The 55,651-nt window shown below is 58.4% G+C and carries 56 protein-coding genes, 3 tRNA genes and 2 pseudogenes (2 of these 61 cut by a window edge); 24 read left to right on the forward strand and 37 right to left on the reverse strand.

Features of this window, described 5'->3' with window-relative positions:
* Positions 1-2,026: the 5' portion of an NADPH-dependent 2,4-dienoyl-CoA reductase gene (locus QFW87_RS19730; RefSeq protein WP_283180968.1), read on the reverse strand. Its footprint begins 14 nt before the window's first position; 2,026 of the gene's 2,040 nt are visible here — the first part of the coding sequence; its start codon is at positions 2,024-2,026; its stop codon lies beyond the left edge, outside the window.
* 209 nt (positions 2,027-2,235) lie between these two features.
* On the opposite strand from QFW87_RS19730, the gene QFW87_RS19735 reads away from it, so the two are divergent.
* Both QFW87_RS19735 and QFW87_RS19740 read left to right on the forward strand, forming a co-directional pair.
* Positions 2,236-3,366, forward strand: coding sequence for a carbon-nitrogen hydrolase family protein (locus tag QFW87_RS19735; protein WP_283180969.1), 1,131 nt, complete (start codon positions 2,236-2,238; stop codon positions 3,364-3,366).
* Between the two features lie 3 nt (positions 3,367-3,369).
* A complete protein-coding gene (locus tag QFW87_RS19740) occupies positions 3,370-4,410 on the forward strand; it encodes an AraC family transcriptional regulator (protein ID WP_283180970.1) in 1,041 nt (346 codons plus the stop codon).
* Between the two features lie 352 nt (positions 4,411-4,762).
* Here QFW87_RS19740 and QFW87_RS19745 read toward each other — a convergent pair whose 3' ends face one another.
* From QFW87_RS19745 to QFW87_RS19790, 10 genes are all read right to left on the reverse strand, one after another.
* Positions 4,763-5,590 (reverse strand): DUF2242 domain-containing protein, encoded by an 828-nt coding sequence (locus QFW87_RS19745; RefSeq protein ID WP_283188636.1) that lies wholly within the window; start codon positions 5,588-5,590, stop codon positions 4,763-4,765.
* 229 nt (positions 5,591-5,819) lie between these two features.
* A complete protein-coding gene (locus QFW87_RS19750; protein WP_283180972.1) occupies positions 5,820-7,691 on the reverse strand; it encodes a SurA N-terminal domain-containing protein in 1,872 nt (623 codons plus the stop codon).
* Between the two features lie 233 nt (positions 7,692-7,924).
* Complete coding sequence (locus QFW87_RS19755; protein WP_002552737.1) at positions 7,925-8,197, reverse strand: HU family DNA-binding protein; 273 nt, start codon at positions 8,195-8,197, stop codon at positions 7,925-7,927.
* Positions 8,198-8,344: 147 nt separating this feature from the next.
* Entirely contained in the window at positions 8,345-10,741 is a 2,397-nt protein-coding gene (gene lon / locus QFW87_RS19760; protein WP_027926069.1) for an endopeptidase La, read from the reverse strand.
* 161 nt (positions 10,742-10,902) lie between these two features.
* Entirely contained in the window at positions 10,903-12,186 is a 1,284-nt protein-coding gene (clpX, locus tag QFW87_RS19765) for an ATP-dependent Clp protease ATP-binding subunit ClpX (protein ID WP_150749057.1), read from the reverse strand.
* A 112-nt stretch (positions 12,187-12,298) separates the two neighbouring features.
* Complete coding sequence (gene clpP, locus QFW87_RS19770) at positions 12,299-12,934, reverse strand: ATP-dependent Clp endopeptidase proteolytic subunit ClpP (protein ID WP_046047575.1); 636 nt, start codon at positions 12,932-12,934, stop codon at positions 12,299-12,301.
* Positions 12,935-13,027: 93 nt separating this feature from the next.
* Positions 13,028-14,338, reverse strand: coding sequence for a trigger factor (gene tig / locus QFW87_RS19775; protein ID WP_283180973.1), 1,311 nt, complete (start codon positions 14,336-14,338; stop codon positions 13,028-13,030).
* A gap of 422 nt (positions 14,339-14,760) precedes the next feature.
* Positions 14,761-14,845 (reverse strand) — tRNA-Leu (locus tag QFW87_RS19780).
* Between the two features lie 54 nt (positions 14,846-14,899).
* Positions 14,900-14,975, reverse strand: a tRNA-His gene (locus tag QFW87_RS19785).
* Between the two features lie 40 nt (positions 14,976-15,015).
* Positions 15,016-15,092: transfer RNA gene (locus QFW87_RS19790), tRNA-Arg, on the reverse strand.
* A 279-nt stretch (positions 15,093-15,371) separates the two neighbouring features.
* Between QFW87_RS19790 and folD the strand changes: the two genes are divergently transcribed.
* The 3 genes from folD (at position 15,372) to pbpG (ending at position 18,347) form a co-directional block, all read left to right on the forward strand.
* Positions 15,372-16,226 carry a bifunctional methylenetetrahydrofolate dehydrogenase/methenyltetrahydrofolate cyclohydrolase FolD gene (gene folD, locus QFW87_RS19795; protein ID WP_008148421.1) on the forward strand — a complete coding sequence of 285 codons (855 nt, stop codon included), beginning with the start codon at positions 15,372-15,374 and terminating at the stop codon, positions 16,224-16,226.
* Between the two features lie 204 nt (positions 16,227-16,430).
* The gene (mddA, locus tag QFW87_RS19800; protein ID WP_283188637.1) at positions 16,431-17,231 is read left to right on the forward strand and encodes a methanethiol S-methyltransferase; all 801 of its coding nucleotides are present in this window, start codon (positions 16,431-16,433) and stop codon (positions 17,229-17,231) included.
* A 177-nt stretch (positions 17,232-17,408) separates the two neighbouring features.
* Positions 17,409-18,347 carry a D-alanyl-D-alanine endopeptidase gene (gene pbpG / locus QFW87_RS19805; RefSeq protein WP_283180975.1) on the forward strand — a complete coding sequence of 313 codons (939 nt, stop codon included), beginning with the start codon at positions 17,409-17,411 and terminating at the stop codon, positions 18,345-18,347.
* Between the two features lie 55 nt (positions 18,348-18,402).
* Here pbpG and QFW87_RS19810 read toward each other — a convergent pair whose 3' ends face one another.
* The 3 genes and pseudogenes from QFW87_RS19810 to QFW87_RS19820 all read right to left on the reverse strand — a co-directional run bounded on the left by QFW87_RS19810 (position 18,403) and on the right by QFW87_RS19820 (position 19,666).
* On the reverse strand, positions 18,403-18,618 hold the full coding sequence (locus tag QFW87_RS19810) for a hypothetical protein (protein ID WP_283180976.1): 216 nt from the start codon (positions 18,616-18,618) through the stop codon (positions 18,403-18,405).
* 17 nt (positions 18,619-18,635) lie between these two features.
* Positions 18,636-18,842 carry a DUF6021 family protein gene (locus QFW87_RS19815; RefSeq protein WP_283180977.1) on the reverse strand — a complete coding sequence of 69 codons (207 nt, stop codon included), beginning with the start codon at positions 18,840-18,842 and terminating at the stop codon, positions 18,636-18,638.
* Between the two features lie 94 nt (positions 18,843-18,936).
* A pseudogene (locus QFW87_RS19820) lies at positions 18,937-19,666 on the reverse strand (peptidase C39 family protein).
* Between the two features lie 167 nt (positions 19,667-19,833).
* Between QFW87_RS19820 and QFW87_RS19825 the strand changes: the two are divergent.
* A complete protein-coding gene (locus QFW87_RS19825; protein WP_283180979.1) occupies positions 19,834-20,004 on the forward strand; it encodes a hypothetical protein in 171 nt (56 codons plus the stop codon).
* A gap of 77 nt (positions 20,005-20,081) precedes the next feature.
* On the opposite strand, the gene QFW87_RS19830 is transcribed toward QFW87_RS19825, so the two are convergent.
* On the reverse strand, positions 20,082-20,831 hold the full coding sequence (locus tag QFW87_RS19830; protein ID WP_283188638.1) for a TerC family protein: 750 nt from the start codon (positions 20,829-20,831) through the stop codon (positions 20,082-20,084).
* A gap of 28 nt (positions 20,832-20,859) precedes the next feature.
* Positions 20,860-21,102 (reverse strand): hypothetical protein, encoded by a 243-nt coding sequence (locus QFW87_RS19835; RefSeq protein ID WP_283188639.1) that lies wholly within the window; start codon positions 21,100-21,102, stop codon positions 20,860-20,862.
* Positions 21,103-21,237: 135 nt separating this feature from the next.
* On the opposite strand from QFW87_RS19835, the gene nhaR reads away from it, so the two are divergent.
* Positions 21,238-22,137, forward strand: coding sequence for a transcriptional activator NhaR (nhaR, locus tag QFW87_RS19840; protein ID WP_283188640.1), 900 nt, complete (start codon positions 21,238-21,240; stop codon positions 22,135-22,137).
* A gap of 4 nt (positions 22,138-22,141) precedes the next feature.
* Here the strand turns inward: nhaR and QFW87_RS19845 are convergent, their stop codons facing one another.
* On the reverse strand, positions 22,142-23,296 hold the full coding sequence (locus QFW87_RS19845; protein ID WP_283180982.1) for an MFS transporter: 1,155 nt from the start codon (positions 23,294-23,296) through the stop codon (positions 22,142-22,144).
* Positions 23,297-23,576: 280 nt separating this feature from the next.
* Between QFW87_RS19845 and sstT the strand changes: the two genes are divergently transcribed.
* A complete protein-coding gene (gene sstT, locus QFW87_RS19850) occupies positions 23,577-24,809 on the forward strand; it encodes a serine/threonine transporter SstT (protein ID WP_283180983.1) in 1,233 nt (410 codons plus the stop codon).
* Between the two features lie 64 nt (positions 24,810-24,873).
* Here the strand turns inward: sstT and QFW87_RS19855 are convergent, their stop codons facing one another.
* Genes QFW87_RS19855 through QFW87_RS19875 form a run of 5 tightly spaced genes read right to left on the reverse strand, consistent with a single transcriptional unit; the run spans position 24,874 to position 28,985 of the window.
* Positions 24,874-25,383, reverse strand: coding sequence for a DUF1993 domain-containing protein (locus tag QFW87_RS19855; RefSeq protein WP_283188641.1), 510 nt, complete (start codon positions 25,381-25,383; stop codon positions 24,874-24,876).
* A 39-nt stretch (positions 25,384-25,422) separates the two neighbouring features.
* Positions 25,423-26,943 carry a glycosyltransferase family 39 protein gene (locus QFW87_RS19860; protein ID WP_283180984.1) on the reverse strand — a complete coding sequence of 507 codons (1,521 nt, stop codon included), beginning with the start codon at positions 26,941-26,943 and terminating at the stop codon, positions 25,423-25,425.
* A gap of 3 nt (positions 26,944-26,946) precedes the next feature.
* Positions 26,947-27,225, reverse strand: a complete 279-nt coding sequence (locus QFW87_RS19865; RefSeq protein WP_283180985.1) for a lipid-A-disaccharide synthase N-terminal domain-containing protein — start codon at positions 27,223-27,225, stop codon at positions 26,947-26,949.
* Positions 27,222-27,962, reverse strand: a complete 741-nt coding sequence (locus tag QFW87_RS19870) for a glycosyltransferase family 2 protein (RefSeq protein ID WP_283188642.1) — start codon at positions 27,960-27,962, stop codon at positions 27,222-27,224. The genes QFW87_RS19865 and QFW87_RS19870 overlap by 4 nt, the downstream gene beginning before the upstream one ends.
* A 45-nt stretch (positions 27,963-28,007) precedes the next feature.
* Positions 28,008-28,985, reverse strand: coding sequence for an NAD-dependent epimerase (locus tag QFW87_RS19875; protein ID WP_283188643.1), 978 nt, complete (start codon positions 28,983-28,985; stop codon positions 28,008-28,010).
* A 310-nt stretch (positions 28,986-29,295) separates the two neighbouring features.
* Here QFW87_RS19875 and QFW87_RS19880 point away from each other — a divergent pair, with 310 nt between their 5' ends.
* Positions 29,296-29,943 carry a DUF480 domain-containing protein gene (locus tag QFW87_RS19880; RefSeq protein ID WP_283188644.1) on the forward strand — a complete coding sequence of 216 codons (648 nt, stop codon included), beginning with the start codon at positions 29,296-29,298 and terminating at the stop codon, positions 29,941-29,943.
* Between the two features lie 170 nt (positions 29,944-30,113).
* Here QFW87_RS19880 and QFW87_RS19885 read toward each other — a convergent pair whose 3' ends face one another.
* Positions 30,114-30,632, reverse strand: coding sequence for a cupin domain-containing protein (locus QFW87_RS19885; RefSeq protein WP_283188645.1), 519 nt, complete (start codon positions 30,630-30,632; stop codon positions 30,114-30,116).
* A 12-nt stretch (positions 30,633-30,644) separates the two neighbouring features.
* Positions 30,645-31,496 carry a shikimate 5-dehydrogenase gene (locus QFW87_RS19890; RefSeq protein WP_283188646.1) on the reverse strand — a complete coding sequence of 284 codons (852 nt, stop codon included), beginning with the start codon at positions 31,494-31,496 and terminating at the stop codon, positions 30,645-30,647.
* Between the two features lie 244 nt (positions 31,497-31,740).
* Here QFW87_RS19890 and QFW87_RS19895 point away from each other — a divergent pair, with 244 nt between their 5' ends.
* The 3 genes from QFW87_RS19895 (at position 31,741) to QFW87_RS19905 (ending at position 32,815) form a co-directional block, all read left to right on the forward strand.
* The gene (locus QFW87_RS19895) at positions 31,741-32,103 is read left to right on the forward strand and encodes a hypothetical protein (RefSeq protein ID WP_283188647.1); all 363 of its coding nucleotides are present in this window, start codon (positions 31,741-31,743) and stop codon (positions 32,101-32,103) included.
* A 234-nt stretch (positions 32,104-32,337) separates the two neighbouring features.
* The gene (locus QFW87_RS19900; RefSeq protein WP_283188648.1) at positions 32,338-32,532 is read left to right on the forward strand and encodes a hypothetical protein; all 195 of its coding nucleotides are present in this window, start codon (positions 32,338-32,340) and stop codon (positions 32,530-32,532) included.
* A 100-nt stretch (positions 32,533-32,632) separates the two neighbouring features.
* Positions 32,633-32,815: a hypothetical protein gene (locus QFW87_RS19905; RefSeq protein WP_283188649.1), complete on the forward strand. Its 183-nt coding sequence runs from the start codon at positions 32,633-32,635 to the stop codon at positions 32,813-32,815.
* On the opposite strand, the gene QFW87_RS19910 is transcribed toward QFW87_RS19905, so the two are convergent.
* Positions 32,812-33,873, reverse strand: a complete 1,062-nt coding sequence (locus tag QFW87_RS19910) for an AI-2E family transporter (RefSeq protein WP_283188650.1) — start codon at positions 33,871-33,873, stop codon at positions 32,812-32,814. The genes QFW87_RS19905 and QFW87_RS19910 overlap by 4 nt on opposite strands.
* A gap of 163 nt (positions 33,874-34,036) precedes the next feature.
* Here QFW87_RS19910 and yegQ point away from each other — a divergent pair, with 163 nt between their 5' ends.
* Entirely contained in the window at positions 34,037-35,362 is a 1,326-nt protein-coding gene (gene yegQ, locus QFW87_RS19915) for a tRNA 5-hydroxyuridine modification protein YegQ (RefSeq protein WP_283188651.1), read from the forward strand.
* Between the two features lie 123 nt (positions 35,363-35,485).
* Here the strand turns inward: yegQ and QFW87_RS19920 are convergent, their stop codons facing one another.
* Positions 35,486-36,349: a LysR substrate-binding domain-containing protein gene (locus QFW87_RS19920; RefSeq protein WP_283180994.1), complete on the reverse strand. Its 864-nt coding sequence runs from the start codon at positions 36,347-36,349 to the stop codon at positions 35,486-35,488.
* Positions 36,350-36,445: 96 nt separating this feature from the next.
* Between QFW87_RS19920 and QFW87_RS19925 the strand changes: the two genes are divergently transcribed.
* A complete protein-coding gene (locus QFW87_RS19925; protein ID WP_283188652.1) occupies positions 36,446-37,357 on the forward strand; it encodes an EamA family transporter in 912 nt (303 codons plus the stop codon).
* Positions 37,358-37,484: 127 nt separating this feature from the next.
* Here the strand turns inward: QFW87_RS19925 and QFW87_RS19930 are convergent, their stop codons facing one another.
* Positions 37,485-37,715: a hypothetical protein gene (locus tag QFW87_RS19930; RefSeq protein ID WP_283188653.1), complete on the reverse strand. Its 231-nt coding sequence runs from the start codon at positions 37,713-37,715 to the stop codon at positions 37,485-37,487.
* Positions 37,716-37,807: 92 nt separating this feature from the next.
* Positions 37,808-38,521: a FadR/GntR family transcriptional regulator gene (locus QFW87_RS19935; protein WP_283180997.1), complete on the reverse strand. Its 714-nt coding sequence runs from the start codon at positions 38,519-38,521 to the stop codon at positions 37,808-37,810.
* Positions 38,522-38,802: 281 nt separating this feature from the next.
* On the opposite strand from QFW87_RS19935, the gene QFW87_RS19940 reads away from it, so the two are divergent.
* Together QFW87_RS19940 and gudD are read left to right on the forward strand one after the other, a co-directional pair.
* Complete coding sequence (locus tag QFW87_RS19940) at positions 38,803-40,149, forward strand: MFS transporter (RefSeq protein WP_283188654.1); 1,347 nt, start codon at positions 38,803-38,805, stop codon at positions 40,147-40,149.
* 24 nt (positions 40,150-40,173) lie between these two features.
* Positions 40,174-41,517: a glucarate dehydratase gene (gene gudD / locus QFW87_RS19945; RefSeq protein WP_283180999.1), complete on the forward strand. Its 1,344-nt coding sequence runs from the start codon at positions 40,174-40,176 to the stop codon at positions 41,515-41,517.
* A gap of 66 nt (positions 41,518-41,583) precedes the next feature.
* Here gudD and QFW87_RS19950 read toward each other — a convergent pair whose 3' ends face one another.
* Positions 41,584-42,504, reverse strand: coding sequence for a LysR family transcriptional regulator (locus QFW87_RS19950; RefSeq protein ID WP_283181000.1), 921 nt, complete (start codon positions 42,502-42,504; stop codon positions 41,584-41,586).
* A gap of 160 nt (positions 42,505-42,664) precedes the next feature.
* On the opposite strand from QFW87_RS19950, the gene ampC reads away from it, so the two are divergent.
* Positions 42,665-43,807, forward strand: coding sequence for a class C beta-lactamase (ampC, locus tag QFW87_RS19955; RefSeq protein WP_283188655.1), 1,143 nt, complete (start codon positions 42,665-42,667; stop codon positions 43,805-43,807).
* An 80-nt stretch (positions 43,808-43,887) separates the two neighbouring features.
* On the opposite strand, the gene QFW87_RS19960 is transcribed toward ampC, so the two are convergent.
* Together QFW87_RS19960 and QFW87_RS19965 are read right to left on the reverse strand one after the other, a co-directional pair.
* Positions 43,888-44,256: a DUF6124 family protein gene (locus tag QFW87_RS19960; RefSeq protein ID WP_283188656.1), complete on the reverse strand. Its 369-nt coding sequence runs from the start codon at positions 44,254-44,256 to the stop codon at positions 43,888-43,890.
* A 306-nt stretch (positions 44,257-44,562) separates the two neighbouring features.
* Complete coding sequence (locus QFW87_RS19965; protein WP_149631875.1) at positions 44,563-45,135, reverse strand: DUF4174 domain-containing protein; 573 nt, start codon at positions 45,133-45,135, stop codon at positions 44,563-44,565.
* Positions 45,136-45,314: 179 nt separating this feature from the next.
* Between QFW87_RS19965 and QFW87_RS19970 the strand changes: the two genes are divergently transcribed.
* Complete coding sequence (locus QFW87_RS19970; RefSeq protein ID WP_283188657.1) at positions 45,315-45,683, forward strand: VOC family protein; 369 nt, start codon at positions 45,315-45,317, stop codon at positions 45,681-45,683.
* 42 nt (positions 45,684-45,725) lie between these two features.
* Here QFW87_RS19970 and QFW87_RS19975 read toward each other — a convergent pair whose 3' ends face one another.
* Positions 45,726-46,511, reverse strand: a complete 786-nt coding sequence (locus tag QFW87_RS19975; protein WP_283181004.1) for a sulfite exporter TauE/SafE family protein — start codon at positions 46,509-46,511, stop codon at positions 45,726-45,728.
* 102 nt (positions 46,512-46,613) lie between these two features.
* A complete protein-coding gene (locus tag QFW87_RS19980; RefSeq protein WP_283188658.1) occupies positions 46,614-47,363 on the reverse strand; it encodes a hypothetical protein in 750 nt (249 codons plus the stop codon).
* Positions 47,364-47,624: 261 nt separating this feature from the next.
* Between QFW87_RS19980 and QFW87_RS19985 the strand changes: the two genes are divergently transcribed.
* A complete protein-coding gene (locus QFW87_RS19985) occupies positions 47,625-48,446 on the forward strand; it encodes an aldo/keto reductase (RefSeq protein ID WP_283188659.1) in 822 nt (273 codons plus the stop codon).
* A 29-nt stretch (positions 48,447-48,475) separates the two neighbouring features.
* The gene (locus QFW87_RS19990) at positions 48,476-48,946 is read left to right on the forward strand and encodes a DUF1810 domain-containing protein (protein ID WP_283181007.1); all 471 of its coding nucleotides are present in this window, start codon (positions 48,476-48,478) and stop codon (positions 48,944-48,946) included.
* Here the strand turns inward: QFW87_RS19990 and QFW87_RS19995 are convergent.
* On the reverse strand, positions 48,911-51,271 hold the full coding sequence (locus tag QFW87_RS19995; RefSeq protein WP_283190938.1) for a DNA polymerase II: 2,361 nt from the start codon (positions 51,269-51,271) through the stop codon (positions 48,911-48,913). The genes QFW87_RS19990 and QFW87_RS19995 overlap by 36 nt on opposite strands.
* A gap of 343 nt (positions 51,272-51,614) precedes the next feature.
* On the opposite strand from QFW87_RS19995, the gene QFW87_RS20000 reads away from it, so the two are divergent.
* Positions 51,615-52,055, forward strand: a complete 441-nt coding sequence (locus QFW87_RS20000) for a CBS domain-containing protein (RefSeq protein ID WP_111452421.1) — start codon at positions 51,615-51,617, stop codon at positions 52,053-52,055.
* Between the two features lies 1 nt (position 52,056).
* Here the strand turns inward: QFW87_RS20000 and QFW87_RS20005 are convergent, their stop codons facing one another.
* Complete coding sequence (locus QFW87_RS20005; RefSeq protein ID WP_283181008.1) at positions 52,057-52,680, reverse strand: glutathione S-transferase; 624 nt, start codon at positions 52,678-52,680, stop codon at positions 52,057-52,059.
* A gap of 156 nt (positions 52,681-52,836) precedes the next feature.
* Between QFW87_RS20005 and QFW87_RS20010 the strand changes: the two genes are divergently transcribed.
* The 3 genes from QFW87_RS20010 (at position 52,837) to QFW87_RS20020 (ending at position 54,690) form a co-directional block, all read left to right on the forward strand.
* Complete coding sequence (locus QFW87_RS20010; RefSeq protein ID WP_283181009.1) at positions 52,837-53,358, forward strand: DUF3455 domain-containing protein; 522 nt, start codon at positions 52,837-52,839, stop codon at positions 53,356-53,358.
* Positions 53,359-53,455: 97 nt separating this feature from the next.
* The gene (locus QFW87_RS20015; protein ID WP_283181010.1) at positions 53,456-53,977 is read left to right on the forward strand and encodes a sigma-70 family RNA polymerase sigma factor; all 522 of its coding nucleotides are present in this window, start codon (positions 53,456-53,458) and stop codon (positions 53,975-53,977) included.
* Complete coding sequence (locus QFW87_RS20020) at positions 53,974-54,690, forward strand: anti-sigma factor (protein WP_283181011.1); 717 nt, start codon at positions 53,974-53,976, stop codon at positions 54,688-54,690. The genes QFW87_RS20015 and QFW87_RS20020 overlap by 4 nt, the downstream gene beginning before the upstream one ends.
* Before the next feature lie 6 nt (positions 54,691-54,696).
* Here QFW87_RS20020 and QFW87_RS20025 read toward each other — a convergent pair.
* Both QFW87_RS20025 and QFW87_RS20030 read right to left on the reverse strand, forming a co-directional pair.
* A pseudogene (locus QFW87_RS20025) lies at positions 54,697-54,981 on the reverse strand (isochorismatase family protein); the annotation flags it as partial.
* Positions 54,982-55,042: 61 nt separating this feature from the next.
* Positions 55,043-55,651: the 3' portion of a DUF1615 domain-containing protein gene (locus QFW87_RS20030; RefSeq protein WP_283188660.1), read on the reverse strand. 486 nt of this gene lie beyond the right edge of the window; 609 of the gene's 1,095 nt are visible here — the last part of the coding sequence; the start codon falls outside the window, past its right edge; the stop codon is at positions 55,043-55,045.

Raw genomic sequence — 55,651 nt, forward strand, 5'->3', positions numbered from 1 at the left:
CCAACCGGGACCCTTGGTTGATCGCGCGCTTGGCATCCAATTCAGCCGCTACATCCGCGCCGCCAATCAAATGCACGTTCTGCCCGGCCGCCACCAGACCCTCGTGCAATTCACGCAGCGGATCCTGCCCGGCGCAGATCACGATGTTGTCCACCGGCAGCACTTGCGGCTCGCCGGTTTCACCGATGCGGATGTGCAAACCTTCGTCGTCGATCTTCAGGTACTCGACGCTGTTGAGCATCTGCACCTGCTTGTTTTTCAGACCGGTGCGGTGAATCCAGCCCGTGGTTTTACCGAGGCCATCGCCGACCTTGGATTTCTTGCGCTGCAGCAGAAACACTTCACGCGCCGGTGCATGAGGCTCAGCCTTGATGCCGGCGACACCGCCGCGCGCTTCCAGATGCGTATCGATGCCCCACTCCTTCCAGAACGCCTCGCGATTCTGGCTGGTGGCCACGCCCTGGTGAACCAGGAACTCCGAGACATCGAATCCGATACCACCGGCACCAATCACCGCGACTCGTTTGCCCACCGGTTTGCGCTCAAGGATCACGTCCAGGTAGCTCAGCACCTTGGCGTTCTCGACACCCGGAATCGCCGGGGTTCTTGGAGCGATGCCGGTCGCGAGAATGATCTCGTCGTAACCGCCCTCAACCAGTTTCGCCACGTCGACACGGGTGTTCAGGCACACCTCAACGTGTGTGGTCTGCAGTTTACGGTTGAAGTAGCGCAGGGTTTCGAAGAACTCTTCCTTGCCCGGCACACGCTTGGCGATGTTGAACTGACCACCGATTTCACTCGCCGAATCAAACAGCGTCACCTGATGACCACGCTCAGCCGCCACGGTCGCCGCGGACAAACCTGCTGGACCGGCACCGACCACCGCGATTTTCTTGATCTGCTGCACCGGCAGGTAATTGAGTTCGGTTTCGTGACAGGCGCGCGGGTTCACCAGGCAACTGGTCAACTTGCCGCCGAAGGTGTGGTCCAGGCAGGCCTGGTTGCAACCGATGCAGGTGTTGATTTCATCGGCACGACCTTCAGCGGCCTTGTTGACGAAGTCCGGGTCGGCGAGGAACGGCCGCGCCATGGAGACCATGTCGGCATCGCCTTCGGCCAGAATCTGCTCGGCCACTTCCGGGGTGTTGATACGGTTGGTGGTGATCAGCGGAATGTTCACCGAGCCACGCAGCTTGGCCGTGACTTTGCTGAACGCACCGCGCGGCACTTTGGTGGCAATGGTCGGGATCCGCGCTTCGTGCCAGCCGATGCCGGTGTTGATGATGGTCGCGCCGGCCTGCTCGATGGCCTTGGCCAGCGTCACGATTTCTTCCCAGCTGCTACCACCTTCCACCAGATCGAGCATCGACAGGCGGAAGATAATAATGAAATTCGGGCCTACCGCTTCGCGCACCCGGCGGACGATTTCCACCGGCAGGCGCATGCGGTTTTCATAGCTGCCGCCCCAGCGGTCAGTACGGTGGTTGGTATGGGCGGCGAGGAACTGGTTAATGAAATAACCTTCGGAGCCCATGATCTCGACGCCGTCGTACTCGGCCTGTTGCGCCAGGGTCGAACAGGTGACGAAATCGCTGATCTGCTTCTCGATGCCTTCCTCGTCCAGCTCTTTAGGCTTGAACGGGTTGATGGGGGCCTGAATGGCGCTTGGCGCGACCTGTTTCGGGCTGTAGGCATAACGCCCGGCGTGAAGGATCTGCATGCAGATCTTGCCGCCCGCCTCGTGCACTGCGCGGGTGACGATGCGGTGCTTGAGCGCTTCTTCCTCGGTGGTCAGTTTGGCCGCGCCGGAGTACACCCCACCCTCGTCGTTCGGGCCAATACCGCCGGTGACCATCAGGCCAACGCCGCCACGGGCACGTTCGGCGAAGTACGCCGCCATGCGCTCGAAACCGCCGGGCTTTTCCTCAAGACCGGTGTGCATCGAACCCATCAGGGTACGATTGCGCAGCGTGGTAAAACCCAGGTCCAGCGGGGCCAACAGGTGCGGGTAATGAGCGGCGGCCATCGGTAACTCCACATCGAGCGATCACGGAAAAAGTGCAGGAGCTCTTCGGCCCCCGTCAGTCATGTTGGACAGACTAAGAGTCGCGCCGCTGTCACTCAATGACCGTAACTGACAACTTATTGATCCAAATGTGCAGCGCCCCTTGGCAAGTGACGGCGTGCGCCCTACCCTAGTCGCGAATCCTGCACACGGCCGTCGACTGTTTCCCCATGCGCAAACTTCTGTATTTGACCTTCTCCATGGCATTGATTGCCGCCCTTACGACCTACGCCATGTGGGCCGCGGACCGTCCGGTGGGTCATTACCTGTCGGACCTGCGCATCAACCTCGCGGTCGACCAAGGCACACCCGCTGATCGCGGCAATTTGCTGGGCATCCAGCCCGAGCTGTTTCCCACCGACTATCAAAGCCCCGAGCGCTTGCACCGCAAGCTGGCGGCCTATTTGCAGAAGGCGCAGGACCAGGGCCTGCTGAACGAAAAAACCATCGTCGTCCTGCCCGAACATGTCGGCACCTGGTTGATGGTCAGCGGCGAGAAAGATGAGCTGTACCAGGCGACCACGCTCAAGGAAGCCATGAACTGGCTGGCGGTCAGTAACCCACTGAAGTTCGTCCGCGCACTGATCAGCGCCAAGGGCGAAAAACGTCTGGACGATGCGCACCTGCGCATGAAGGCCAAAGGCATGGCCAAGGACTACCAGGCGCTGTTTGGTGGTCTGGCGAAAGAATTCCACGTGACGTTGGTGGCGGGCTCCATCGTGCTACCCGACCCCAGCGTCATCGACGGCACCCTGAAAATCGGCCGCGGCGCGTTGTACAACAGCAGCGTGGTGTTCGGTCGCGATGGCCTGCCGATCGGCCAACCCCAGCGCCAGATGCACCCGATTTTCGCTGAACATGATGTCATCGCCGCCAATGGCGAGCATACGCTCAACGTCGTCGACACCCCGGCCGGACGCCTGGGCGTGCTGATCGGCAGCGACAGCTGGTACCCGGACAATTACCGCAAGCTCGACGACCAGGGTGCGCAGTTCGTCGCAGTCCCGGCGTTTGTGGTCGGGCGCGGCACCTGGGACAAACCGTGGCGCGGTTACAAGGGGCTGTCGACGCCTGGCTCGGTCAGTCTCAAGGCCGGCGAGCTCAGCGAAGGCCAGGCCTGGCATCGTCTGACACTTACCGCTCAACCGCCCAGCAGCCAGGCAATCGCCGGCATGAGCGTGTTCCTGCGCGGTCAGTTCTGGGATCAGGGCAGCGCCGGTCAAAGTTTTCTCAGCAGCAATGGGCAGCAGTTCGCCGACGGCAATGCACGTGGCGCGCGTTTGCTGAACCTCTGGTTGTAACCCATGAAACCGTTGCCGATGCGCCTCGGCGATCTGTCGGTGGGCTTTGTTCATAGCCTGGCCGACGCCGTGCGCAGCCACGGTGTAGACCCTCAGCCACTGCTCGAACAATACGGCCTCGACGCGGCTCGCCTGAGCGAAGCGAGCGCCCGGCTCTCGATCCCGCGCTACATGCGCCTGGGCCACAGCGCCATTCAACTGACCGACAACCCGGCACTTGGCTTGCGCATGGGTCAGCTCAGTCGCCTGAGCCAGGTCGGCCTGGCCGGGGTCACCGCCGCTCAGGCGCCAACGGTGCGAGAAGCCGCGCGGTGCCTGATTCGCTTCGAAGCCTTGTATGGCTCCAACTATCGCGGTCAATCGAGCTTTCACGAAGACGCACAAGGCGCCTGGCTGCGGTTTTACTCCATCAGCCCTTACAACGCCTACAACCGCTTCGTGGTGGATTCGATCATCGCGGGCTGGTTGCAGCAATTGTCCAGCATAAGCCCTGCCCGGTTGCGGGCCGAACGCATCGAGATCGAGTTCGAAGAGCCAAATTACCGCACGGCTTATGAAGTGCTGGGCGACTGCCCGATCCAGTTTGGCTGCGAGCACAATCAACTGCGCTTGAGCCTTGCCAGCCTCGCCCAGCGCAACCCGGAACACTGCCCGAGCACCTGGCGACACTTGCTGCAACTGTGTGAGCGGGAACTGGAGCAGCTGACACGCACCCGCAGCCTGCGTGAACGCATCACTCAGTTACTGGGGCCATTGCTCAATGGTGGCCGGGAACCCGACCTGGAAGAAGTGGCGGCACGCCTGAAGCTGCCGACCTGGACCTTGCGGCGCAAACTCGCCGAGGAAGGCACGCAGTTTCGCGCGATCCTCAATGACACGCGTCGCGACCTGGCCATGACCTACATCCGCGATACCGAACTGGCGTTCGGAGAAATCGCCTATCTGCTGGGCTTTGCCTCAGCCGAAGCCTTTCAACGGGCCTTCAAACGCTGGAGCGGCCAGACTCCCGGCGAGTTTCGCCGCAGTCATCGCCAATCCGCTTGACGCTTACAGCTCGGTAGCGTCTTCGGCCGGTTCCAGCGGGTCCAGTTCAAACGCCTGATACTCGAGCAGCTCTTCTTGATAATCGTCCATTTTGAATCCCCCACAGCTCGTTGAAAAAAACGCCTGAATAAATGACCAGCGCTCCGAGCATAAAGTGCCCACGTGAAAGAAAAATGACGCAGGCACGCCGCTCAGCAGCTACTTAATAAAACGTAGCAGGCCGTCAGGAATTTATCACAGGATTTTTTCGATACAGGCCGTAGGACAACGGGCTGGGTTGACGCGGATCAATTTAAAAGCGCCGCTGCGGGATCGGTGTCGTCTGACCTGATCCCGCAGCGTCAGAGTACGATTACTGTCCTGATACAGGAATGGCCGAAATAGGCTCGGTGGGTGGAGGCAGGCTTGATTGGGGCGGCGGAGTGACCGTTTCCGTGGTCGATGCCGGCTCGCCGTTCTCGGCCGGAGCAATCGGAGCGGCTTCAGGCGGCGGTGCAACCGGCTCAGAGGCTGCTGGAGCAGCTTCGGCAGGCGCCGGCGCAGGTTCTGCCGCAGGTGCCGGGGTCGGCGCCAACGGAGCCGGTGCGGCCTTGGCTTCAGGCACGCCGAGATCAGGTTTCGGCTTCTCCTTGATGTGCGCGGCCTTTTTCGCTTCCGGCGGCAGGAACAACTCGACCAGGGTGAAGAAACGCTCGTAGAACTTGGGCGACGATACGGTTTCGCTGGCAACCTTGACCATCGAGTCGTCGGACGAGCCGATCGGCATCGACACAGAACCCAGCACGCCTACACCAACGCTGGCGGAGTTGTTGGTCTTCTTCAGCGCATAACGGTCCTGCAGGGCGTTGGCGAACATGGTCGCGTGGAGCCCCTCACTGCCATCATCGGCACAGACCACACTGAAGCTGATCTCCAAGTGGCTCTCGCCGGTCTGCTGGAAGCTTTTGTGTCCGCTGACCAGTTTCGGGTCGGAGCTGGTGATGATGTAGCCTTGGCTGAGCAACGCCCGACGGGCGGCTTCGCACGTCTGCGCATCCGTCACCGGGTAGCTGCGCGAAAACGTTCCGGAGTCATCGAAATTCTCATGCTCATAGATAGGGGCTTTCTTCGACGAGCAGCCGGCAGCGGCGGCCAGCACCAATGCCAGCCCGGCAACACGCATGGGAAATGATTTAAACATTGAACATCCTGAGGAAAACGGTCCGGGGCGTATTGTGCAACAGATCGATGCTTAGCGGAGTATCGATTAGTGTCTTAAAACAGTTACAAGTGTACTGACTGTCATTTACAGGAAAAAGTCGCACGGTAAATACTCAGCCGACGGGTAACCCGCCCTGCATTTGTTTCGCCCATAAAAAACCCCAGCCTTTCGGCTGGGGTCTTTGTGTCGCGACAAGCTCAGTCAGGCATCAGAAGCGCTTGATCTCAGCCTCGCTTTCAAGCAGCTTGCGGTAAGCAGCAAAGTCTTGCTGGCCGATACGCGAGGCGAGGAAGCGACGGTATTGAGCCTTCTCTTCTTCGGTCGGCGCAGCCGCTTCGTTCACGCTGTTCAGACGCACAATCACCAGGCTACCATCGGCCAGGGTCACGCTGCTGAAGGTCGGCTTGTCCTTGGCGACAGGCTTGGGCATGCGGAACAGCGCCTGCAGCACGGTTGGGTCAACCCCTTCCTGGCCACGAGTAGCTGCCTGGGTCACTTTCCAGCTCTGACCGTCGATCGCCTTGTCCAGCGCAGTCTTGCCATCGCGCAGGCTGACAATCAGCTCTTCAGCCTTGGTCTTGGCGGCAGCACTGGCGTGCTCCTTGGCCAATTGCACGCGAATGCTGGCAGCCACGCTTTCCAGCGGTAGTTGCGCAGGCTTCAGGTGTTCCTTGGCGCGCAGCACGATCACGGTTTCCGGATCGAGCTCGATGGCGGTACTGTTGGCACCCTCATCCAGCACTTCAGGGCTGAACGCAGCAGTGACCACGGCACGGTTGGCCGCAACACCTTCGCCACCTTCACGGCCGAACGGTTTGGACGTATGAACAGTGAGCTTCAGGTCCTGCGCCGGCTGAGCCAGATCGGAGGCTTCGAACGACGAGTCTTCCAGTTGCTTGGTCGCCTCGACGAAACGCTGCTCGACCTGCTGGGTTTTCAGTTCACGGGTCAGCTTGTCTTTCAGGCTGGCGAGCGTCGGCACTTCAGGCGCTTCGACACCCAACAGCTTGATCAGGTGAAAACCGAAGTCGGTGCGGACCGGTGCCGAGACCTGATCCTTGGCCAACGCATACAGCGCTGTTTCGAAGGCTGGATCGTAGACACCAGGACCTGCGTATCCGAGGTCGCCGCCGTTGTTGGCCGAACCCGGGTCCTGGGAGAATTCCTTGGCCAGAGCCTCGAACTTCTCGCCTTTTGCCAGGCGTGCCTGGACCTCTTCGATCCTGGCCTTGGCTTGCGCTTCGGTCACCTTGTCGTTCACTTCGATCAGAATGTGCGCGGCCCGGCGTTGTTCAGACAGGTTCGCGGTTTCTTTCTGATACGCCGCTTGCAGGTCCTCGTCCTTGACGCTGACCTGATCAAAGAAGGAAGCCTTCTTCAACTCCAGGTAATCAATGACCACCTGATCCGGCGTCATGAATTCCTTGGCGTGTTCGTCGTAGTAGGCTTTGACTTCATCGTCGGCCAGCTTCACAGCCGCCGGGTCAGCCTTGACGTTCAGCGAAGCGAAATCGCGGGTCTGTTTTTCCAGACGGGCGAATGCCAGAACCTGTGCGTCGGTGACGAAACCGCTACCTGCCAGACCAGCGCGCAGCTGACCGATCAGCATTTCCTGAGCCAGCATCTGGCGGAATTGCATGCGGCTGTAGCCGAGCTGGCGAATAACCTGGTCGAAACGCTCTGGGCTGAACTTGCCATCAACCTGGAATTCAGGTGTTTGAAGGATCACCTGGTCCAAAGCAGCTTCGGAAAAAGCGAACTTCGAATTTTCTGCGCCTTGCAGCAGCAACTTGCGGTCGATCAGGCCTTTGAGGGCCGATTCGCGCAGCATTTTTTCATCGAGCAAGGAAGCATCGAAATCCTTGCCAAGCTGTTGCATGAGCTGACGGCGTTGCATATCAACCGCCTGGCTCAGCTCGTTTTGACTGATTTCTTCACCATTGACCTTGGCCGCGTCCTGGCTGTTGGTCGTCGCCTGGAAAATGGCCTCGATACCGGTGAAAGCCATCAGTACAACGATGATCCCGATAATGGTCTTGGCAATCCAGCCTTGTGAATTGTCCCTGATATTCTGCAGCATGCGTCCCCCAGAAACGGTTGAACTTCAAAATTAGGCAACCGTGGAGCGTGGGTAGAATCCGGATAGAAGAAAGGCGCATCCGAGGATGCGCCTTCTCGTAACTGGCGGAGCGGACCGATGACTCGAACTTGCGAGCCTCGGCGTCTCGGATCGGCGACTCGCCGACTGGACTACCGCTCCGCTGCCAGGTCAGGCATGACCCCGACCCGGATAGGCAAAAACCTGAATCGAACTTAGTTAACAGCTTCTTTCAGCGCTTTACCGGCTTTGAAACCTGGTTTTTTAGCGGCTGCAATTTCCAGCGTCTTACCGGTCTGTGGGTTACGACCAATGCGAGCTGGACGATCGGTGACGGAGAAAGTACCGAAACCAACCAGAACAACAGAGTCGCCAGCCTTGAGAGCGCCAGTGACGGATTCGATTACAGCGTCCAGCGCACGGCCAGCAGCAGCTTTCGGGATATCAGCGGATGCAGCGATAGCATCAATCAGTTCCGACTTGTTCACTCTAAGTCCCCTTATATCTATTTGAGTATGATTCTAAGTTTTTTGGTGAAAGCAAAAACGAGTGCTGAATGGCCTACAGACACTTAAGAGCCGCTTTATAACAAGGGCTCTAAAAAGCTGTCAACAAGCCACCCAGGCAAATGCGTACTAATGCGTGCTAATTCTTTCCTTAGAGTCAGACTCGCGTTTTTCATCCTTTGCAACTATCTCTGGAGCTACATCTGGCAAGGGCTCCGGCGCGTATTGCAGCGCAATTTGCAGGACCTCGTCAATCCATTTAACCGGTTTAATCTGAAGATCTTGCTTGATATTGTCAGGAATTTCTTTCAGATCGCGTACGTTCTCTTCAGGAATGATCACGGTCTTGATTCCGCCGCGGTGAGCAGCGAGCAGTTTTTCTTTCAAACCGCCAATCGCCAGCACCTGACCACGCAGCGTAATTTCGCCAGTCATCGCAACATCCGCACGCACAGGGATCCCGGTCAATGCCGACACCAGCGCCGTGCACATGCCCACCCCGGCGCTAGGGCCGTCCTTCGGGGTCGCCCCTTCCGGCATATGGATATGCGTGTCGCGCTTCTCGTGGAAGTCCAAGGGAATCCCCAGGCTCTTCGCGCGACTGCGAACAACGGTCAGGGCCGCAGTGATCGATTCGACCATGACATCACCCAAAGAACCGGTTTTGATCAACTGGCCTTTACCCGGCACGACTGCGGCTTCGATAGTCAGCAATTCGCCACCCACCTGAGTCCACGCCAGCCCGGTGACCTGACCGATCTGATCCTGCGATTCAGCCAGACCGTAACGGAATTTGCGCACGCCCAGGAAGTGTTCCAGCATCTCGGCAGTGACCTTCACCGAGAAGCGTTTTTCCATTGCATGCTCTTTGACCGCCTTGCGGCAAACCTTGGCAATCTGGCGCTCCAGCCCACGCACACCGGCTTCGCGAGTGTAGTAGCGGATGATGTCACGGATCGCTTCGGCGTCGAATTCCAGCTCGCCTTTTTTCAAACCGTTGGCAGTAATCTGCTTTGGTGAAAGGTATTTGACGGCGATGTTGATCTTTTCGTCTTCGGTGTAACCCGGCAGACGAATCACTTCCATCCGGTCCAGCAGGGCTGGTGGAATGTTCATGGAGTTCGAGGTGCAAAGGAACATCACATCGGACAGGTCGTAGTCGACTTCCAGATAGTGATCGTTGAAGTTGTGGTTCTGCTCAGGGTCGAGCACTTCAAGCAACGCCGACGCCGGATCGCCACGCATGTCGCTGCCCATTTTGTCGATTTCATCGAGCAGGAACAGCGGGTTGCGGACACCCACTTTCGTCATCTTTTGAATCAATCTTCCCGGCATCGAACCGATATAAGTACGGCGATGACCACGAATTTCCGCTTCATCACGCACACCACCGAGGGCCATGCGCACGAATTTGCGGTTGGTGGCGTGAGCAATCGACTCCGCCAGAGAGGTTTTACCCACCCCAGGAGGACCGACCAAGCACAACACCGGACCACGAATTTTCTTCACGCGTTTTTGCACGGCGAGATATTCGAGGATCCGTTCTTTGACTTCTTCCAGACCATAGTGGTCTGCATCGAGAATGTCTTCAGCGCGCGCCAGATCCAGACGCACTTTGCTCTGCGCCTTCCACGGCACCTGAACCAGCCAGTCAATATACGAGCGCACCACGGTCGCTTCCGCAGACATTGGCGACATTTGTTTTAACTTGTTCAGTTCGCCCTGGGCTTTGGCCAAGGCGTCTTTCGGCAGACCGGCGGCATCGATGCGTTTTTTCAGCTCTTCGATTTCGTTGTGGCCTTCGTCGCTGTCGCCGAGCTCTTTCTGAATGGCCTTCATCTGCTCATTCAGGTAGTACTCGCGCTGGCTGCGCTCCATTTGTTTTTTGACGCGACCGCGAATGCGTTTTTCGACTTGCAGCAGGTCGATCTCGGCATCCAGCAACGCCAGAACGTGCTCGACCCGGGCCGACAAATCAATGATTTCGAGGATTTCCTGCTTCTGCTCGATCTTCAGGGCCATGTGTGCGGCCATGGTGTCGACCAGGCGGCCTGGTTCGTCGATGCTGTTGAGCGACGACAGGACTTCAGCCGGGACTTTCTTGCCCAACTGCACATATTGTTCGAACTGAGCCAGCAGGCTGCGTACGAACACTTCCGACTCGCGCTCTGGCGCGTCGACTTCGTCGATCAATGAGACTTCGGCACGGCAGTGGCCGTCCACTTCGCTGAAACGCTCAACGGCGCCCCGCTGCTCACCTTCGACCAAAACCTTGACCGTACCGTCCGGCAGCTTGAGCAGCTGTAGAACGGTAGCAATGGTACCTACGCGATAAAGTGCATCTTCACCGGGATCGTCGTCAGCAGGGTTTCTCTGAGCCAGCAGAAGGATCTGCTTGTCGCCCGTCATCGCTGCCTCGAGGGCTTCGATGGATTTCTCGCGCCCCACGAACAGCGGGATAACCATGTGCGGATAAACCACAACATCACGCAATGGCAGGAGAGGCAATTCGATGGTTGTCTTCATGATTTCGCCTCTACGGCGGCCATAAGGCCGTAAACAGATGGAAGTGAGCTTGAAACCAAGATGGGGGCTACCTTCAAAAAAAACAAGCTTAAAGAAGGTGTTAAAACGCGCAAAAAGCAAAGGGGCCCGAAGGCCCCTTCTTTATTCCAGCAGCGTGACGCTTAGGCGTCTGGCACTGCCTTGGCAGCCGGCTCACTGTTTTCGTAGATATACAGTGGCTTGGACTTGCCTTCTATAACGCTTTCATCGATCACTACTTTACTCACCTCGGACTGCGAGGGGATTTCATACATAGTGTCGAGCAATACACCTTCGAGAATCGAACGCAGCCCACGGGCACCGGTTTTGCGTTCCAGGGCACGTTTGGCAACCGATTTCAGAGCATCGGCCCGGAATTCCAGGTCTACACCTTCCATCTCGAACAGCTTGGCATACTGTTTGGTCAGCGCATTTTTCGGCTCGGTGAGAATCTGCATCAGCGCAGCCTCATCAAGCTCGTCCAGCGTGGCAAGTACCGGCAGACGGCCGACGAATTCCGGGATCAGACCGAACTTGACCAGATCGTCAGGCTCGACTTCACGCAGGGACTCACCGACTTTCTTGCCTTCTTCCTTGCTGCGCACTTCCGCATTGAAACCGATGCCGCCCTTGGTGGAACGGTTTTGAATAACCTTTTCCAGACCGGAGAACGCACCACCGCAGATGAACAGGATGTTACGGGTGTCGACCTGAAGGAATTCCTGCTGCGGATGCTTGCGACCACCTTGAGGCGGAACGGAAGCGACCGTGCCTTCGATCAACTTGAGCAGGGCCTGCTGCACGCCTTCACCGGAAACGTCCCGGGTGATCGACGGGTTGTCAGATTTGCGCGAGATCTTGTCGATCTCATCGATATAGACAATGCCCATTTGGGCCTTTTCTACGTCGTAATCGCACTTCTGCAGCAGCTTCTGAATGATGTTTTCGACATCTTCACCCACGTAACCTGCCTCGGTGAGGGTGGTTGCGTCGGCGATGGTGAACGGAACGTTCAGCAAGCGGGCCAGTGTTTCGGCAAGCAGGGTTTTACCCGAGCCTGTCGGGCCGATCAGCAAGATGTTGCTCTTGCCGAGTTCGACATCGTCATTCTTTTTGTCACGCTGGTTCAGGCGCTTGTAGTGGTTGTACACCGCTACGGCCAGAACCTTTTTCGCACGCTCCTGACCAATCACGTACTGATCAAGGATGCCGCTGATTTCTTTAGGCGAAGGCAATTTATGCGCGCTGCTTTCGGCCTGGGCTTCCTGCACCTCCTCACGGATGATGTCATTGCACAGGTCGACGCACTCGTCGCAGATAAAGACCGAGGGGCCGGCAATCAATTTGCGCACTTCATGCTGGCTTTTGCCACAGAAGGAGCAATAGAGCAGCTTGCCGTTGTCCTCGCCGTTGCGGGTGTCAGTCATTCGTTCGATCCAAATCCGATAGGCTTGCAACACAAGATGAAGGCTATTGCGGGCTTTTTCAAGCCCGCTAGTGATCGGACGCGCCGACCAACCCTATTTTGAGCTGCTTATTTTAAGCGGGGCGCTGGCTGATCACTTCATCGATCAACCCGTATTCACGCGCTGCTTCTGCACTCATGAAATTATCGCGGTTGGTATCGCGCTCGATTTCTTCAAGAGTGTGCCCGCTATGCTTGGCCATCAGCGTGTTGAGACGCTCACGAATGAAGAGGATTTCCTTGGCATGGATTTCGATATCCGAAGCCTGGCCCTGGAAGCCGCCCAGAGGCTGGTGAATCATCACACGCGAGTTCGGCAGGCAGTAACGCTTGCCAGGGGCACCGGCCGTCAATAGAAACGCACCCATGCTGCACGCTTGACCGATACAGGTGGTCGACACGTTTGGCTTGATGAACTGCATGGTGTCATAGATCGACATGCCCGCCGTCACCGAACCGCCCGGGGAGTTGATATAGAGATGGATGTCCTTGTCCGGGTTTTCCGCTTCAAGGAACAGCAGTTGCGCACAGATCAGGTTGGCCATGTAGTCCTCTACCGGACCAACCAGAAAGATCACTCGCTCCTTGAGAAGGCGCGAGTAGATGTCATAGGCGCGCTCGCCACGAGCAGACTGCTCGACAACCATCGGGACCAGGCCGCCTGCGGCCTGGATATCAGAGTTCTGCTGAATATACGAATTACGGAACATGCTCTGCAGTCACTCCCAAATAGTTATGTCTTGAATACGCATAAGCCAGCACGAAGGCTGGCTTATGGTGTGTACTTCTTACCGCAAAAACGATCAGTCGGCTTGTGGAGCTTCTACCGGCTTGACTGCTTCTTCGTAAGAGACCGATTTGTCGGTCACGCTAGCTTTCTGCAGAACAGTATCCACAACTTGTTCTTCCAGCACAACCGAACGGACTTCGTTCAGTTGCTGGTCGTTCTTGTAGTACCAAGACACAACCTGCTCAGGCTCCTGGTAAGCCGAAGCCATTTCCTGAATCATTTCACGAACGCGGGCTTCGTCAGGCTTGAGGTCGAATTGCTTGACCACTTCAGCCACGATCAGACCCAGCACAACGCGGCGCTTGGCTTGCTCTTCGAACAGCTCGGCCGGCAGTTGCTCAGGCTTGATGTTGCCACCGAACTGCTGAACAGCCTGCACGCGCAGACGGTCAACTTCGTTGGACAGCAGAGCCTTAGGCACTTCGATCGGGTTGGTGGCCAGCAGACCGTCCATTACCTGATTCTTGACCTTGGATTTGATCGCCTGACGCAGTTCACGCTCCATGTTCTTGCGAACTTCGGTGCGGAAGCCTTCCAGACCCGTTTCCTTGATGCCGAATTGAGCGAAGAATTCTTCGGTCAGTTCTGGCAGTTTTGGCTCGGAAACAGTGTTCACGGTCACGGTGAACTCAGCGGTTTTGCCTGCCAGGTCGAGGTTTTGATAGTCCTCTGGGAAGGTCAGGTTCAGAACGCGCTCTTCGCCGGCTTTAGCGCCAACCAGACCATCTTCAAAACCAGGAATCATGCGGCCGGAACCCAGAACCAGCTGAGTACCTTTGGCGGAACCGCCAGCGAACACTTCACCGTCGACCTTGCCAACGAAATCGATGTTCAGTTGGTCTTCGTTTTGAGCAGCGCGATCGGCCACTTCGAAACGGGTGTTCTGCTTGCGCAGCACTTCCAGCATTTTGTCCAGATCGGCATCAGCCACGTCAGCGCTCAGGCGCTCAACCGCGATACCTTCGAAACCGGCAACGGTGAACTCAGGGAACACTTCGAAAATCGCGACGTATTCCAGGTCTTTGCCGGCTTCCAGCGATTTCGGCTCGATCGAAGGAGCGCCAGCCGGGTTCAGCTTTTGCTCAACAACAGCTTCGTAGAAAGAAGACTGGATCACGTCGCCAACCGCTTCCTGACGTGCATCAGCACCAAAACGGCGCTTGATTTCACTCATTGGCACTTTGCCTGGACGGAAGCCAGCAATCTTGGCCTTTTGGGCAGTCTGCTGCAGACGCTTGTTGACCTGGCTCTCAATACGCTCAGCCGGCACGGTGATGCTCATGCGGCGCTCAAGAGCAGAAGTATTTTCAACAGAAACTTGCATGGATATTCCTCGTTGCACAGACGTTAGCCGGCCGTTTCCGACCCCAGAATCAAGGGCATGCATTCTAGTGGGTCAAACTCAAGAAGTCACCCTACTGAAAACGGGTAAAAAAGCAGCAGGCAATTTATAGGCGGGGACAAACGGTTGTGCCTCGCCCTGTTAGCAAATACAGCCAATCATGCCAGGGCTCTGCACCAATCCTTCTATATATAGAAGTCATCGGCAATCCATCCCTGACAGTCGACCCCACGAGGGGACCAACGGGCGAGCCAGCATCATCGAGAAACATAAATCCGACGATCCGAGCCACCCTCTCGACCCAGAACCTGCGGCCGCTTTGAAAATTCAGACTTCTAAAACAAAAACGGCGCAGCCCTTTTCAGGTGCTGCGCCGTTTTCTGCTATTAAATAGCTACTTGTAATGGTGCGGACGGAGAGACTCGAACTCTCACACCTTGCGGCGCTGGAACCTAAATCCAGTGTGTCTACCAATTCCACCACATCCGCATCAAGCTTTTAAAGCAAAGGCGCCAGACTGTTAATCTGGCGCCTTTCTAAATATGGGGTGGACGAAGGGGATCGAACCCTCGACAACGGGAGTCACAATCCCGTGCTCTACCAACTGAGCTACGCCCACCATATTGCCATGTTGCGTTACTTGTGCCAAAGCTGCCTAATGGCGCACCCGGCAGGACTCGAACCTGCGACCATCCGCTTAGAAGGCGGATGCTCTATCCAGCTGAGCTACGGGCGCCTTGTTAATCTGTATTCTTGGACGATTACAAACTAAGTGCTTTCAGTCTCGCCGAATTAAACATCAACTCTGCTCGACCTTCTTAACCAGTGCTAGGCTGTGCCCGACAAGTGCGACGAATGTTATAGGTGACCCTGAAGGTCGTCAACTCTTTTTTAAAAAAAATTCATTTAATTAAAGGGGTTAGGGGAATTTGCAGACCAAGCGCCTTTGCCCTCACCTCATGACATGCGAGAATGCGTTCTCTTTTTTTCCCCTCTCGATGGTTAATCACGCGCAATGACTGCACAACTAATCGACGGCAAATCGATCGCCGCCAGCCTGCGCCAGCAGATCGCCAAACGCGTCAACGAGCGTCGCCAGCAAGGTCTGCGCACGCCCGGTCTCGCGGTGATCCTGGTCGGCAGCGATCCCGCCTCTCAGGTTTATGTCTCGCACAAGCGTAAAGACTGTGAAGAGGTCGGCTTCATTTCCCAAGCCTACGACCTGCCTTCCGAAACCACTCAAGAAGCGCTGACCGATCTGATCGATCGCCTGAACGACGACCCGGCGATTGATGGCGTTCTGCTTCAGCTTCCTTTACCTGAACACCTGGACGCCTCCAAATTGCTGGAACGCATTCGTCCAGACAAGGATGTCGACGGTTTCCACCCTTATAACGTCGGCCGCCTCGCCCAGCGTATTCCGCTGCTGCGTCCGTGCACCCCTAAAGGCATCATGACGTTGCTGGAAAGCACCGGTGTCGATCTCTACGGGATGGACGCAGTGGTTGTCGGGGCCTCCAACATTGTTGGCCGCCCGATGGCGATGGAATTACTGCTGGCCGGCTGCACCGTGACCGTCACCCACCGCTTCACCAAGGATCTGGCAGGCCACGTCGGTCGCGCCGATCTGGTGGTGGTCGCCGCCGGCAAGCCGGGGCTGGTAAAGGGTGAGTGGATCAAGGAAGGCGCGATCGTGATCGACGTCGGCATCAACCGCCAGGAAGACGGCAAACTGGTCGGTGACGTGATCTACGACACCGCCCTGCCCCGCGCCGGCTGGATCACTCCAGTGCCGGGTGGTGTTGGCCCGATGACCCGTGCTTGCCTGCTGGAAAACACGCTGTACGCAGCCGAAACACTGCACAGCTGATTCCACCGGTTACGCCAAACACACAAATAACCCCGCCGCTGGTGGGGTTTCTTGTTTTCAGCCATGGAACAAGTAAAACCCCTGGAGGACTGCCAGACAGGGCAACGGCGAAAACCTTAAGTCGTCCTAGACTGATTATCGAAACACCCCATAAACCGTAGACGCGAATCGGGAAGTACGCGCGACGCTGAAAAGGCATCATTTATGACCCCCCCCGGCCTGACTCAACATCGCTTTTTCGTTTTCACTGGAAAACTCGCTGGCCTGATTTACAGCCTCTTCTGTTACCTGTGTTTTCTGCTCACCGCGCTTTACCTGACGGGTTTTCTCTCAGGCATCGGAGTGCCCAAAGACATTAACTCCGGCTCCAGCCTCGACTGGCCCGTGGCTGCCCTCGTCGACACCCTGCTGATTACGCTGTTTGCCGTACAGCACAGCGGCATGGCGCGAAAACGCTTCAAGCGCTGGTGGACCCGGCTCGTCCCACCCCCCATCGAGCGCGCGACCTACGTATTGTCGACGTGCCTGCCGCTGGCGCTACTGTTCTGGCTATGGCAACCCATGGAAACGTCCATCTGGCGCGTAACGTCTGTATGGGGCCACGGATTAATCATGGCTTTATTCTGGCTGGGCCTGGGCCTGGTCGTGCTCGCGACGTTCCTGATCAGCCATTTCGAACTGTTCGGCATAAAGCAGGCACTCAACGCCTTTTACCCCGCCAGACCCGAGAACTCCGCCTTTAAAACCCCTTTACTCTACAAGCTGGTTCGCCACCCGATGTACTTGGGGTTTGTGATGGTGTTCTGGGCGACACCCGACATGACAGCCGGACATCTACTGTTTGCGCTGCTCAACACTCTCTACATCCTGATTGGGGTGCATTTTGAAGAGAAAGATCTGGTGGATCTGTTTGGGGAGCAATACCGACGCTATCAGCAAAACGTCGCAATGCTGGTGCCTCTGCCCAAACGCAAACCCGACCCACGGCGCAACGATCAAAAGTAAGTCAATCCTGCGCCTGCTCACCAAGGGCAGGCATCTAAAACATTAAATTTTTTTTCATATAATGCTCTCGCCATACGGGCGCCTAGCGCTTTCGTGGCTCATACTTCTAAAATGCGTCGGTTTTAAAGAAACAACCCGTTACAGAACGGCTTATCCACACCTAACGAGTCTGCCAGCGTGAAAATCCGTCTTTCCATCCTGAGCCTATTTTTTGCATTTACAGGGACGTTCATCACGCCAATGGCCAACGCCGCCGAAACGATCTCGGCGCCCCGCGACACCTCACAACTCAAGATCGCGTCCGGCAGCGCATTGCTGCTGGATATGCAGACCAACAAAGTCATCTATGCCAGCAACCCTGACGTGGTAATGCCGATCGCTTCCGTCAGCAAACTGATGGCTGGCCTGATCGTCGTCGAAGCCAATCAGAACATGGACGAATACCTTTCCATCAACATCAGTGACACGCCGGAAATGAAAGGCGTGTTTTCCCGAGTCAAACTCAAAAGCGAATTGCCGCGCCGGGAAATGCTGCTGATTGCCCTGATGTCCTCGGAAAACCGGGCTGCCGCAAGCCTTGCCCATCACTACCGTGGCGGCTATGTCGCGTTCATTGCAGCGATGAATGCCAAAGCCAAGGCACTGGGCATGACCAGCACCCACTTCGTCGAGCCGACCGGTCTCTCCCCTCGCAACGTGTCCACCGCCCGCGACCTGAGCAAACTGTTGATCGCCGCGCACAAGTATCCACTTTTGACTGAGCTGAGCACGACCAAGGAAAAAACCGTCTCGTTCCGCAAACCCAACTACAGCCTGGGTTTCCGTAATACCGACCATCTGGTCAGAAAGCCGAACTGGGACATCAAACTGACGAAAACCGGATTCACCAATGAGGCCGGTCACTGCCTGGTGCTGGTCACCAGCATGGGTAATCGCCAGGTTGCGCTGGTGATTCTTGATGCTTTCGGCAAGTACACGCACTTTGCCGATGCCAGTCGCATTCGCAGCTGGGTGGAAACCGGCAAGGGCACGAACGTGCCATCTGTAGCCTTGCAGTACAAATCCGACAAGAACCTCAAGCATCGTCAGAGCGGCGTGGTTGAAGCGTCGAAATAAGTAAATGACAGGTAAAGGAAAGCCCCGACTATTCGGGGCTTTTTTTCGTCCAGCGTTAATCATTGGGCAACGGCATCTGGTCGTCATTTGGAATGCCGTCCCCGGCACTCGGATCTCTCGTGCCGTGAGGATGTTCCGTTGGCACTACCATCGGACGCGCCAAGGGATCCCTTAACGGATCGTTCGGATCCATCACGGGGTCGATGTCTTTTTCGGGGGTAGTTGGAACGCTGTCCGGACGTTTGTCGTTGAAACTCGAATCGGTAGACATACGCACCTCACTCAGGCTCAGGGTTTTAGATCGGCGAGTGGATCGTAAGGCTTCGCGGGAGCCTTGGAATTGTCGCCCGGCTTCACATCCCTGGGCGCCTTGGCAGGTCCGATGGGGTCGACCTGAGGATCGGCGAGGTCCGGCGAATCGGGATCGAAGCCCAACTCATCACCCGAAGAATGCTCAGACGAGTGCGGGCCGACGGGGGTAGTGGAATGTGCCATGGGCACCTCCTTTGAGTCTGGCCCGGAGAAATCCAGGCCCTACTTCGTTAGAGGTCGACAAAGTGCAGGGGTGCCCGACAGATGACGAACGGACTTATTGCGCGCTCAGCGCTTTCTTCGCCCTGGCTGCCGCTTGCTCCTGACCTGCCTGGGCAAGATCGCTCGCAGCCTTGAGCCATCGCTGTTGATCGACATTGGCCGGCAGCTGATTCGGCTTCTGAATCAGCACGGCCCAGCCACCGGCATCCTTGAGCGCCGATTCAAACGAACCGAAGCCCATCAACTCTCGACGATTCATGCCCGAGCGCAGCAGCACTGTCTGCTTCTGACGATTGTACCCGGCAAGAATGGCGTAACGCGGTTCAGCCCAGAACGCCGAGCCTTCCGTGAAACGCACCATTACCGGGTAACCGGCCGCCACCTGGATCAACAGTGCAGGCAGATTGCTGTCGAGGGGATAGACGACCATGCCGTACTCGCGAGCGAGGTTCTGCATGTTCTGTTGCAACTGGGCTTCGGCACCCGGCAAATGCAACGGTTTTTCGAGCAAACCTGGCGTAATCACAATGCCTTGCTGGGACAACATGCTGGCCAGCACTTGCGGCCCACTCTGATTCGCTACGCCACGGTAGAACGTGCCACTGAGCTCGACTCGCTCCGGCAGGCGCTTGATTTCAGGTGCCACACTCCCCGCGCAGCCAGCCAGACCTGCTACGCAGCCAACGACCAGCACTAACGATCGAATTCGAGAAAATACCCGCACCATCATCACTCTCTTGATTTAGACGCCAGGCATTCGCGCTCCCGGCTTGGCCGTCGATCATAGGACGCCGCGCGGCAGCGGTATAGCCTTAACCGGCAGATGATGGCATTCGATAGAGCGAACTGATTGGTCACAGCCGACCTTTGGTCAATAGCCTGAAACACAGCAGCGACTAGACTGTCATCTGCAAAGAGTGTGTGCCCGCAGCAGGGCGAAGAGGAGGCACTGATGAGCCTGACAATGACCATTGTGATGTTGATTTCTGGCTGGCTGGCCGTTGCCGCCGCCATGTTATGGGGGGTCCTGCGCATTACCCGTCGGCACCATCACCACCCTGCTCAATCGGCGCCGGTGGTGAAAACGGATGAAACCACTGCACACCACGCCAGCGCGCACTGACTGGCACTTTTTTTAACAGCAAAAAAACGGCCGCCTGCCCTCTTTCGAGCGCAGGCGGCCGTTTCGTTTATCGCCCGTTAAGCTTCAGTAGCTACACGCTTTTGCTTTGACCGCCGCGACATCATGTTCAAACCCTCGATCGTCGCCGAGAACGCCATGGCCGCGTAGACGTAGCCTTTCGGTACATGGGCGCCGAAACCTTCGGCGATCAGCGTCATGCCGATCATGATCAGGAAGCCCAGCGCCAACATCACCACCGTTGGGTTGTCGTTGATGAACTTGGCCAGAGGATCAGCCGCCAGCAACATCACCAGTACCGACACCACCACCGCGATGATCATGATCGGCAAATGCTCGGTCATGCCGACAGCGGTAATGATGCTGTCGATGGAGAACACCATGTCCAGCAGCAGGATCTGACCGATAGCGGCAGCGAAGCCCAGGGTCACGGCCGAAGTAGCCGACTTCGGATCATCCGGTGCCGGGTCCATGCTGTGATGGATCTCGGTGGTCGCCTTCCACAACAGGAACAAGCCACCGGCGATCAGGATCATGTCTTTCCAGGAGAACGCATGGCCGAGAATGTCGATCACAGGCTCAGTCAACTGGACGATGAACGCGATGGTACTCAACAGCGCCAGTCGCAGGATCAGCGCCATGCCGATACCGATGCGCCGCGCCTTCTGCCGGTGCTGCTCGGGCAGTTTATTGGTCAGGATCGAAATGAAGATCAGGTTATCGATGCCGAGCACGATTTCCATGACGATCAACGTGGCCAGGGCGACCCAGGCGGTGGGGCTTGCAGCAAGTTCTAAAAGGTATTCCATGGGTCAGTCCTGACTCGTTTTAAACGGTTTAGATTTCCTGGGACGAAGATTCGGTTTTGTCTTTATCTTCGTTTGATGATTCTTTCTTGCTGATCAGGCCGCCGGTGGCGTCGCTGATTGCTTGCTCGGCGGCTTTGTGGGTGTCATCGATCGCCTGCTTGGCGGTTTCGGCAGCCTTGCCCATCAGTTGCTGAGCGCTTTTCTCGGCCTGGTCGCAACCGGCCAATACCAGTAAAGACGTAATCAGCAGTGCCGTGGTTTTAAGCTTCATGATGCTTTCCTCGATAGAACAAACCGGACCGAAACGATGGCCCGTTGATAGCGAGGCATTCTAGGGAGGCAAACACTTCAGGAAAATTCGTATTTTTAGCGGTTATACTTCGGTTTTTACGAACTGTAGATCGACATGCTCAATTATCGGCAATTGCATTACTTCTGGGTAGTGGCCAAAACCGGCAGCATCGTGCGCGCCTGCGAGCAGCTGAACCTGACGCCACAGACCATCAGCGGGCAGATTTCCCTGCTCGAACACACCTATGGCATCGAGCTGTTTCGCCGGGTCGGCCGGCAGCTGGAACTCACCGAAGCCGGGCGTCAGACCCTGCCCTACGCCGAGCAAATGTTTCAGCTGGGCGGCGAACTGGAGCTGATGCTGCGAGCACAGCCCAATGAACAGCAGATTCTGTTTCGGGTTGGCGTGGCAGATGTGGTGCCCAAATCCATCGTCTATCGTCTGATTGCGCCGACCATGGAATTGAGCGAGCCGCTGCGCATCACCTGTCGTGAAGACAAACTCGAACGCCTGCTCGCCGACCTGGCGATCCAGCGGCTCGACCTGGTGATTTCCGACAGCCCGATGCCTTCGCACCTCGACATCAAGGGCTACAGCCAGAAACTCGGAGAATGTGGGATCAGCTTCTTCGCCACTGCTGAACTGGCGGCGCAATACGGTCAGGATTTCCCCCGCAGCCTGCACGGCGCACCGCTGCTGATTCCAGGGCCGGAGACCGTGGTGCGCAGTCGCTTGCAGCGCTGGTTTGCCGAGCAGCAGATCCAGCCGCGCATCGTCGGCGAGTTCGACGACAGCGCCTTGATGCAGGCTTTCGGCCAATCCGGCAGCGGGATCTTCATCGGCCCGAGCGTGATTGCCGATGAGGTAATACGCCAATACGGCGTGGAATTGATTGGCCAGACCGACGCGGTGACCGAGTCGTTCTACGCCATTTCGGTGGAACGCAAGGTCAAGCACCCCGGCATTGTCGCCATTACCGAAGGTGCCCGACGCGAACTGTTCACCGAGATGTGAGGTGTCAGGCGCAGACTTCGCGGGGCTTGAAGGTCATCAGCGCGATGGCCAAGAGGATCGAGGCGAGGATAAAAGCGGCCGCCGCAAAACCAAGACCTTGCAGGCCTACACCGTCGATGACCCTACCGCCGATCATGGCGCCCAGGCCGATTCCGAGGTTAGCCCCGGCAATGTTCAGCGATGCCGCGAACGCCGGCGCTTCGGGTGCAGCCTTCATCAATCGCACATGGCTGACCAGGAACAACGCCGCCTGAGTCACGCCCCAAATCGCCATTGCCGCTGCCAGACCCAGCGGCGAATGAATGTTCGGCACCAACGCCACCAGGCCGGCGATCATGAACGCGCAGAACATCATCGAGGCGATCAACGGATGACGATCCACCGCGCGGCCGCCCAGTGAGTTGCCGATCAACCCGACCGCGCCGAAGCCCATCAGGCACCAGCCGACGACCGTGCCGCTGAAACCGGCCAGTCGCTCAAGAATGTCCGCCAGATAGGTGTAAGCGGTAAACATGCCGCTAAACACCAGGATCGACAGCAGCACATGGCCCAGCATCAGCGGGCTGCGCAAGATCATGAACTGCGAGCGAAAGCTGACCTGATGCTGATGCAGATTGGTTTTCGGCAGGTAGATAAACAGCAGCAACGCCTTGGCAAACGCGATCACCGCCAGAATGCCGAAGGCACTGCGCCAGCCGAACGCATCGGAGATCAGTGTGCCCACCGGAATGCCGAACACGGTGGCGCAGACAATCCCGAATCCGATCTTGGCGATGGCGCGACCGGCGTAGTCCGGGCCGACAATGTCCACCGCGGTTTCACTGGCCAGCGCCCAGAACACTGGCAAGCCCAGCGCCGGAATCAACCGGGCAATGGCCATCACCCCGATGTTCGGGGCAAACGCCGCAAGGGTGTTGGCCAGGCCGAACATGATCAGCACCGAGATGAACAATTTGCGGCGCTCGAACCTTGCGAAATAGGCGGTCAGGAACGGCCCGAATGCGGCGACCGTGAAGGCGAACAAGGTCACCAGCAAACCCGCTTGCGGGATGGTGACTTCAAGGTCTCGAGCGATCGCCGGCAACAGGCCGACGATGATGAATTCCGTGGTCAGCACCGTGAAACCGGCGGCAGACAACAGAAGGATGGGCAACAGCATGCAGAACTCCAGAAAACGACGACACCAGCGATAGCCCGAAGGCCCACTGGCATGACTTGAAAATGAGGATGGCGAATCTTAACAGAGTGTTTCCGATCAGGGTTGCACGAACCTGCCGATCTCGTTGCCCCTTCGGGCGGCAGATCGTCACAGGTCTGAAGGATGAAGACCTCGCTGTGATAAAGTCCGCGCCCTGCGATACGTACACCCTATTCATCGGCCATTGATTGGCATTGATGTCGCGATACCCCGCACCTAAAAAAATCAGAGATGCCGTTTTATGACCGCTTCATCCCCTTCGCTATGGTTACGCCTGAAACGCTTAAGCCTGGTCACACAAATCATCATTGGCCTGATCGCCGGGATTGCCCTGGCCCTGTTCGCGCCGGAGGTGGCGAAGTCCACCGCGTTCATCGGCAAAGTCTTCGTATCGGCGCTTAAAGCTGTCGCGCCGATTCTGGTGTTCGTGCTGGTCATGGCCTCGATTGCCAACCATAAGCACGGCCAGGAAACCCACATCCGGCCGATTCTGTTTCTGTATCTGCTGGGAACGTTTGCGGCGGCGGTGGTGGCCGTTGTCGCCAGTACGTTGTTCCCCTCGAGCCTGGTATTGGCAACTCAAGACGTTGCGGTCACCGCGCCGGGCGGGATCAGTGAAGTGCTGCAAAGTCTGCTGTTGAGCGTGGTCGACAACCCGGTCAGCGCGCTGATGAATGCCAATTTCATCGGCATTCTGGCGTGGGCGATTGGTATGGGCGTTGCCATTCGCCATGCCGGTGACACCACTCGCGAGGTGCTCGGCGACTTGTCTAACGGCGTGACCCTGATCGTACGTTTGGTGATTCGTTTCGCGCCGCTGGGCATCTTCGGCCTGGTGGCTTCGACCCTCGCCACCTCCGGTTTCGGTGCCTTGATCGGCTATGTGCATCTGCTGGCGGTGTTGTTGGGCTGCATGCTGTTTGTAGCGCTGGTGATGAACCCGGTCATCGTGTTCTGGAAGCTGCGGCGCAACCCGTATCCGCTGGTGATCATGTGCTTGCGCGAAAGCGGCATCACTGCTTTTTTCACCCGCAGCTCGGCGGCGAACATTCCGGTCAACCTGGAATTGAGCAAGCGCCTGGGCCTGCACGAAGACACCTACTCGGTTTCGATTCCGCTCGGCGCGACCATCAACATGGCGGGCGCGGCGATCACCATTACCGTGCTGACCCTGGCCGCCGTGCATACGCTGGGCATCGCCGTGGACATTCCGACCGCCATCCTGCTGAGCGTCGTCGCGGCGATCTGTGCCTGTGGCGCTTCGGGTGTGGCGGGCGGTTCGTTGCTGCTGATTCCACTGGCGTGCAGCCTGTTTGGCATCCCCAGTGAAATCGCCATGCAGGTGGTGGCGGTCGGGTTCATCATCGGTGTGCTGCAGGACTCGGCGGAGACCGCGCTGAACTCCTCCACCGACGTGCTGTTCACCGCGGCGGCGTGCCTGGGCGAAGACGAGAAAGCACAACGCCTGGCTTAAATCCGGCGCATTAAAAAGCCCGCCAAGGTTCACACCTTGGCGGGCTTTTTATTGGCAGGGAGGTTTAGAACGCGCCCATGTAATCGCGCTTGCCTACTTCCACACCGTTGTGACGCAGCAGCGCGTAGGTGGTGGTGACGTGGAAGAAGAATTGCGGCAGGCCGTAGCTCAGCAGGTAAGCCTGGCCGGTGAAGCGCTTCTCTTTCGGCGTGCCCTGACGGGTGATGATTTCGATGCCTTCCTTGCCGTCGATCTGTTCCGGTTTGATCTCGCCGATGAAGGCCAGCACCTTGGCAATCAGCGCTTGCAGCTCGGCGAAGGTGGTTTCGGTGTCGTCGTATTTCGGCAGTTCAACTTCGGCCAGACGCGCGGAAACGCCCTTGGCGAAATCAACGGCGATCTGCACTTGGCGGACCAGCGGGAACATGTCCGGGTACAGACGGGCTTGCAAGAAAGCATTCGGGTCGATGTTCTTGGCGGTGGCGTGGGCTTCGGCCTTGTTCAAAACATCGTTCAGGGCGTTGAGCATTTGTTTGAAAACCGGAACGGAAGCGGCGTACAGGGAAATAGTCATGGCAGTCTCGTGTTGTGACAGGAGGGAAACGTGGGGCGATTATAGCCATGCACGGTCCCAGGTGAAGCGATAGATATTGGCTGGCTGTCCGGGATGACAACGGCCGTTATCGGCATCGGCACCGACAATCGACCATTGAGCGCGCGAGGTTTCGCCCAGCTCATGGGCGGCCTGAGGGTTAAAACACCGGCTCAACAGTTCATCCGGCACCAAGGCGTACGCCTGACGGTGTTCGCGCAGCCATTGAGCGGCCTGCTCGACCGTGGAGCCGATCATCCCGAAATGCACGATCGGCTGTCGGGCGAACAACCAATGGCCCTCACGCCAGTTGACCAGCACCAGGTCTGCGCCCTGGGTCATTGCCGCTGCTTGCGCCATCAGCGCCTCGTGGGGATTGGGTCCGTCCTTGACCGGGTCGATGAAACCGCGAGCGAACCACAGCGTGAACCACGTGACGGCCAACACCTGGAATACCCGCCGACCGCGCGGACGCTTGCCGAACCAGCGCTTGAGCAGCCACGGAATCAACGGCGCTGCAACCAGCACCAGCCCCGGCAACGCCGGATAGATGTACAACTTGCGTTTGCCGCTGCTCAGGCAAAAGAACAGTACCACCAGTACGACCCACCCCAGCAGCACCAGCACTCGACCGTCGCGCTTTTGCAGCTGCCTGCGCCAGGCGGGCACGAGCCACGGCAAGGCCAGCACCAACGGCAACCAGTATTGCGGGATGACGTTGACGAAGAAGTACCAGAACGGTTCTCGGTGATCCCACGCGGCGGCATAGCGCCCCGCTGTCTGGCGCAGCAGGATTTCCCGTGCGTAGGCGATTTCGTCAGCGGCGCCATTGAATGCGATGGACACCGCCAAGGGCAGCAGCCAGATCGCGACGGCGCCAAGCACCACCAAAAAGCCCAGGCACCACTTGCGCGCCTCGCCCGGCATGGCCACCACGCCAGGCCAGCCTTTGCGCACCGCGTAGGCATACGGAATCAGCATCAACGCAGGGACGAAGCCGACCCCTTTGGTGATCACGCCAATGCCCATGGCCGCGCATCCCGCGTAAAACCACCGCCACGCGGGCCCGAGCAGCAGGTGACGAGCCAGGCCGTACATACCCAGAGAGGTGAACAAAATCAGAAAACTGTCGATCTGACCGGTCCGCAGAATGCTGTACGTCTGATACGTGGCCAGGTACAACAGCGCTGCTGTTCGTCCGGCCCGCGGATTCCACAACCGGCGACCCAGGTCGTAGAGCATGGCCGTGACCGATGTGGCAGACAAAAGCCCCGGAATATAAAGGGCAAGGGCGGGCATCCCGGTGAGCCAGGTGAAAAATGCAACCGTCCACATGAAAATCGGGGGTTTATCGCCGTATATCTCGGCGGCTCGGTGCGGAATCAGCCAGGAACCGTTGTGCAGCATCTCCAGCGCAACGCCGAGGAATCGCTCCTCGTCGACATTCTGCGGCTGACGCAGCCCGAACCCGGCGCCAACCAATAAAAGAGCAAGCAACATCAGCCCCAGGCATTCGACGCTGGGTGACAGGGTTCGGCGCACGGTTCAGTCCTTCAAGGTTCTGCTGCGGGCAATCAATTGCAGGTTGCGCAAATAGACGATGGAACCGAACGCCTGACCGGCGATGAAAACCGGGTCCTGTCGGTAAACGGCGTAAGCGAACAACAGCGCACTGCCGACGATGCTCAGGTACCAGAAGCTCACCGGAATCACGCTGCGTTTCTTGTATTCGCTGTACAGCCACTGCAGGACAAAGCGACCGGTGAAGGCGATCTGGCCGCTGAAACCGACCACCAGCCACAGGGTTTCGCGGGAGAGGTTCATCCTTCGATCTCCTGCGCATGGGTATGCAGACGCGTGCGCCTGATCAGCCACCAAACGCCGATCAGATCGAGAATGCCCACCAGGGCGCGGTCGATGTTTCCGTATTTGGATACCCCGGCCGTGCGGGGCCGATGGTTGACCGGATGGGTGATCATTCGGCCGTTATGACGCTGGATCAGCGCAGGGATGAACCGGTGCATGTGGTCAAAGTACGGCAAGCGCAGAAACGCCGCCCGCTCGATCAGTTTCAGCCCGCAGCCGGTGTCCGGCGTCTGGTCCTTGAGCATCCGGCTGCGCAACCCGTTGGCAAAACGCGAGGCCCAGCGCTTGCTCGCGGTATCGCGCCGGTTAATCCGGTGTCCAGCCACCAACTGAAGGTCGGCGGGACCTTGCTCACTGCGCACTAATGCCAGCATGCCGGGGATATCCGCCGGGTCGTTCTGACCGTCGCCATCGAGCGTGGCCAGCCATTGGCCCCGAGCGGCGAGCGCCGCATGGTAGAGCGAAGTGCTCTGCCCCAGCGAACGCTCATGGCGCAGGATGCGCAACGTGCTCAGGCCGCAGTGCCGAGTCTGCCGCAGTTCCTGCAAGGAAGCGTCAGTACTGCCATCGTCCACAACGATGATTTCATACGCCTCATCGGCCAGTGCGGTACGGATTTCTTCGAGCAGCGATTTGAGATTGCTCGCCTCGTTCTTTGCCGGAATCAGGACGGATACAAATATGTCTTGGCTCATAGAGGCCCCTATTACCCTGGATTATTATGATCAAGGGCCAACGTTTCATCTCTGATAAAAGTGGCGGTACCACTTCACAAATTCCGCTACGCCGGCTTCAACGGTCACTTGTGGACGGAAATCGACCCACTGCGCCAATGCCGACACATCCGCCCAGGTCTTGACCACATCGCCAGCCTGCAGCGGCAGGAAATTGCGCCGGGCTTCCCTACCCAATGCCGACTCCAGACACTCGACGAAATCCAGCAGCGCCACCGGCGTGCCGCGCCCGATGTTGAAGATCCGATTGGCGCCATCGCCAGGTCGGTCCGATAACGGCGGTCTTGGGCGCAGGCGCGCAATGCTTTCGACGATGTCGTCGATGTAGGTGAAGTCGCGCGACATCTGTCCTTGGTTGTAGAGGTCAATCGGCCTGTCGTTAAGGATCGCTTCGGTAAATTTGAACAGCGCCATGTCGGGGCGCCCCCAAGGTCCGTAAACGGTAAAAAAACGCAGGCCGCTGGCCTTCAGTCCATACAGATGGCAATAGCTGTGGGCCATCAGCTCGTTGGCACGCTTACTGGCGGCATACAACGAAATCGGATGATCGACGGCGTCTTCGACGCTGAACGGCATTTTGCTGTTGGTGCCGTACACTGAGCTGCTCGATGCATAAATCAGATGCTCGGGTCGATAGTGCCGGCAGGTTTCGAGCACATTCAGAAAACCCACCAGGTTCGATTGCGCATAAACGTCCGGGTTGTCCAGCGAGTAGCGAACGCCCGCCTGGGCAGCCAGATGAATAACCTCTGTGAAGCCGTGATCCTTGAACAATGCCATCAAGGCCGGTTTGTCGACGATATCCAGTATCTGGAAATGAAAACCCGACAAGGGCTTCAGTTCTTTGAGCCGTGCGTGTTTGAGTTCCACGCTGTAGTAGTCGTTGAGATTATCGATACCGACCACCTCAAGACCTTCCTGACACAAGCGCTTGACCGTGTGATACCCGATGAAACCGGCGGCGCCGGTGACCAGTACGGTCATAGCGGGCGCGCGCCAATCAGCGCATTATTGCGGGTCGATACCCACGTCAGCTTCATGCCTTGCTCCACTGCACAATTAATAAGGCCGGTGACGTCGTCGATGGGAGTTTTCGCCGTACCCGTGATGAACCGCAGTCCTCTGCAGCCATGCATACGGTGCACGTCTGATTGTTAAGATGGCGTAACAGGTTGATTTAAGTTTTGTGACCATTGCCAAAGTACGGCGACGAATTCAGTTGCCATTGGCACACGTCAATTTAAAGTGCATGCCAGCAGGAGAAAATCATGACCCCGGGAAGGAATGCATAATCATGAGCACTGAGCAAGAAACGACCTTCGACGAGCCGCGACTCAACAGCACCGAAATCCGCATTCTGGGTTCGTTGATCGAAAAACAGGCCACCAGCCCGGAAACCTATCCGCTGACCCTCAATGCGCTGGTGATTGCCTGCAACCAGAAAACCAGCCGCGAGCCGGTGACGAGCCTCACCCAGGGTCAGGTCGGCCAAAGCCTGCGCGCCCTCGAAGGACGCGGCTTTACCAAACTGGTGATGGGCAGTCGTGCGGATCGCTGGGAACACAAAGTCGACAAGGCACTGGAACTGGTGCCGGCTCAGGTTATTCTTGCGGGGCTGCTGTTCCTGCGCGGCCCGCAAACAGTCAATGAACTGCTGACCCGCAGCGGCCGCATGCATGACTTCGAAGATGCCGAACAGGTGGTGCATCAACTGGAACGCTTGATCGCTCGCGGTCTGGCGCTGTTGATTCCGCGCCAGGCCGGTCAGCGTGAAGACCGATACATGCACGCCTTGGGCGACCCGGCGGACATCGAGGTGATCCTGGCAGCACGGCAGAACCCGACCGAGCGCAGCGCGGGTGGCGGCGTATCGGTTGAGCGGATCGAAGAGCTGGAGGCGCGAATTGCGGCGCTGGAAGAGCGACTGGCCCGCCTCGAATAAACAACGCGACCTGTGTAGCAGCTGCCGAGCCTGCGAGGCTGCGTCCGGCTGCGCAGCAGTCGTAAACCCTATATGTAAGGTTTTCCTGAAACACCGCATCGCTTGATTTAACGACTGCTGCGCAGCCGGACGCAGCCTCGCAGGCTCGGCAGCTGCTACACAGGCTGCGGTTATTCACCGTCCCAGTAATCCACGCCATCCGCCGGTCTGGCGACGGCGACGAAGCCCGAGGTATTGCCCTCGGCATCGACCTTGAAGTCGTCCATCACCGCGTACTTGCCGGAATCTGGGTACTCGCAAATCTCGGGTGATTGTTGGGTGCTGACCGCCAGGTACCGCAGTTCAGCGTTGCTGGTGTTGATGATCTGGTGCGCGGTTTCAGGGCCGCCCGGCGGGCAGGCAATGACATCACCGGCGCGAACGGGAAAGCGCTCGGCGCCCAAGCGAATCTCCCCTTCCCCGGCCACGATGTAAAACATCTCCTCGTTGACCCGATGACTGTGAAACGGGCTGCCACGCATCCCTGGTTCCAATGCGTACAGGCGATAACCCAGCTTCTGCGCGCCAAGTTGCTGGCCGATGCGCGCCTGCCGTTGCTGATAGCGGTCGGCGGTGTCTCCCGTCGGGGCAAACGCTTCGGGCAGCGATTCAAGCTCGGCCTGATCCAGATTAAGAATGGCAGGATGCATGAGTCACCTCAGTCACGGTTTCGCTTGCTGGGCAGCAGGATAGCCAAGGCCACTGCGGGCAAAATCCACGGCTTTGTGAAACTGCTCATCGGTCGGCCGCACGCCGGTGTACAGCACGAACTGCTCCAGCGCCTGGATCGCGATCACCTCCAGTCCGGTGATCACTCGCTTGCCTTCAGCACGAGCGCGCACAATCAACGGTGTTTCCGAGGGGACTGCCACTACATCGAAGACAGTCTCGGCAGCAGCGATGGTTTCAACATCGAACGCCAGCTGATCGGCCTCGGGGCCGGACATGCCAATCGGTGTGACGTTGATCAGCAACTGCGGCCGCTCCGAGCCCAGCTCCGCTTGCCATCGATAGCCCAGCGATTCGGCCAACGCACGTCCGGAACGCTCGTTACGGGCAACGATCAGGCCATTTTTGTAGCCACCATCGCGCAAGGCACTGGCCACAGCCTTAGCCATGCCGCCGCTGCCGCGCAGGGCAAAGGTCAATTCCTTCGGCACCTGGTGGGTGTCAAGCAACTGGGCGATCGCGATGTAGTCGGTGTTGTAAGCCTTGAGATGGCCGTTAGTGTTAACAATGGTGTTGATTGATTGAATGGCCGCAGCGGAGGAGTCCAGTTCATCGACCAACGCAATGCACGCCTCCTTGAACGGCATCGACACGCCGCAACCACGAATCCCCAAGGCTCGAATACCGCCAACGGCGCCTGGCAGATCCTGACTGCTGAAGGCCTTGTAGTAAAAATTCAGGTCCAGTTGCTCATACAGATGATTGTGAAACCGCAGGCCGAAGTTCCCGGGGCGTGCGGAAAGCGACATGCACAGCTGGGTGTCTCTGTTGGGGTTCATCTGCATGAAAAATCTCCTTGAATAGCACTTTCAGATGGACGGGATTAGCATTCCATCGGGTCTGATCGATCATAACGGCGTGTCTGCACGCGGCCTCACTGAACCGTAAAGAAGCGAGTACAGACCTTACACAAAATTTACCCAACGGCTGTGCTGATTTTGAAAAAAACGCTGTCCTAAAAGTATCCCCGCGACAATCCTTGGGTCTATTGCAGACACAAGCGCCGGGGCGAAGAACCGAGGAACTATCATGATCCGTAAAATCCCCACAGTAGCCTTGCTGATCGGTGCTCTTGCTATCGCAGGGCAGGCAGAGGCTGGCGGCGGTCACGGTTGGGAAGGGCCGGCGGTATTTGGCGCGATCGTTGGCTCGGCCATCGTCGGTTCGGCCATCATCAACAGCAACCGGCCGGTCTATGTACAGCAACCGGTTTACGCTCAGCCACAACCGGTTTACTACGGCCCGCCCCCGGTTTATTACCAGCCGGCACCGGTCTACGTGCAACAACCGGTCTATTACGACCCGCCGCCGGTTTACTACGGCCCGCCACGTGGTTACTACGGTCCACCGCGCGGTTACTACGGCCCTCCCCGCGGCTATGGCCGCTGGTAACAGAATCATAGGCCCCGCCTCATCAGCGGGGCCTTTTTTGTGACCGTCCGTCGGTAGAGGTCTGGATAAATCTCGCCAAGGTCGCTGTCGGGACAGTCTTTACGGTGCAAGTTGGCAACATTGACTCGCCACCCTTCCCCCGCTTTGGGGAAAACGGTCATATTTATGTCATGTCAGGTCCGCACTCTTGGATCTGTCCGTTAACAACAGGTTGATAAAAACAAGGACGACCTCATGCCCACGCAAAACCCGCATCGTATTGTCGGCTTGTGCACTTCCAGCAAGGTGTACAACACACTGACCGAACTCAAGCACCTGGAAGGCCATCGCAGCGCCAAGTTTCTTTCGCTGCTGGCAGAAAACCTGGTGCGAAAAGGCCTGCTCAACGAGCAGGAAGTGGTTCATATGCTGGATCTGGTAGTCAACTGAACCGAAGCCTCATTGGCATCAATGACGACTATCGAAAGCGTTGATTGTCCGTTCAAGCGTCCGGTCCGTAAGGTAGCTCCACAGATTGATGGAGGTACTTATGTCCCAGGTTCAGATCATGTCCGTTATCGGCAGCGCCGTTCCCGCACCGCTTAGAGAGCTAGGATTGCTCGCCTGTTGGTACCTGGTGCAGGACGGCGAACCAATCAGCGGTCCGCTCACCTCGCTGCCGGCCGCCCAGGCACTGTCGCAACGCATCGGCCAAGGCCATCTCAACGCTTAAGGCAGCTGCACCCTCGGCTTGGTTTCAATGAAGATTGACCAGCTCGACATAAACAGCGCAGCGATCAGCGGCCCGATCACAAAACCATTGAGGCCGAAGACCGCCAGACCGCCAAGGGTCGAGATAAGGATCAAATAGTCCGGCATCTTGGTATCCTTGCCCACCAGGATCGGTCGCAGCACGTTATCCACCAGACCGATCACAAAAATCCCGAACAACCCCAGCACCACGCCCTGCCAGATCGCCCCGGCGAACAGGAAAATGGCCGCCACCGGTGCCCAGACGATCCCCGCCCCCACCGCTGGCAACAGGGATAGAAACGCCATCAATACCGCCCAGAGCAACGCGCTTGGGACGTCCAGAAACCAGAAAATCAAACCGCCCAACGCGCCTTGCGTGATTGCCACCAGCAGGTTGCCCTTCACTGTCGCCCGCACCACGCGATTGAACTTGAGTTGCAAGCGACGTTTCTGGTGCTCCTGCAGCGGCACAGCGGCGCGAACTTTTCGCGCCAGTTCGGCGCCGTCCCGCAGAAAGAAGAACAGCAGGTACAGCATGATGAAAAACCCCACCACGAATTCGAACGTACCCTGACCAAAACTGAAGGCTTTGTTGGCGATGAACTCATTGCCTGTCACTGCACTCTTGATGATTTTCTCCCGCAACCCATCCAGCTCGCCAACCCCGGCCCGATCGAGCACATGCTGAAAATACGGCGGCAGGCTGCGTTTGAAATGCGTCACATACCCGGCGATGTCCAGTTCTCCGCTTTCGATGCTCTTGTACAGCGCGGCCCCTTCTTGAACCAGCAAGATACTGAGGATGATCACCGGCAGGATCGCGATCACCAGGCAGATGCACAGAGTGAGCAGCGACGTCAGGTTGCGCTCCCAGCCGAACTTCAGTTGCAGTCGCCGCTGCAGGGGCGCGAAGAGGATGCCGAGAATCACCGCCCAGAACACCGCGCCGTAAAACGGCAGCAAAATCCAGATGAAAGCGGCGGTGACCAGCCCCAGCAAAATCACCAGTGATTTGTTTTGTACTGTCTCTTCGTTCATGTCCGATCCATGTTAGTCCGCCAGGACACAATGTCGCGTCCTGATGCTTAGTCCGCCACGGTTCGCCCGAGTGCCATCCGTTTGTTCATCAAGCATAGATCCAGATCAATGAACCCTTGGGGCAAGCCGCTTACTCTCGGCGGCTTTTGTGACCGACTCTGCCATGACTCTCCTGCCTCCAGAACTGCTCGCCCCCGCCGGCACCCTGAAAAACATGCGATACGCCTTCGCCTACGGCGCCGACGCGGTGTACGCCGGTCAGCCGCGCTACAGCCTGCGGGTGCGCAATAACGAATTCGATCACGCCAATCTGGCCCTCGGCATTCACGAGGCCCAGTCTCAAGGCAAGCGCTTCTATGTGGTGGTGAACATCGCCCCGCACAACGCCAAACTGAAAACCTTCCTCAGGGATCTGGAACCGGTGATTGCCATGGCACCGGATGCGCTGATCATGTCCGATCCAGGCCTGATCATGCTGGTCCGCCGGCATTATCCGCAGATGCCGATTCACCTTTCGGTACAGGCCAACACGGTGAACTGGGCCAGTGTCGAGTTCTGGCAGCAACAAGGCTTGAGCCGGATCATCCTGTCGCGGGAACTGTCCCTGGAAGAAATCGCCGAAATCCGCGAGCAAGTCCCGGCGATGGAGCTGGAGGTGTTCGTCCACGGTGCCTTGTGCATGGCCTATTCCGGTCGCTGCCTGTTGTCAGGCTATATGAACAAGCGCGACGCCAATCAGGGCAGTTGCACCAATGCCTGTCGCTGGAAGTACTCGACGCAGCAGGCCACGGAAAATCAGCTCGGCGAAATCGTGCAGACCTTCCAGCCCGAACCGACCCTGGGCATCGGCGCCCCGACAGATCAGGTGTTTCTGTTGCAGGAAGCCAATCGGCCCGACGAACTGATGCCGGCCTTCGAAGACGAGCACGGCACTTACATCATGAACGCCAAGGACCTGCGCGCGGTGCAGCATGTCGAGCGCCTGACGCAGATGGGCGTGCACTCACTGAAAATCGAGGGCCGGACCAAATCCCATTTTTACTGCGCACGCACCACTCAGGTTTACCGCCGGGCGATCGACGACGCGGTAGCCGGTCGCGCGTTCGACCGCAGCCTGATGACGGATCTGGAATCCCTCGCCCAGCGCGGCTACACCGAAGGTTTCCTGCGGCGGCACGTGCATGACGAATACCAGAACTACCAGCACGGCAGTTCGGTGTCGGAGCGTCAGCAGTTTGTCGGCGAGCTGACCGGTGAACGGCGTGACCGGATGGCGGAGGTCAAGGTGAAGAATCGATTTGGTCTGGGCGACCATATGGAAATGATGACGCCCAAGGGCAACTTCCAATTCGACTTGCATGAGCTGCAAAACGTTAAGGGCGAGCCGATCGAGGTGGCGCCGGGGGACGGGCACACCGTGTACCTGCCGATTCCGGATGCGGTGGATTTGCAGTTTGGGTTGTTGATGCGGGATGTCAGCGTAAGCTGAATATCATCAAGCGACACAAAATCTTGTGGGAGCGAGCCTGCTCGCGAAGACGGACTCTCAGCCAACATCATTGTTGAATGTTGAACCGCTTTCGCGAGCAGGCTCGCTCCCACAGGTAAGCCGTTACGCGAACTCCTCGCGCAACATCCCCACAAACGCTTCCCGCGCCGGGTGAACCCCGGCGTTTTCATGCCAGTAAAACAGGTTGTCGATCGCCGTCAGCTCGGGGAACTCATACCCCGCGCAACCCGCCCCTTTGGCGTACTGATCAAACACGCCTTTTGGCACCAGCGCGACACCCGCCCCGGCACTGACGCAGCCGACAATCGCCCCGTAACTGGCCAGGCTGACGATCGGCAACGCCTGCCCTTGTCGCAGCAACCAATGCTCCAGCGCCGCCCGGTAGGGACAGCCCTGAGGCCACATGAACACGGTCTTGTCCTGCAAATCCGCGATGTCACGCACCGGCCCCAGAGACGTCGAGGCAATCAGCAGCAGCTCCTCGCGGTACATCGGTGTGCGCTTGAGGTGTGAGCGCTCGACATCCACCGCGACGATCGCGCCGTCGAGCCGGTGATTGAGCGTGTCGTCGAGCAATTGGCTCCAGGTGCCGGTGGTCAGCTCCAGCGCCACCGCCGGGAAACGCTTGTGGAATTTTGCCAGCAAACGCGGCAATCGACCGGTCGCCGACGACTCGATGGCGCCAATGCGCAACGGCCCGGACGGCTCGGCCGAAGGGTCCACCGCGCGCTTGGCTTCAGCCGTCAGGGCGAGAATTTTCGAGGCATAAGCCAGAAAGGTCTGCCCTGCTGGGCTGATTCGCAGCCCTCGGCCCTCGCGCAGAAACAGCGCAACCCCCAGCTCCGCTTCCAGGGATTTGATCCGTGCCGTGATATTCGACGGAACGCAATGCAACAACTCGGCTGCCCGGGCGATGCTGCCGACCTCGGCAACGGTCTTGAACATGCGTATCTGCGCCAGCTCCATACATCACCTAAAGTGAAGAGTTAACGCACTATAAGTCAGTTGTTGAGAACAGTCAGGCTTCTGATACTGGGTGCATCCGCCTATAGGTGCCCGATCATGAAGCCGCCCACGCCCTCTCCCGCTTCTCCCGTCAAAATCATCCTGGCCATGGCATTTGTGGTCGGCTGCTGGGGTTATTCACCGACCGGCATTCATATCGGTTTGCAGGCCTATGAGCCTGGTCATCTGGCCTTGCTGCGGTTTCTGCTGGCGTCGGCATTCATGGCGGTGGTCGCGGTGTTCCGAGGCATCAACCTGCCGAACAGGCGTGACCTGCCGCTGCTGTTCGCGCTCGGTTTCTTTGCCGTGAGCCTGCACCATGTCGCGCTGAATTTCGGCCAGCAAAGTGTCAGCGCCGGCGCCTCCAGTGTGTTGGCGCAATCAACGCCGTTGTTCAGCACGTTGCTGGCGCGCTTCGTGCTCAAGGACCGGGTGAGCGTGTGGCGCTGGGGCTGCGTGTTTCTGGGGTTGATCGGCGTGGTGATTGTGGTGGCCGGTGATCACGGACTGGGGAGCATCGACACCCATGGTTTGCTGATTGTGTTGGCGGCGGTTTCGTGGAGTTTCTACTTTGCCTTGCAGAAGCATCACTCGCGGCGCTACGACGGGCTGACATTGGTGTGTTACACGGTTTGGTTCGGGACGCTGCTGCTATTGGTTTATCTCCCGGGGCTGGTGAGCCAGGTCATTACCGCTCCGGTTGAAGTGCAGCTTGCGGTCATCGGGTTGGGCATTTTCCCAAGTGCCCTCGCGTATCTCGCCTGGGCCTATGTGCTCACTCATGTGGATTTGAGCCGCGCGACGATGACGCTGTATCTGATTCCACCGACCGCCATGGCGATTGCCTCTTTTGCGCTGGGCGAGCGACCGACGTTGATGATCGTTGGGGGAGCACTGGTGGTGCTGGTCAGCGTGTTGGCCTTGAATCTGGAACGCAGGCCGGTGGTAGCTCGAGTAACCGAGGCCTGATCCAGACCTGTCGTGCACAAAAAAACCGGCGCAATGGCCAATGCCAGTCAGTTATGGCGCAGAACCTGTGGGAGCGGTGTTCAAATCCTTAACTGATTGGCACTAGGCGCAATGGCCGGGTTTCTCTTTATCGCCTGTCATCGGACAGCGGTGTAGGCTCATCTGCCGGAGGAACGTCCTCGGCCGCATCAGGATCCATCCAGTCTTCAGGTCGATCAGCGTCACCCTCGGCCGGGTCCCGCGAAGGGTCCATGCCGGGTGGCACGTCATGATCCATGGTCGGCTTGTCGGTGCCGGGCATGGGTCGGGTTGGGTCGGTATTGGGCGTTCCACCCTGCAACATCGAATCGTTAGCCATGACGCACCTCACTGATGAGGTCCAGCAAATCTGGGCCGTACTCGTTGGAAGCAGGGCCGCGGATGAGGTGCTATCGAGTAGACAAACGGTGGTCAGCGATCGGCCGAAAACCGGTCGCGACTGTTGGTCAGGTGCAGCCACATGGCCGCCCGCGCCGCATCCGGATCCTGGCGTTTGATGGCGTTGAGAATCGCCTCGTGCTCAAGGTTGGCCAAGTGCCCGAGCTTGCTCAAGTCCACTGCGCCGCGCTCGGCGGCATTGACGCGGGTGCGCGGGATCATGGCGCTGCCCAGGTGCTGCATGATTTCGGTGAAGCACACGTTGCCGGTGGCTTCGGCGATCAGCAGGTGGAAGCGCTTGTCGGCTTCGACGCAGCTGTCGTTGTTGGCCAGCAGGCTTTGATAGTCGTCCAGCGCTTCGCGCATCTGTGCCAACTGATGATCCGTGCGACGGGTTGCCGCCAGTGCGGCGGCCTGGGTTTCCAGGCCCATGCGCAACTCCAGAATGCTGCGCACCCCCAGCGCGGTATCGACGTTCAACCGAAGCCCCTGCTCCGGCGCTCGTTCAATCACAAAGGTGCCAATACCGTGCCGGGTTTCCACCAACCCGGACGCCTGCAACTTCGAGATCGCCTCGCGCACCACCGTGCGACTGACCCCGTGCTCCTGAACAATCGTGTTCTCGGACGGCAGCTTGTCCCCGGGCAGCATCTGGCCGAGCAAGATGCTCTGGGTCAGTTTGGCGACCAGGTCATGGGCCAGGTTGTGGGTGCGCTTGCGGGCAGGCGCGTCGAGGTCTTCTTGCATGGCGATCATCCTAAAGCAGGGCTAACGGAATCGTAGCACTGCGCTGGACGGGAATCTCAGGAAAACGTCGACCAACTTGTATGACAACACTCAACAAACAGGGTATTCGAGACCATCAGAAAGGTCATTCATCAGCGCAAAAGAATAATAAACACTCCATAAAGCGCCATTTTGTTGGGCGACTACTCTTGCGGTATGAAAAAACGTAGTTGTATGATGTCTATCAACATCGCAACACCCAGACGCACCCCGCATAAAAATAATCAGTGGGAGATAACGCAGTGAATACATCCATATCCGGGATGAACGATGGCGCCGATTCGGCCCTGAAGTCCGCCATCTCGAAAGTGAAACGCCATGTTCTGCCGCTGTTCGTGATCATGTTCATCGTCAACTACATCGACCGCGTGAACATCGGCTTCGTCCGCGCCCACATGGAACACGACCTGGGCATCGGCGCTGCCGCCTATGGCCTCGGCGCCGGGCTGTTCTTCATCGGTTACGCGCTATTTGAAGTCCCCTCCAACATCCTCCTGCAAAAAGTCGGCGCGCGAATCTGGCTGACCCGCATCATGCTGACCTGGGGCCTGGTCGCGGCTTGCATGGCGTTCATCCAGAACGAAACCCACTTCTACATCCTGCGATTCCTGCTGGGCGTGGCCGAAGCAGGTTTCTTCCCTGGAGTGATTTACTACTTCACCCGCTGGTTACCTGGCGTTGAACGCGGCAAGGCGATTGCCATCTTCCTCAGCGGTTCGGCGATTGCTTCGCTGATCTCCGGCCCGCTGTCCGGGTTACTGCTGCAAATCAGCGGTTTCGGTATGCACGGCTGGCAATGGATGTACTTCATTGAAGGGATGTTCTCAGTCGGGCTGTGCGTGTTCGTCTGGTTCTGGCTGGACTCCAAACCCCACGACGCCAAATGGCTAAGCCGTGAAGAACAGGACGCGCTGGTCAAGGCCATCGACAACGAACAACTGGCCCGCGAAGCCGCGACGCCGATCAAACCGTCGTTGGGCAAACTGCTCAAGGATCGCCAGATCATCCTGTTTTGCCTGATCTACTTCTTCATCCAATTGACCATTTACGCCGCGACCTTCTGGCTCCCTAGCATCATCAAAAAGATGGGCGACCTGAGCGATATTCAAGTCGGGCTGTTCAACTCGATTCCGTGGTTGCTGTCGATCGTCGGCATGTACGCCTTCGCTTCGCTGTCGGCCAAGTGGAAACACCAGCAAGCCTGGGTCGCCGCTGCCCTGCTGATCGCGGCGGCCGGGATGTTCATGTCCACCACCGGCGGGCCGATCTTCGCTTTCGTCGCCCTCTGCTTTGCTGCGCTGGGTTTCAAATCGGCGTCGTCGCTGTTCTGGCCGATTCCTCAGGCCTATCTGGATGCACGGATCGCGGCAGGCGTAATCGCACTGATCAACTCGGTGGGCAACCTCGGCGGCTTCGTCGCACCGACCACGTTCGGTCTGCTGGAAGAACGCACCGGCTCGATTCAGGGCGGGCTGTACGGCCTGGCCGCGACCTCGATCATTGCCGCGATCATCGTCTTCGCCGCACGCAATAAACCGAAATCCGCACCTGCCGTTGCACTGGCCAAACCAGCACCCAACCACGCGTGAACATCTGTTTTGAAGGACATGAAAATGAACGCACAAGAAACCGCCAAAGCCCCGATCATCACCAGCATGCAGGTTGTTCCGGTGGCCGGCCACGACGGCATGTTGCTCAACCTGAGCGGCGCCCACGGGCCGTTTTTTACACGCAACATCGTGATCCTCACGGACAACGCCGGTCACACCGGCATCGGTGAAGTACCAGGCGGCGAGCGCATTCGCCAAACCCTCGAAGACGCTCGCTCATTAGTGGTCGGCAGCCCGATCGGCACGTATCAGAAGATCCTCAATCAAGTGCGCCAGACCTTCGCCGATCGTGATGCCGGCGGTCGCGGGTTACAGACGTTCGATTTGCGCATCACCATCCACGCCGTCACCGGCCTTGAAGCTGCGTTGCTTGATCTCCTGGGTCAGCACCTGGACGTGCCGGTCGCCGCCCTGCTCGGCGAAGGTCAGCAGCGCGATGAAGTGAAGATGCTCGGCTACCTGTTTTATGTTGGCGATCGCAACGAAACCGATCTGGCCTACCGCAGCGAGCCGGACGCCGACAACGACTGGTTCCGCGTGCGTCACGAAAAAGCCATGACTGCCGAGGCGGTGGTGCGCCTGGCCGAAGCTGCCCACGCCCGCTACGGTTTCAAGGACTTCAAACTCAAGGGCGGCGTGCTCAGTGGCGATGAAGAAATCGAAGCCGTCACCGCCCTGGCCGAACGCTTCCCCGATGCGCGCATCACCCTCGATCCGAATGGCGCGTGGTCACTCAAGGAAGCCATTCGCCTGTGCCGGGATCAGCATCACGTCCTGGCTTACGCCGAAGACCCGTGCGGCGCGGAAAACGGCTATTCGGGCCGGGAAGTCATGGCTGAATTCCGTCGCGCCACGGGTTTGAAAACCGCCACCAACATGATCGCCACCGACTGGCGGGAAATGGGCCACGCGATCCAGTTGCAATCAGTGGACATTCCGCTGGCCGACCCACACTTCTGGACGATGCAGGGCTCGGTCCGTGTGGCGCAGATGTGCCATGAGTGGGGCCTGACCTGGGGTTCGCATTCCAACAACCACTTTGATATTTCCCTCGCGATGTTCACCCACGTCGCGGCCGCCGCGCCGGGTGAAATCACCGCCATCGACACCCACTGGATCTGGCAGGACGGTCAGCGCCTGACCAAAGCGCCGCTGCAAATCGTTGGCGGCTGTGTGCAGGTGCCGAAGAAGTCTGGGTTGGGCGTCGAACTGGACATGGATCAACTGGCCAAGGCTCATGAGTTGTATAAAGGCATGGGATTGGGCGCGCGGGATGACAGCGTGGCGATGCAGTTTCTGATTCCGGGTTGGAAGTTCGATAACAAGCGGCCGTGTCTGGTGCGCTAACTCTATTGGGATATCGCAATCCCTGTGGGAGCGAGCCTGCTCGCGAAGACGTCGGCACATCCAGCATCAATGTGACGGATAGACCGCTTTCGCGAGCAGGCTCGCTCCCACAGATTCTTGCGCTGCTTGCAGCAACCATTGCTTGAACGCGGCCATCGCCGATGTTTCGGGGCGGGACAGCAAGCGGGTCAGCCAGTAACTGCCGGTGCTGATCCCGATGGCGAACGGTTGCTCGATTGCACCCGCCGCCAGTTGCCGGGCGAACATCAGCGGCGGCGCCAAGGCCACCCCCGCCCCTTGCAGCGCTGCCTCCATCATCGCCAGCGATGAGTCGAAGATGATGCTTCGGGGCGATGCTGTGTGGGTCGATAAGCCGGTGGCCTGGAACCATTCGGGCCACTCGTCCGCGCGGTAAGAACGCAACAGCGTTTGCTGCAACAGGTCTGTCGGTGTTTTCAGTTGCCGGGCAATCTCGGGAACACACAACACCGACAGCGGCGCCTCGATCAACCTCACCGCTTCAATGCCATGCCACGCCCCCGCGCCAAAACGAATCGCGTAATCCAGCCCTTCAGCCGCCACATCCACTCGATTGTTGTGGGTCGACAGGCGCAAATCTATGAACGGATGTTTCGTCTGGAAGTCCGTCAGCCGTGGCAACAACCAGCCCACCGCGAATGTCCCCACCGCGCCGACCGTCAAGACCTCGCGAAAATGTCCGCCCTCGAATCGCTCAAGAGTGTGCGCGATACGGTCGAAGGACTCCCGCAATACCGGCAACAGGGTTTCGCCCTCGCTGGTCAGCATCAGCCCGCGGGGTAGCCGCTTGAACAGGGTCACCCCAAGTTGAGACTCAAGGCTCTTGACCTGATGACTCACCGCCGCCTGAGTGACACACAACTCAACGGCCGCCCGGGTGAAACTCAAGTGCCGGGCAGAGGCCTCGAAGGCGCGTAATGCATTGAGCGGTAATTGAGGCCGGATCATGTCCACTCCCAAATTTTTCTAATGGCTCGCCCGAAATATCATCGGTTGTCGAACCTCGGAAGACTGCATAGATTTGGCTCGCCCATCAGCCGCCCGGACTGAAAAGCCGCTCGGAGTGTAGCGGCCAATACCCTTGAACCTCATGGAAAATGACTCAATCATGCATAACAAGCTCGCATTCTACAGCGCTTTCGCACTGTTCCTCAGCGCCGGTCATTGCGTTGCTGACGACCGCATCGAAGCCATCGTGAAGACCGCCATCGAACCGGTGATGCAGCAACAGCAGATCCCCGGTGTCGCGATTGCGATTACCGTCAACGGCCAACCGCATTACTTTAACTACGGTGTGGCCTCGAAGGAAAACGGTAAAGCCGTCACCGAAGACACCCTGTTCGAGATCGGCTCGGTGAGCAAAACCTTCACCGCCACACTCGCCGCCTACGCTCAGGCCACCGGCAAACTGTCCCTGTCGGACAAGGCCAGCATCGTGCTGCCGGAGCTGCGTGGCAGCGCGTTCGACACCATCAGCGTGCTGCAACTGGGCACCTACAGCGCTGGCGGCTTGCCGCTGCAATTCCCCGACAATGCCGATGCACCGGACAAGATGCTCGGCTATTTCAAGCAGTGGAAACCGACCTATGCGGCGGGCACCCATCGGCAGTATTCAAACCCGAGCCTGGGGTTGTTCGGTTACCTCGCAGCCCAAAGCATGGACGCACCGTTTGATGATGTGATGGAAAAGATCCTGCTTCCGAAACTCGGACTCAAGCACACCTATCTCACAGTGCCGCAGGCTCAAATGGGTCTTTACGCTCAGGGTTACAACAAGGAAGACAAACCTGTACGAGTTGGGCCGGGGGCACTGGATTCGGAGGCTTATGGCGTGAAAACCAGCGCTGCGGACCTGATTCGTTATGTTGAGGCGAACATGAAACCGACCCGCCTTGAAGATCCGATGCAGCGGGCAATCGCCGCGACGCATACCGGTTACTACAAGGTGGGCGAGATGACTCAGGGATTGGGTTGGGAGCTCTACAACTACCCGGTCACCCTCGATACATTGCTGGCGGGTAACTCGACACAGATGGCGATGGAAGCTCACGAAGTCCAGTGGCTGACCCCGCCGCAACCTCAACCAGAAAACGTATTGATCAACAAAACCGGCTCAACAAGCGGCTTCGGTGCTTACGTGGCGTACGTGCCGTCGAAAGGCATCGGCATCGTGATCCTGGCCAACAAAAACTATCCGAACCCTGAGCGGATCAAGATTGCTCATACGATACTAAGCGCTCTGAGCAAGTAGCCGAGAAACGCGATTTCTCGCAGCAGGCAAACAAAATGGGCGACCCCTTTGAGGTCGCCCATTGTCGTTACTGCGTCAGCTCAATGCCGAGTCGTCGGCTGAGCGTCAGGTGCATCGCTTCTCGGATCAAGATTTTCCCGTGCCTGATTCACCAACAACTCGGTGACCGCCGCCAATTGCTGAATCGACAGCAGCACCTTGCGGTTCGAGCCTTCCAGTTTTCCGGTAAAATTCGCAATCAGGACAGTCAGGGAGGCAAGGTTTTCGCAGGCCTGATTTAGCAGGGTTAGTGTGTCGACGCCAGGAGCAACAGTGAAAATCTGCTGGGTCGTGGCGGTACGCCTGGGGCTTCGGGTGACTGCACCTTTTGCGGTTTCACACAGCTTCGCGGGATCGAGATGATCGGCATCGGTTGGGGTTTGCGGTTGGTGCTTGCTGAACTTTTTCACAGACGAGGCTCCTTTTTGTGCCATTGGTGTTTTTCGTCCCTGGATCCCTCAGTGTCGCGGATTCCCACGTACGACCGCGATTTTGCGGTGGCTGACGAAGGCTAGCGGTGCTCTCTGACAGAAACCAGTTCATAAAGACCGACAGGACTTGCAGGAAACTTCCGAGACCAATAGAAGACAGTACATCTCACCCCGAAACACCCGTTTTTTTGTAGCAGTTAACGAGCAAAAAAATGGGCGACCTCTTGAGGTCGCCCATTTTTCATTGTTGTAGCAGCTAGCGCCAGCGGCTACAAAAGTCTGCGTCTAATCATCCGGCATTTCAGGCGGCTTGGCGGGTTTCGCCGGTTTGCCTGGTTTTGCGCCCTTGGCGCCCTTTGCACCATTGACCGGTTCAGCCGCTTCAACAGGCGTCGCGACCGTCGGCGCTGCGGCTTCTTTCTCAGTCGCTGGCAAGGCGTCGATCGTATCGAAAATTTTCTTCAAATCGACCGATTTTGATTCATCCCCCGAACTCTCAAACTTCTTCTCGCCGTCCTTGCCGACCAGGATGACTTTGCTCTTCGCGCCGGCACCCAACTTGAGCGAGCGGATCAATGCCGCCGTGTCTTGCGGCCCCAGGTCTTTGCCCTCGCGCTGGCCCATCAAATTGAGCACGGTGTACAGGACCATGTTTCGCTCGGTGAACCCCTTGCGGTTTGCCGGCTCATCCAGCGACTTTTTCAGGCTGACCCACGTGGGATCGACCGTACTTGGAGCGATGACAATCAGTGGCCGGGACCTGCCCTTGTCCATATCCAGCGGTGAGCCGTCATCGGCAGCGAACAAGGGGCCCGCGAAAGCCAGCAGGGTAGTCAGGGTCAATGACCTGATGAGCATGCGCATCTCCTTTTGATATCCACGCTCTAATGATTGCGCATCGCGGCGTTCGTTCCGGGTGACGCACGCAATTATGTCTCGCCTTGCCCCAAGCTTAGGTCAGGGCGGTCATTGCGCAACAGGCTGAGCTAATCTCATAGCTCAATAACCAAGCCCTGATCCGCCGTGAGGACCTGTGCATGAGCGCTCAGTTGAACCACACCATCGTCTGGTGTCGCGACAAGCAGACATCAGCCAACTATCTGGCAGACATCCTCGGTCTGCCCGGCCCCGAACCCTTCGGCCCGATGCTCATCGTCAAGTTCGACAACGGTGTGTCGTTGGACTTCTACGACAATGACCCGCCGATTGCCTCCCAGCACTACGCGTTTTTGATCGGTGACGACGATTTCGATGCGGCCTTCGCCCGCCTGCAAGCCCGACAGCAACCCTGGTGGGCCGACCCCGGCAAACAACGACCGAACGAGATCAACGATTACGGCGGTGGCCGGCGGGTTTATTTCGATGACCCGGACGGGCATCTGCTGGAGATTTTGACTCGGTCCTAAGGGCGCCTGCCAAGCTGGTTTGTTTCTGGAACCTCTACCGGATTAAAAGGCCAGTTTGTACCCGATCAGCACCAGCATCGTGGCCAGGCAAGGCCGCAGCACTTCATCGGAGATACGGCCAGTCAGGTGGCTGCCCAGGTAAATCCCCGGCAGCGAACCGATCAGCAAGTAACCCAGCACGTGCCAATCCATGTTGCCCATGCTCGCATGGCCGAGGCCTGCCACCAGGGTCAGCGGTACAGCGTGCGCGATTTCCGTGCCCACCAGGCGGCGGGTAGGCAGCAGCGGATAGAGAATGAACAACGCGACGGTGCCCAGGGCGCCAGCGCCGATGGAGGTCAGGGCAACCATGGTACCGAGGACCAGGCCAGTGATCACGGTCAGCGCATTCAAGCGGTTGCCGCTGGGATTGTAATGACCACCCGCGCGTTTGTGGGCGAAATCGAGCAGGCGTTTCTTGAAGAAAATCGCCAGTGCCGTGGCAAACAGGACAAAACCCAAGGCCTGTTTGATGACCGCGTTCATCGCATCGGGCGACGTTTGCAAGGTGCTCAGGAACCACAACGTCAGCGCCACCGCCGGCACACTGCCAAGAGTCAGCCAACCGGTAATGGCCCAGTCGATGTTCTTGTTCTTTCGGTGAACCAGCACGCCACTGGACTTGGTAATCGCCGCGTACAGCAAATCCGTCCCCACTGCGGTGGCCGGATTGACGCCGAACCACAACAGAATGGGAGTCATCAAGGAACCGCCACCTACCCCAGTCATTCCGACAATAAAGCCGACCACCAGACCTGCCACGACTAAACCGAAATTACCGAATTCCATTAACACGCCCACAAAAAACGCATGAAAAATCTGGCCCGCAGCATAGCGATTTTTCTTATAACCACTTATATCGATGCGATCTATCTTTATGCACTTCCTTACTTACTGCACCGGCAAGAAATTCAAAAACAGCAAACTCTGCGCGTAATTCAAGCCGATCCGTCGGTAGCGCTCGTCCAGCATCTGCGTCAGCAGATCCAGCCGCGCGACGATCTTGCCGAACTCCACGGCAAAACTCAGGTTGCTGCCCTCCTCCGAAATTTCGTTGGAGAACAGCAAAGGCTCGCCGTTCTTGCTTTGCCGCTGGCTGAGTATCCAGGTGGCTTTCTCGATATTGCGGGCAGCGTTGCTGACGAACGTCGGGTTGATCGCATCCGTCATGTAGAACTCGAGCCGATTGCCGTGGGCGGTGACGAGCATGCTGCCGATGGCATAGATGAAGGCACCGACGCGGTCGCCGAGAAACTCCGGGCTCATGGCATAACTCAGCGCTGCCAGGTCTTTTTTGCCACCCAGGGTCGGCAGCGGCTGTTGCTGTTCGATGGCCATGCGCACTTGTTTGCCAGCGGTGCGGGCGTCGAGGAAACCTGATTTTTTCAACTCGTCCGGGTTGCGCAGGTAAAGCTTGCTCATCAGCAGGTAGAGGCTGTCGAGGTTGTCACGCATCGCCAGGGTCGCCATGCGGTCGACGCTGGTCTGGAGGAATTCCAGGGGTTTGCCTTCGCGGAACTGACTGACGATGTCGCTGCCCTGCTGCTGGCTGCACCCGGAGGTTGCGAGCATCGACAAGCAGGCCAACAGCAGGCAACGGCGACGGATTGGCGGGGTGGTGAGGGGTAAAACTCGAGCCATGGGTTATTGAACTTGGGCATGGGCCGGCAGTGGGGATTCGCCGCAGGCTGGCCAAGGATAGAGCCGTGAATCGTTGAAAAGTGCAGTGCCGACGGTCGCGGCGCCGGTAGCGGCGATGTGCTGATACAGCTCGCCACCCTGCACGCCAGCAATTACACGCCGGTCACCGGCAAGCAAAATATCAAAAGATTGGGCGATGGAACCCTTCAGCTATTCTGCTGCCCATTGAAGTATCGATCGAAGTTCAGAAAGGAGGTTTGAATGCGGACCCTAAAACTGGCCGGCGTCAACGTACCGGTCATCGGCCAAGGCACCTGGCGCATGGGAGAAGATCGTTCCCGGCACACCCAGGAAGTGGCGGCATTGCGCCTGGGCATCGAGTTGGGCATGACCCTCATCGACACCGCTGAAATGTACGGCGAGGGCGGCGCTGAGGAAGTGGTCCGTGAGGCCATCGCCGGCAGACGTGACGACGTGTTTCTGGTCAGCAAGGTTTACCCGCACAACGCCAGCCGCAAAGGCATCCCCCTGGCGTGCGAACGCAGTCTGCGGCGGCTGGATACCGATTACATCGATCTGTACCTGCTGCACTGGCGCGGCCAATACCCCCTCGAAGAAACAGTCGAAGCTTTCGAACGCCTGCGCGAAGAAGGCAAGATCGGTCGCTGGGGCGTCTCCAATTTTGATGTCGACGACCTGGAGGAACTGGCCTCACCGGCCTGTGCCACCAATCAGGTGCTCTACAACCTGGAAGAACGCGGCGTCGAGTTTGATCTGTTGCCCTGGAGCCGCCAGCATCAAATGCCGGTCACGGCCTACTGTCCGATCGGTCAGGGTGGGCCTATGCTGAACCATACAACGCTCAAGCAAATAGCCGCCCGTCACTGTGTGACGCCGGCCCAGGTAGCGCTGGCATGGATGCTGCGTAAGGAAGGTGTGATCGCCATCCCCAAAGCGGTCCGACCCGAGCACGTGCAACTCAACGCGCAAGCCGCGCAATTGCAACTGGAGGCTGGGGATCTGGAGGCGCTGGACCAGGCGTTTCGCGCGCCACAACGCAAACAGCGGTTGGCCATGGTCTGAGCCATCGCAGTCTGTCAGAGGGCTTCGGCATGAGAAGCACTGATCAGGACGATTCCTTTAATCTGCAACGCTTTATCCAGGCACAGGACCCGGTGTTCAAACGGGTCCAGGCCGAGCTGAACGCCGGCCACAAGCGCAGTCACTGGATGTGGTTCATCTTTCCGCAATTCGCAGGGTTGGGCGGCAGCGAGATGTCCCGTCACTTTGCCATTCGTTCCAAAGAGGAAGCGGCGGCGTACCTCAATCATCCACTGCTGGGCTCACGGTTGCGCACCTGCACGCAAATGGTGCTGAACATCGAAAAAAGCTCGAGTGCCGGCATATTCGGCCATCCCGACGATCTCAAGTTTCACTCTTCCATGACGCTGTTCGCCCAGGTTGCTGGCGCTAACAGCGACTTTCATCGAGCACTTGACCAGTATTTTCACGGCATCCTGGATGACTGGACGTTGTTGCTGCTGGACTCAAAACAGGCCCAACTGCCCACCAATCAAGGTTGAAAAGTCGTCGTCCACGAAGGGCAGAATGGCGTCCGCCACCGGTTGCAGTTGCCGGGTGACGTAGTGGTCGTAGTCGATGGGCGCGTTGCGGATTTCCAGCGGCTCGGGCCCGGCGACGGTGATCACGTAACTGATCCAGCCACCGTTCTGGTACTGCCGCGGACGGCCTTGCTGGTCGTTGTAATCATCGGCAATCCGCGCGGCACGCACGTGGGGCGGCACGTTGCGCTGATAGTCATCGAGGGTGCGGCGCAGGCGCTTGCGGTAGATCAGGCGATCGTCGAACTCCCCCGCCAACGTCTTGCGCACGTAGTCGCGCACATAATCCTGATAGGGTTTGCGATTGAAAATGCGCAGGTACAACTCCTGCTGGAATTGCCGGGCCAGCGGCGACCAGTCGGTGCGCACGGTTTCCAGGCCTTTGTAGACCATTTCGTCGGTGCCATCGGCGCGGGTCACAAGCCCTGCATAGCGCTTCTTGCTGCCCTCCTCGGCGCCACGAATGGTCGGCATCAGAAAGCGCTTGTAGTGGGTTTCGAACTGCAACTCCAGGGCACTTTCCAGACCGTATTGCTGCTGCACATGCTCGCGCCACCACTGGTTGACGTGATCCACCAGCGCGCGGCCAATCTGTGCGGCTTCTTGTTGACCATGCGCACGGCGCAGCCAGACGAAGGTCGAGTCGGTGTCGCCGTAAATCACCGTGTGGCCCTGGGCTTCGATCAGCTGTCGCGTACGCAGCATGATTTCGTGGCCGCGCAGCGTGATGGACGACGCCAGGCGTGTGTCGAAGAAACGGCAACCGCTGGATCCGAGCACGCCGTAAAAGGCGTTCATGATGATTTTCAGGGCCTGGGACAGCGGTGCGTTGTGTTCGCGCTTGGCGGTTTCGCGACCTTCGGCGACTCGGGCGACGATGGCGGGCAGGCAATGCCGGGTTCTGGAAAAACGCGCGCCGCGAAAGCCTGGCACCGACTCGCTGTCATCGGGATGTTTAAGCCCCTCGATCAAGCCCACCGGGTCGATCAGGAAGGTCCGGATGATCGATGGATAGAGGCTTTTGTAGTCGAGTACCAGCACCGATTCGTACAGCCCCGGTTGCGAGTCCATGACAAAACCGCCGGGGCTGGCCTGCGCAGGCTTGCTCCCAAGGTTCGGCGCAACGAAACCCTGGCGGTGCATCAGCGGCATGTAAAGGTGCGTGAACGCCGCCACCGAGCCGCCGCTGCGATCCGCCGGCAAACCGGTGACGCTGGCCCGTTCCAGCAGAAAGGTCAGCAGTTCGGTCTTGGCGAAAATCCGCGTCACCAGCTCGCAGTCCTTGAGGTTGTACTTGGCCAGGGCCGGTTTGTCCTCGGCGAACATGCGGTTGATTTCATCCATGCGCTGGTACGGATTTTCGATCGACTTGCCCTCGCCAAGCAGGGTTTGCGCGACGTTTTCCAGGCTGAACGAGGGGAAACTCCAGGTTGCCGAGCGCAGGGATTCGATGCCGTCGATGATCAGTCGGCCGGCGGCCGAGGCGAAGTAATGGTTGCGGCTACCGTGCTCGCGCCACTGCATTTCTTCGCCGCCACGCCCCAGTTTCAGCGGCACCGCCAGGCGCCGGGCGTGTTCGTGGAGTACGCGCAGGTCGAATTGCACCACGTTCCAGCCGATGATCGCGTCGGGGTCATGGCGGGCGAACCATTCGTTGAGTTTTTTCAGTAGCAGGGTTCGGGAATCGCAGTATTCGAGCTGGAAATCCACCTCGCTGTCGTCGCCATTGGGCGGGCCGAGCATGTAGACCTGGCGCTCGCCGCAGCCTTCCAGGGCGATGGAATACAGCTCGCCCTGAGCGGTGGTTTCGATGTCCAGGGAGACCAGCCTGAGGCTCGGGCGATAGTCGGGGTCGGGTTTCATTTGCGCATCGAGCAGCAGGCCCTCGGCGTTCGGCGTGCCACTGAACCGGACCGGCGCGGTGATGAAACGCTCCATCATGTAGCGTTCCGGCGGGCGCACATCGGCTTCGAACATGTCGACGCCGGCCTTGCGCAGCGCGGTTTCCAGGCGTATCAACTGACCGTGCTGCTGGCAATACAGACCGAGTACCGGGCGGTGCTCGAAATCCAGCAACGCCAACGGCCGCAGCTCGACGTTCTTTTCGCCGCGCAGCAGCGCTTCGGCCTGCTCACGCTGGGCTGCGGGGATGAACGCCACCGACGGTTGATGAGGCAGGCGGATCCGCTGGGGACCGGTGTCGGTCGCCAGCCAGAACTCGACTTCCGTACCGGCCGGGGTATCGCGCCAATGCCGGGTCAGGACGAAGCCCCGCTGTAAATCCACCACTGCAACCTCAAGATTTGATTCAAGGCGCAATTCTACGCGTCATCGAAGGCGATAGCCCTCTCTGCGAGGTGGATGCAATCCGTGTGGGAGCGAGCCTGCTCGCGAAGGCGGCGTATCAGTCGACACCTATATTGACTGACCCACCGTCTTCGCGAGCAGGCTCGCTCCCACATGGATTGAGTCAGCCCATGGATCAATGAATAACTGTGAAAAATTTCAGGTTTACCGAAGAAAAACCGCTGAATGACGTTTTTTGCGCTTTATCTGCCGCTTTCTCCCTTGCCCTCAGCGCCCGTGTCTACGATTCTTCAAGGACAACGACAACACCTGAGAAACTGCCATGAAAACCGTCGCCCAACTGCTGAAGTTAAAGGCTGAACAGAATCATGAAGTCCACACCATTGCACCGCATCAAATGGTGCTGGAAGCGCTGATGGTCATGGCCGCCAAAAACGTCGGTGCCTTGCCGGTCTTGAGGAATGGCGAGGTCGTCGGCATCATCAGCGAGCGTGACTATGCACGCAAACTCGTGCTCAAGGGCCGCTCCTCCGTCGGTACACCGGTCGAAGACATCATGGTGTCGCCGGTGATCACCGTGGACACCCATCAAACCGTCGAAACCTGCATGGGCATCATGTCCGACAAACGCCTGCGCCACTTGCCGGTGGTGGAAAACGGCACATTGATCGGCTTGCTGTCGATCGGCGACCTGGTCAAGGAGGCCATCGCCGAACAGGCTGAGCTGATTCGCCAGTTGGAGCAGTACATCCGCGGCGAATAGATCAGTCCGGCCAATGCCGCGCGAAGACCGGTGCCAATGTCGGGTGCCGGTCGATGCGCGTAAGCCACGCGAAAAACCCAGGCCTTGCACTGCGTAAATACTCCCGGCTGCCCGCCCATCTGGAAACCACCGCCGCCAGCACATCCAAGGCTCCCGGCGTCTCATCGCCCAGATACAAATCGCCCGAAAACTGATCGGCAAACACCTCCCAACTCCTGTGCAGTCGCGCGCGGGCGCCGGCCATGAGGTTTTGCCTGGACGATTCATCCGCCTCGGCCAACCAGCGCTCGGGGTAATCGATGATGCCAATCGCCGAATAGCAATTGCTGACGATGTACACCAGGCCGCGAATGGCCTGATCCCGCGCGGCGGTGTTTTTCGGCAACAGGTTTGATTTGGGGAACGTGAGCCCCAGGTGAATCAGAATCGCCGCGCTCTCGGTGAGAACGCTGCCATCGGGCAATTGCAGTGTCGGGATCTGCTTGAGCGGATTGAGTTTCTCCAGCGCGTGGGTCGCCTCGGGAGAGGATTCAACGTCGATGAAGCGGTAAGGAATTTCGCAAAGCTCCAGTGCCGCTTCTATCGCGGCTGCGCCGGAGTTCTTGTGTCCGTAGAGTTGGTACATAAACACCTCCTTGCGATTGTCTCTTTGTAGCAGCTGACATCTGGCGATGTTAGAAAATTTTTTTTACCTGCTGCATCCAAATCGCTTTCCGATGGGTAGTACCTGTAGCAGCCCTTGATGCTGCAGAGCGGGTTACTCATTTTCGGAGAGAAATTCATGAACGCCAAACACCTGATTTGCCTTGCCGGTTTACTCACTGCCATACCTGCAGCCTACGCCCAGACCGGTTTGCCCGACAGCATCAAGGTGCCGGACGGACACAAGGTCACCATGGAAACCACCGGGGTCGGCGAGATCACCTACGAATGCCGTGACAAGGCCAATGCAGCCGGCCAGACCGAATGGGTTTTTGTCGGGCCCAAAGCGGTGCTCAATGATCGCAGCGGCAAACAGGTCGGCACCTACTTCGGCCCGCCCGCTACCTGGCAGGCGAAAGATGGCTCGAAAGTCACCGGCACTCAACTGGCCGTCGCACCGTCGAGCCCGGGCAATCTCCCCTACCAATTGGTCAAGGCCAACCCGGCCGAGGGCAAAGGCGCGATGAGCGACGTGAGTTACATCCAGCGCGTAGCCCTCAAGGGTGGCGTGGCCCCAAGCGCCGAGTGTACGGCCGCCAACAAGGGCAAGCAGGAAGTGGTGAAGTATCAGGCGGACTATATTTTCTGGGCGGCCAACTAACACCAGTCCTGCGGGAAATTGGTCTACGCTGCTCTGCACATGCCCCGGCCCTCTGGTCCGGGGCTATTGCCCACTTTGACGGCTGAGCACTGTGTCCTTGCCCCAACCCCTTTTTGATTACGAAGCCCATCTGGCCGCCTGCGCGCGCGGCGAGCGTCAGGCCCTGCGGGATTTGTATGTGCAGGAGAGTCCGCGCCTGCTGGGAGTTGCCAAACGCCTGGTGCGTGACACTGCGCTGGCCGAGGACATTGTCCACGATGCATTCCTCAAGATCTGGGCCGGCGCCGCGCATTTCGACCCGGCGCGGGGTTCGGCGCGAGGCTGGATGTTTAGCGTGACACGGCATCTGGCGCTCAACTTCATCCGTGACAACCGTCGCGAGGTCCACGGCGAGATCGACGTGCAGGACAACACTGAAACCTTCGAGGCTCAGGCGCACTCATCCCGGATTCATCTGTGCCTGGAACAACTGGAACCTGCGCGGCGCAGCTGCATTCTGCACGCCTACGTCGACGGTTATTCCCACGCTGAAATATCACTCAAACTCGGCACCCCGCTGGGCACCGTCAAAGCCTGGATCAAACGGAGCCTGACGGCATTGCGGGAGTGCATGGGATGACCACCAGACCTGCGAATGAAACTTTGGAAGAACTCAACGAGCTGGCCAGCGAATATGTGCTGGGCACGCTCCCGGCGCAACAGCGTGCCGAGGTGCAACAGCGCCTGCGCGACGATGTCGAACTGCGCACGGCGGTCGACACCTGGGAACGCCGCTTGCTCGGCCTGACCGATCTCGCCGAACCCCGGACACCATCACCCCACCTGTGGCAGCGCATCGAGCGCAGCGTGCATGCCTTGAACCGGCAACCGGCAGCGGCGGCTGCGTCGTCATCCTGGTGGAACCTGCTGCCGCTTTGGCGTGGGCTCGCGGGGGCGGGGCTGGCGGCGACCTTGCTGCTCGGCGCCTTGATGTTGACGCAAACCACGGTCCAACCGACCTATCTGGTGGTACTGGTCGCCCCTCAGGACAAAGCGCCTGGTTGGGTGATTCAGGCCAGCAATCCAAGGGAAATCCAGTTGATCCCACTGGGCGTGGCGGAAGTTCCGGCCGACAAGGCACTGGAGTTCTGGACCAAGGCTGAAGGCTGGCAAGGACCGGTGTCCCTGGGCTTGGTCAAACCGGGACAGATGCTCTCGGTGCCGCTGGACAACTTGCCGCCACTGCAACCCGACCAGCTGTTCGAGCTGACATTGGAAAACCCCAATGGATCGCCGACCGGCAAACCTACGGGGCCAATTCAGTTCATCGGCCGAGCGGTGAAAGTGATCTGACGGCGATCACCCAAGCGCCGCGATCAACTCCGTCTCCGTGACAATCGAATGGGCATACGTCGGCCCGTTGATTTCATGGGCCGCGTGCATCGCTTCCGCGCTGAAGGCTGCCGTCGCGTCGCGCACCAAAGTCACGTGGTAACCCAGTTCGGCGGCGAATTTGCCGGTGGTCTCGATGCAGGTATTGGCGAGCATCCCCACCACCACGACTTTCTCGATGCCGTGTTGTTTGAGCAGGAAATCCAGGTCGATGTTGGGAAAACCGCTGCCGCCCCAGTGCTCCTTGACGACGGTACTCAATGAAAAACCCGGCCTTATCAGCCGGGTTTTTATGCCTGTTTTTTGCGCTCGGTCACTTGCCGGCCCGCGCCATGCAACGCTGATAACGCTCATCGACCCGCTTGGCAAACCACGCCGTGGTGAGTTTGCGGGTGATTTTCGGGCTTTGCAGCACAATCCCCGGCAACACTGCGCGCGGTAATGGCCGACCTTCCGCCTTTTCGGCCAGGGCGAAAACCCGTGCATAGAGCTGGGTGTCCTCGAATTCGAAGTTTTTGTCCTCCTCCAATTGGTCCCGAAGAGTCGGATTGCGCATGCCCAGTTGCTTGCCGATCGTGCGCACCGCCAGTTCCGTGGTGCCAGGCATGATCGAATCGTAGCGGACCAGGTCACCATCCAGCGCCAGCGGTATGCCCGACGCGCGACTCACCGCGTTCTGAAACGCGGCATTGCGACTGGCGTACCAACCGGCATTGAAATCGGCAAAGCGATACAGCGGTTGTTTGTAGCTCACCGGATAACCGAGCAAGTGGGCGATACCGAAGTACAGGCCGCCGCGACGACTGAACACTTCATGACGGATCGAGCCGTCCACCGGGTACGGATACGCCTTCGCCTGTTGCTCGGCGAAATCGATGCTGACCTGCATCGGCCCACCGGTGTGCACCGGGTTGAAGCCACC

The sequence above is a fragment of the Pseudomonas sp. PMCC200344 genome, from assembly GCF_030053095.1.
Lineage (GTDB): Bacteria > Pseudomonadota > Gammaproteobacteria > Pseudomonadales > Pseudomonadaceae > Aquipseudomonas > Aquipseudomonas svalbardensis.

Bases quoted from the DNA above. Each gene is read 5' to 3' on its own strand.
- QFW87_RS19905 (WP_283188649.1), top strand. From the start codon at position 32,633: ATGTCCCAGGTTCAGATCATGTCCGTTATCGGCAGCGCCGTTCCCGCA.
- QFW87_RS19985 (WP_283188659.1), top strand. From the start codon at position 47,625: ATGCGGACCCTAAAACTGGCCGGCGTCAACGTACCGGTCATCGGCCAA.
- sstT (WP_283180983.1), top strand. From the start codon at position 23,577: ATGACCGCTTCATCCCCTTCGCTATGGTTACGCCTGAAACGCTTAAGC.
- QFW87_RS20000 (WP_111452421.1), top strand. From the start codon at position 51,615: ATGAAAACCGTCGCCCAACTGCTGAAGTTAAAGGCTGAACAGAATCAT.
- QFW87_RS19835 (WP_283188639.1), bottom strand. From the start codon at position 21,102: ATGAAGCTTAAAACCACGGCACTGCTGATTACGTCTTTACTGGTATTG.
- QFW87_RS19920 (WP_283180994.1), bottom strand. From the start codon at position 36,349: ATGGAGCTGGCGCAGATACGCATGTTCAAGACCGTTGCCGAGGTCGGC.
- mddA (WP_283188637.1), top strand. From the start codon at position 16,431: ATGACCCCCCCCGGCCTGACTCAACATCGCTTTTTCGTTTTCACTGGA.
- QFW87_RS19880 (WP_283188644.1), top strand. From the start codon at position 29,296: ATGAGCACTGAGCAAGAAACGACCTTCGACGAGCCGCGACTCAACAGC.
- QFW87_RS19950 (WP_283181000.1), bottom strand. From the start codon at position 42,504: ATGATCCGGCCTCAATTACCGCTCAATGCATTACGCGCCTTCGAGGCC.
- folD (WP_008148421.1), top strand. From the start codon at position 15,372: ATGACTGCACAACTAATCGACGGCAAATCGATCGCCGCCAGCCTGCGC.
- QFW87_RS19815 (WP_283180977.1), bottom strand. From the start codon at position 18,842: ATGGCACATTCCACTACCCCCGTCGGCCCGCACTCGTCTGAGCATTCT.
- QFW87_RS19930 (WP_283188653.1), bottom strand. From the start codon at position 37,715: ATGGCTAACGATTCGATGTTGCAGGGTGGAACGCCCAATACCGACCCA.
- QFW87_RS19900 (WP_283188648.1), top strand. From the start codon at position 32,338: ATGCCCACGCAAAACCCGCATCGTATTGTCGGCTTGTGCACTTCCAGC.
- gudD (WP_283180999.1), top strand. From the start codon at position 40,174: ATGAACGCACAAGAAACCGCCAAAGCCCCGATCATCACCAGCATGCAG.
- QFW87_RS19750 (WP_283180972.1), bottom strand. From the start codon at position 7,691: ATGCTGCAGAATATCAGGGACAATTCACAAGGCTGGATTGCCAAGACC.
- QFW87_RS19975 (WP_283181004.1), bottom strand. From the start codon at position 46,511: ATGGAATTCGGTAATTTCGGTTTAGTCGTGGCAGGTCTGGTGGTCGGC.
- QFW87_RS19875 (WP_283188643.1), bottom strand. From the start codon at position 28,985: ATGACCGTACTGGTCACCGGCGCCGCCGGTTTCATCGGGTATCACACG.
- QFW87_RS19735 (WP_283180969.1), top strand. From the start codon at position 2,236: ATGCGCAAACTTCTGTATTTGACCTTCTCCATGGCATTGATTGCCGCC.
- QFW87_RS20010 (WP_283181009.1), top strand. From the start codon at position 52,837: ATGAACGCCAAACACCTGATTTGCCTTGCCGGTTTACTCACTGCCATA.
- QFW87_RS19890 (WP_283188646.1), bottom strand. From the start codon at position 31,496: ATGCAGATGAACCCCAACAGAGACACCCAGCTGTGCATGTCGCTTTCC.
- ampC (WP_283188655.1), top strand. From the start codon at position 42,665: ATGCATAACAAGCTCGCATTCTACAGCGCTTTCGCACTGTTCCTCAGC.
- QFW87_RS19935 (WP_283180997.1), bottom strand. From the start codon at position 38,521: ATGCAAGAAGACCTCGACGCGCCTGCCCGCAAGCGCACCCACAACCTG.
- nhaR (WP_283188640.1), top strand. From the start codon at position 21,238: ATGCTCAATTATCGGCAATTGCATTACTTCTGGGTAGTGGCCAAAACC.
- QFW87_RS19745 (WP_283188636.1), bottom strand. From the start codon at position 5,590: ATGTTTAAATCATTTCCCATGCGTGTTGCCGGGCTGGCATTGGTGCTG.
- QFW87_RS19925 (WP_283188652.1), top strand. From the start codon at position 36,446: ATGAAGCCGCCCACGCCCTCTCCCGCTTCTCCCGTCAAAATCATCCTG.
- QFW87_RS19855 (WP_283188641.1), bottom strand. From the start codon at position 25,383: ATGACTATTTCCCTGTACGCCGCTTCCGTTCCGGTTTTCAAACAAATG.
- QFW87_RS19895 (WP_283188647.1), top strand. From the start codon at position 31,741: ATGATCCGTAAAATCCCCACAGTAGCCTTGCTGATCGGTGCTCTTGCT.
- QFW87_RS19970 (WP_283188657.1), top strand. From the start codon at position 45,315: ATGAGCGCTCAGTTGAACCACACCATCGTCTGGTGTCGCGACAAGCAG.
- QFW87_RS19885 (WP_283188645.1), bottom strand. From the start codon at position 30,632: ATGCATCCTGCCATTCTTAATCTGGATCAGGCCGAGCTTGAATCGCTG.
- QFW87_RS19870 (WP_283188642.1), bottom strand. From the start codon at position 27,962: ATGAGCCAAGACATATTTGTATCCGTCCTGATTCCGGCAAAGAACGAG.
- QFW87_RS19865 (WP_283180985.1), bottom strand. From the start codon at position 27,225: ATGAACCTCTCCCGCGAAACCCTGTGGCTGGTGGTCGGTTTCAGCGGC.
- QFW87_RS19740 (WP_283180970.1), top strand. From the start codon at position 3,370: ATGAAACCGTTGCCGATGCGCCTCGGCGATCTGTCGGTGGGCTTTGTT.
- QFW87_RS19965 (WP_149631875.1), bottom strand. From the start codon at position 45,135: ATGCTCATCAGGTCATTGACCCTGACTACCCTGCTGGCTTTCGCGGGC.
- QFW87_RS19845 (WP_283180982.1), bottom strand. From the start codon at position 23,296: ATGCTGTTGCCCATCCTTCTGTTGTCTGCCGCCGGTTTCACGGTGCTG.
- yegQ (WP_283188651.1), top strand. From the start codon at position 34,037: ATGACTCTCCTGCCTCCAGAACTGCTCGCCCCCGCCGGCACCCTGAAA.
- lon (WP_027926069.1), bottom strand. From the start codon at position 10,741: ATGAAGACAACCATCGAATTGCCTCTCCTGCCATTGCGTGATGTTGTG.
- QFW87_RS19830 (WP_283188638.1), bottom strand. From the start codon at position 20,831: ATGGAATACCTTTTAGAACTTGCTGCAAGCCCCACCGCCTGGGTCGCC.
- tig (WP_283180973.1), bottom strand. From the start codon at position 14,338: ATGCAAGTTTCTGTTGAAAATACTTCTGCTCTTGAGCGCCGCATGAGC.
- QFW87_RS19990 (WP_283181007.1), top strand. From the start codon at position 48,476: ATGAGAAGCACTGATCAGGACGATTCCTTTAATCTGCAACGCTTTATC.
- clpX (WP_150749057.1), bottom strand. From the start codon at position 12,186: ATGACTGACACCCGCAACGGCGAGGACAACGGCAAGCTGCTCTATTGC.
- QFW87_RS19810 (WP_283180976.1), bottom strand. From the start codon at position 18,618: ATGTCTACCGATTCGAGTTTCAACGACAAACGTCCGGACAGCGTTCCA.
- QFW87_RS19910 (WP_283188650.1), bottom strand. From the start codon at position 33,873: ATGAACGAAGAGACAGTACAAAACAAATCACTGGTGATTTTGCTGGGG.
- QFW87_RS20005 (WP_283181008.1), bottom strand. From the start codon at position 52,680: ATGTACCAACTCTACGGACACAAGAACTCCGGCGCAGCCGCGATAGAA.
- clpP (WP_046047575.1), bottom strand. From the start codon at position 12,934: ATGTTCCGTAATTCGTATATTCAGCAGAACTCTGATATCCAGGCCGCA.
- QFW87_RS19825 (WP_283180979.1), top strand. From the start codon at position 19,834: ATGAGCCTGACAATGACCATTGTGATGTTGATTTCTGGCTGGCTGGCC.
- QFW87_RS20020 (WP_283181011.1), top strand. From the start codon at position 53,974: ATGACCACCAGACCTGCGAATGAAACTTTGGAAGAACTCAACGAGCTG.
- QFW87_RS19980 (WP_283188658.1), bottom strand. From the start codon at position 47,363: ATGGCTCGAGTTTTACCCCTCACCACCCCGCCAATCCGTCGCCGTTGC.